The sequence below is a fragment of the Chryseobacterium formosum genome (assembly GCF_026460885.1).
Classification (GTDB): Bacteria; Bacteroidota; Bacteroidia; order Flavobacteriales; family Weeksellaceae; genus Chryseobacterium; species Chryseobacterium formosus.
Genome location: NZ_JAOVZW010000004.1, coordinates 1 through 57671, shown reverse-complemented (window position 1 = coordinate 57671; position 57671 = coordinate 1). Strand labels below are relative to the sequence as shown.

Genomic DNA, 57671 nt, shown 5'->3' with positions numbered 1-57671 from the left:
CATTTCCGAAGTTTTAGCATCATTGTTATTGATGGTAATATAATTCTGAATAACGTTTGTAGGATTTTCAAACGGATTTCCGATGTCGTAGCTTAATTTAGCATATTGTTCATGCGCCAGTTTTTTAACCCCTTTATCATAATCCATCTGATAAGCAGAACGGAATGCAGAAAGTGCTTCCTGCTTTTTCTCTACCGCCAAATAAGCATTTCCTAGTTGATAGTAAGCATTCTGTGCCAAAGCTGAATTGCTGTTCAACAATTGATTGTAATAAGAAACCGCTTCGTCATATTTTTTAAGCTGAGCTGCAACAAATCCCATCTCATACAAATCATTTTCAGAAGGGTTTTGCTGAACACTCAAATAATCTTTCAAATGCGGATAGGCCGAATTGTAATCATTTTTCATGAAATAAGATTCACCAATGATTTTGTGAACTTCCGCTTTGTAAGATTCCGAAATATCTTCATTCAACAAAGCATTTCCTTCCGAAATTGCCTTATCGTAATCTTTATCGTTGTAGTACATCTGTACGTAATACGGACGCACCAGTTTTGAAAATTTAGGTTGATCTTTTACCGAATCAAAATACTGAAATGCCTTTACATTATCTCTTTTAGAATAATACAAATGTCCCAACATATAAGCGATGTCGCCTTTTTGAGAGTCATCTGCCGTTTTGTGCGCTTCTTCCAATGCATCAATTGCACCTTTAGAATCGCCCATCATAAATTTAGCATATCCTAACTTCAAGATGTACTGCGTATTTTCTTCACGAGTCAACTGATATTGATTGACTTTCTTTAAAGTTTTTAAAGCTTCCTTAAAATCTTTTTTAGCCAAATAATAATCCGCCAAAGGTAAATTGGCCTGTGCAAAATAAGCAGAGTTCGGATATTCTTTCATAAAAGCCGTCAAACCGTCTTCCGCATGATTTTTCTGAAGAATAACGCCTATCACGTTATCAAAAAACTGAGAAGCCTCTTTTTTCGACTGCTCCAGATTCTGATTGTAGAAATACTGGCGTGCATATTCGTATTGAGAAGCGTTATATACTTTGGTTTGATATAGATTCTGAGCAAGATTAAACCTGTAATTTTCCTTTTGGGTAAAGTATTGAGACTGTTGCGCTTCGGAAACTCCGAAATAGAAAACAGCAGCCGCTAAAAGTATTTTTTTTGATTTCATTAACATCAAATTTTAAAATGGATAAGCCTTCAAAAATAAGACCAAATATTTTAATTTTAAGATAAGATTTTATCCACAAATTATCAACGAAAATATCGAAAAGATATTGTATAAACAAGTCTTTTCACATAATGTTAGTTTGTGGATTATTTTTTAATACTAATTAACTTTTCAGTAAGAAATATTAAGAAAATCTTAATTATTTATCAGAAATAATTACATTTGTTTTTTTCAACTTATATATCATATTTCATGAATCAACTTTTTAGAAGGAAACCATTGAGTTCTACAACTTTGAACGAAGATAACGACGGAACCCATTCTTTGAAAAAGGTTTTAAGCGTAAAAGATTTAACTTTTTTTGGTATCGCTGCCATTATTGGTGGTGGTATTTTCAGTGCAATAGGTAACGCTTGTTTTTCCGGCGGTCCGGGAGTTATTTTTTTATACGCTATTTGTGCAGTTGCTTGCGGATTTACGGCAATGTGTTACGCTGAATTTGCATCACGAGTTCCCGTTTCCGGTAGCGCCTATACTTATGCTTACGTTTCTTTCGGAGAAATTTTTGCGTGGATTATTGGTTGGGCGTTGATTATGGAATATTCTATTGGAAATATTTATATAGCTTTTTCCTGGAGTGGTTATTTTACCAATTTATTAGATACATTTGGGCTTCATCTTCCGGAATGGCTTACCATCAATTATAAATCTGCACATTCTATTTTTGATAACAATACTGCTTTTGTTCAAAGCATTAATGATTATTTGTCGAATAAAGCAACTCTTGTTAAAGATTCAGCTTTAAGCAATTACTTATCTTCTAATGAAGTGAAAGAAAGTCTTAAAGAAGGTCAAAATATGACAGCTATTCTTCAAAAAAAGGCAACATCATTACAAAACGCTGAAGGTTTTTTAGCCTGGAAAAACTCTCCTTTATTAGGAAATCTAAAGGTTATTTTTGATCTACCTGCCTTAATGATTAATGTTTTAATTACTTATTTGGTTTACAGAGGAACTAAAGAATCTAAAAACCTGAGTAATATAATGGTTTACATTAAATTAGCCGTTATTCTTCTCGTAATCATTGTTGGTTTCACGTATGTTGATATTGATAACTGGACTCCTTTTATGCCTAACGGTTTTGGAGGAGTAATGGCAGGAGTTTCTGCTGTTTTTTATGCTTACATCGGTTTTGATGCAGTTTCTACTTTGGCAGAAGAAGCAAAAAACCCTCAGAAAGATTTACCAAGAGGAATGATTTATTCTTTGGTTATCTGTACCGTCGTTTACATAATTTTAGCGTTGGTTCTCACCGGAATGGTTTCTTACACCGAACTCGGAGTTTCAGATCCATTAGCAGAAATATTTGCTTTAAAAGGAGTAAAATGGATGCTTTTCATCGTCTCAATTTCTGCAGTTGTAGCCATGACAAGTGTTTTATTGGTTTTTCAAATGGGACAGCCAAGAATTTGGATGACGATGAGCCGAGATGGATTGATGCCGAAAAAATTATCCGAAATCCATCCTAAATATAAAACGCCAGGTTTTGCAACGATTCTTACGGGTATTGTTGTTGGACTTCCTATATTTTTCACCGATGAAAATCTAATTCTAGATTTTACAAGCATCGGAACTCTGTTTGCGTTTGTACTTGTCTGCGGCGGAGTTTTAATGCTTTCGCCACAGAGTGAGGAGGAAATGGAGGAAAGAAAAGGTAAGTTTAAAATCCCTTACATCAATTCAAAATTTATTTTCCCAATTGGTTTTGTCTTGAGTCTTATTTTGGTTAATTATCTTTTCCCGACTTACTTTTCAGACATTTTTAAGGATGTTGTCGCCAATATTCCGGTCATCAGTTTCTATTTAGTTTGTATTGTAATGGTGGTTTTAGCTTTTGTTAAAAGACTGTCCTTAATTCCAATTTTAGGATTGGTTTCTTGCTGCTATCTTTTAACAGGAATGAGCACGGAAAACTGGTCATGGTTCGGAATCTGGTTAGTTTTAGGCTTGATTTTCTATTTTATTTATGGTAGAAAAAACAGTAAGCTGAGAAACAGCAAAGCCTAAATGAAATATATTTTATTGCTGGTATTTTTGATAATTATTGGATGTAAAAAATCTGATAACAAAGTAAATGTTGAAAATCTTGAAATAGAAAAAATTCCCTACAAAGCATTCTTGGTTTCACTTCACAAAAAGACAAAAGAAGAGAAAAAGAATTATCTCTTTAGATTTATCAATTACGACGTTCCCAATTATTGGATGGGTACACCCTGGTCATTCAACGGAACATCAAGAGAGCCTCAGAAAGGAAGCATCGCCTGCGGATATTTTGTTACCAATACGCTTACTGATTTTGGTTTTGATATCAACAGAACGTATTTGGCGCAACAAGCTTCTTCGGTAATGATTAAAAAACTTTGCTCAGACATCAAATATTTCAGTAAAAGACAAGATTTAGAAAAATATATTTTAAACAAGGATAAAAACCAAGTGTATATTGTCGGTCTCGACTTTCATACAGGATTTATTACGAGAGAAAATAAAGACACCTATTTTATTCATTCGAGTTACATCAAAGACAAAGGTGTAGTAAAGGAATCAACCCAAACTTCACAGGCTCTCAACGCTTCCAAAACGTTTATGATTGGAACTTTAAACTATTGAGATAATAATTCAATCCTTGTTTTTCGAAAATAAGTGAAACGCCTTTGTATATCTTAATTTGAAAACCTTTTTAACTAACTCTTTGTTTAGCGTTGCGTTTAATTATCGCAATGAAAGACAAAGTTTTTGACAATCCGCATTTTGTTTAGGAAAAACATAGGCATTTCATTTAAGAAAATAATACAATATTTGAATAAACCACCTAAACAAAAAAAGTATCATAAATAATTGGCGAAATAATTGCTAAGGTTCATCTAAGAACTTTAAAAATTAATGCCATGCCTGACAGAATTAAAACATATCAAGAGTTCTACGAATTTTATCTCGACGAACACAAGAAATTAGGAACAAGAATTTTTCATTTTCTAGGAATTCTGTTTGTTTTTCTCGTCATCGTTTTTGTCATATACACCGGAAAAGAAAGATTTCTTTGGTACATTCCGATTTTTGGATATGGATTTGCGTGGCTCAGTCATGCTTTTATTGAAAGAAATAAAGCTGCAACATTTAAATATCCGCTTTGGTCTTTGATTTCTGATTTTAAATTATTCTTTGAATTATTGATAGGCAAACAGAAATTCAGAACTCAGGAAAAAGCTTAACTTTGATTACCACTAAAATCAATCCTATGAAAAATATTTTAAAAGCTGCAAGCTGTACATTTGCAATGGTATTTTTACTGACGCAGTGCAAACCAATGCCAAATTCATCGTCTGGAGATGAAAAAACGTTTATCATCGCCTCGCAAACTGTCGATTGCACGGGAGTCGCACCAATGAAATGCCTTCAGGTAAAAGAAAAAGCATCCGACAGTTGGGGGAATTTCTACAGTAACATTGAAGGTTTCACCTATGAACCCGGATTTGAATATGTTTTAAAAGTAAAAACAGAAAAAATTGAAAATCCGCCAATGGATGGTTCATCAATCAAATATACTTTAGTAAAGCAGCTTTCAAAAACCAAGAAATAAAAAAATCCCTTTCAGAAATTGAAAGGGATTTGTATTTTAAAAGTGTTAATCTATTCCTGATGCCCTCTGTTTTTCGGAGGATTTGGCGGTAGTAACGGTTTATTATATTCTTCCATTTTTTGTGTCGCCGCCATAGAAACAACTAAGTCATTCAGCATTGAACTTGCTGCAGTTGGAGAATTTGGAAGCAAAACTAAATTGCTTCTGTTATTAGCTCCGATAGAATTTAATGTGTCATAATGTTGTGTTACAACAATCAGCGCAGAAGCTTCCTGTGCATTGATATTGGCTGCATTCAGCATTTTTACAGACTCTTCAAGACCTTTTGCAATCTCTCTTCTTTGATCTGCGATACCTTGTCCCTGAAGCTTTTTAGATTCTGCTTCAGCTTTTGCAACAGCAACAATTCTGATTCTTTGTGCTTCAGATTCGTATTCCGCAGCCGTTTTTTCACGTTCTGCAGCGTTGATTCTGTTCATGGCGTGTTTTACCTGTTCATCAGGATCAATATCGGTTACCAAAGCTTTGATAATATCATAACCATAGCTTTGCATCGCTTCCTGCAATTCACTTTTTACAGCAATCGCAATATCATCTTTTCTTACAAAAACATCGTCTAATTTTGTCTTTGGAACTTCTGCTCTTACAACATCAAAAACGTAAGATGTAATCTGATTTTCAGGATTTTCCAAACGATAATAAGCGTCTTTTACATTTTCTCTAATCACTTGATACTGAACTGAAACTTTCATTTTAATGAAAACGTTATCCAAAGTTTTGGTATCAATAATGACATCCAATTGCTGAATTCTAAGATTCAGACGTTTTGAAATCTGATCCAAAAAAGGAATTTTAAGATGTAAACCAGCATGGCTTACTTTTAAGAATTTGCCTAATCTTTCAACAACCGCCGCTGATTCCTGCTTGACCGTGAAAAAAGATGCGAATAATGTGATCAGTCCAAAAAAGACCAGAATACCGAAATAAATCATATTATAATAGTTTATAAGTGAAATGATAAGATACAATATTTAATTGTTAAATAATCGTTTTTAAAGTAAAAATAGTTACATCGTCATCCCAATATCAATTCCTTTTATTTTTCGATATAAATCAGTTGCATAATTATCGGTCATTCCGGAAACAAAATCAATCACGCCCAACGTTTTCTGATAATCACTCCCCTCTTCGTACACAAACTGTTTCGGAAGAAGTTTTAGAGCTTTCGTATCATAAGATTTTCTCTCTTCTTCAGATTTTAAAATAGACGGAATGAAATGATCCAGCAATTCATACATTACATTATAGCCGGCATTTTCAATTTCAACAACCGCTTTATGATTATAAATTTTCTCAACAGAAAAGCTTGCAATATCCTGTAATGCTTTATTTTCACCTTTATACATATCGAGCAGAGCTTTGTCGAGATTTCCTTCAAGAATTTTATCAAAGTTCTGTTTATACATTGAAATCGATTTATTAATTAAAGCATTAATAACTTTCGCTCGTAAATATGAAATTTTTTCGTTGTCATTTCCAATAGAATCAAGCTTTCTTTTAACTCTGTCTACATCATCAGTTTCGGATTTTACCAGCTCAAAAAACAGATTTTGACAATCTGCAGTTGAAACGATACCCAATCTGTGAGCATCTTCCATATCGATAATATTGTAGCAGATATCATCCGCAGCTTCCACCATCCAAACAAACGGGTGTCGTTTGAAAATATGAGGTTCTTCACTTTCTGATATTAAATTTGTTCCTTTTGCAATCTCAAGAAAAATATCCTTTTCATTTTGAAAAAACCCGAATTTCTTTCTGTGAATAATTTTCTTATCTCTCGCAATCGCTTCACACGGATATTTTGCAATACTCGCCAACGTAGCAAATGTTAATTGAGTTCCTCCCGCATCTTTTCCCTGCTGTTGTTGAGCCAAAACCCTGATTGCATTGGCATTTCCTTCAAAATTAACCAGATCAGCCCATTCTTTTTCGTTGAATTTAGGTTTAAGATCATTTTCATTTCGATCAAAATAACTTGCAATGGCATCTTCTCCCGAATGACCGAAAGCAGGATTTCCAACATCATGGCAAAGGCAGGCTGCCGCAATTACATTTCCTAAATTATGTAGATAGAAACTTTTAGAATCTTCCGTCAGATCACTTTGATAATTATCGTGAATAAACTCTCCGATAACACTCCCCAAACTTCTTCCTACAGACGAAACTTCCAAAGAATGCGTCAGACGGTTGTGTACAAAAACACTTCCCGGAAGCGGAAAAACCTGCGTTTTGTTCTGCAATCTTCTGAAAGCAGATGAGAAGATAATTCTGTCGAAATCTCTCTGAAAATCTGTTCGTGAAGCTTTGGTATGTGGATTATTTCCTGTGCGCTGATTCGTAAAAATCTGATTCAAATTCATCATTTTCCAAAATTAATTCAATTTTTACTTTTAAAGGAATAATATTTGAGTTTTTCTTTAAAAACAAAGCTATGCCTGAAGGTCCAACAATTGTTCTGATGAAAGAAGATTTACAAAAATTTGTAGGTGAAAAGGTTATCGAAGTTAGTGGAAGCGAAGTTCCCGAAAATTCCGAAATCAAAGGTGAAATTCTGCGTGAGATCAAAACTTTTGGAAAACAAACGTATTTGATTTTTGATAAGATTATTTTTAAAGTCCATCTGATGATGTTTGGCTCTTATAGTTTATACAAGAGAAAAGACATTGATACATTACGATTGGGATTAGCTTTTAAAGATGGCGGGATGTATTTTTATACCTGTGTCGTAAAGGTTATTGATGAAAGTTTTCTCTTAAAAATCGATTGGGAAGCCGATATTATGAGTGACAAATGGAATCCCGAAAAAACTGAGCAAACTTTAAAAGCTGCTCCTAAAATGATGATCTGTGATGCGTTGATGAATCAGGATATTTTTTCCGGCGTTGGAAACATTATTAAAAATGAAGCATTATTCAGAGTTGGAATTCATCCGGAAAGTCTGAATGGAAATTTACCTCCGAAAAAATTAAAAGAAATTATCGCAGAAGCAAGAAATTACGGTTTTGATTTTAAGAAATGGAAGAAAGCCAATGTTCTCAGCAAACATTTTCAGATTTATCATCAGAAAAACTGTCCTATTTGCGGTGCAGAAGTCACTAATAAGGATAGCGGAAAAAGCAAACGAATGAGTTTTTTCTGTGAAAATGATCAGAAGCTCTATTAAAATATTTAAACATCCAAATTCAGCGAACCTCCGGAATATGCTGTGAAAAACGCAGATCTGTAGACTTCACCCAAAGGAATTTCAGATTCATCGATGTAAATACTATGATTATCAAAAGAATCGATACAATTTAAATTAACCACAAAAGATTTGCTCACTCTGCAAAAGATTTCTGCCGGAAGTTTCTGATGAATGGTTTTGAGATTCATAGCCGTAATCAACTTTTGAGTTTTGGTATGAATGACGACATAGTCTTTTAAACCTTCGATGAATTTAATCTCATCAAAATTTAATTTATAAAACCTTCGGTCTGCTTTGATGAACAGAAATTCTCTGGTATTCGATTCAACCGTATTTTTTATAGTCTCTTGCGAAAGTAACTGGTGATAAAGTACAGCTTTTTGGATCGCTTTTTCTAGGCGTGGTTTTTCTATTGGTTTTAATAAATAATCGATCGCATCGAGCTCATAGCTTTTTAAAGCATACTGAGAATAAGCGGTCGTAAAAATAATCAAGCAATCTTTTGGAAGCATTTTGGCAAATTCTAAACCAGTCACTAAAGGCATTTCTATATCAAGAAAGATAAGATCTACAACATTCGTTTTTAAAAATTCTAAAGCTGCGGGAGCATTAGAAAATGATCCCAAAATATTGATTTTTGAAACTTCAAGAATCAGTGACTGCATTTCTGCTCTTGCCAAAGGCTCATCATCTACAATAATACAGTTCATATAGGAATGATTAGGTTTACGATATATTCATTTTTGGTGGAGTTAATTTCCAAGGTAAAAATGTTTTGATAAAGCAGTTCAAGTCTTCTTTTGATGTTTGCCAATCCTAGCCCGCTGTAATTGGATTCAGGAATCGGGAAGTCTGAGTTTTGAGAATTTCGGCATTCAAAGTGAAGGTTTTTCTCTTTAATTTCGATATTCACTTTTACATAAGATTCTTTTCCGCTGATATCAACACTGTGTTTCACAGCATTTTCTACAAATGTGGTAAATAAATTGGGCGGAATAAATGTAGAATTTAAAATTCTTTTATCATTCGGGCTTTCAATAGTAACCTCAAAATTTTCTCGTCTTATTTTTTCAAGATTCAGGAAATTAGATAAAAAATCAATTTCTGAAGTCAGCATTGTTTTTTCTTCGTTGTTTTCATAGAGTTGATAGCGTAGAAATTCAGATAATTTCATGATAACGGTAGTTGCTTTTTCCGGGTCAGTTCTTATTAAGGCTTTTACATTATTCAACATATTAAAAAGAAAATGCGGATTAATCTGATTACGCAATGCATTAAGTTCCATATTCAACGTAAGGCTGTTTAGTTCAACAATTTTCATACTGTCTCTAATCCATTTTTGAAGCAATTTCACTGTTGTAGTTACTAAAATAATTGAGATACACATCATCAACCCTTCATATAATCCACCTCTCTTTTCATTATATTCATCAATTTGATATTCAGCGAAAAAACTCATCACGTACGAAATTGCATGAAGTCCCAAAAATCCCATTGTTATTAATAAAACGATATACAGAATATAATAAGTTCGGAAAAAAAATCTAGGAACTAAAAGATACATATTGATATAGGCCATCATCAACAATGCAATGTATACAACGATTAGGATGTTATACTGAACTGATGCAGTATAAAACCGCCAAAATCGAGCAAAATAGAGTAAAACAAAAAAGAAAACCATAAAGGAAAGATGCCTGAAAAATCTGAAACGATCTTCTACCAGAAAATCGATGATAAAGTTGTTATTTATTTCCTTTGAATACAATTTCATGCGGTGATATTTATTTTTCTTGAGGATTGACAAAAATAACTAATAACGCAACCAAACCACCTATTATTATACAAACCCTGCACTTTATTATACAAATTATTTGGTAGAATTTATAGGGCAGTTGGTATAAAAAACCAATTCTCAAAGTCTTTTCTCTATTCCTTTGTCCTGTAAAATTATTCAAGACATGGAATTAACCGTTTTTCAGAAACTCACCGAGCAGATTACACAGGAGTGTTATTTTATGACAGATTCTCAGCAGGAAGAAAAAGTTATTCAGCTGATTGACCTGCATCACTTTATAGAATCTTACAATCAAAGCCTGAAAGTGATTGATTACATTCACCATCCAATCAATATCATTGAAGAAAACGGGATAAAAAAAGGGATCCTATTTTATGATATGAAGCATTCCCATGCTTTAGATATTTATGAATCCGAACTTTTTAAAAATCATCATCAGATTCAGGAATTATGGTTTGTTTTTGTGGAAGAAGAAAATGTTTCAAAAGCCGAAAAATATGTCAATTTCATTCAATTAAATGCAATTGAAACTTTTTACGACAGAATATTTATGTTCAATTTTTTCCAATCTAGCATCAACGCAATCAAGTAATTTCTATGACAACCTTAAAAAAAAATCTAATCACTTTCGCTCTTATTCCTGTTGCAACGATGGTTTCGGCTCAGAAAAAAGACAGCACTCCGAATAAAGTAATTGCTTTTGTTACCGATAAATTTCCGCAGGCAAGAGATTTAAATATTGAATTCACACAAATTACGCCTTATAAATTTTCTCCTGAACTGTACGGAAATGATTTGCCTGAAAATAAAATCAAATCTTTTCAGCAGGTAAAAGCGAATGCCAATGTTTATATTATTAAAAACAGAAAATGGATGTTGAGTGCGTCATTAAATTATCGGTTCACGTCAATCAATGCAGAAAATAACATCAATTTGTTTTCTGAGGAAAATGTCAATAAAGGAAATTTCCATTATCATTCTGAGGCAATAAATGTTACCCGTTTTGCAAAAGTATTCAATAAAATTGCTGTATTTTCTGCGACTGCGTCTGTAGACGGAAGCGACCAACGTTTTGAAAGAATCAGAGGAATGGTGACCGGAAGTTTGGTTTTAAAAGCCAATGCCAAAACAAAAATGACTTTGGGAGGCGCTGTTTTAATAGATCCAAGCACGCCGATTTCTGCGTTACCGATTTTTACTTATGAGCATAAATTTGACAACGGCTGGGTTGCGGATATTATCTTGCCTAAGAAAGTTTTGGTTAGAAAAGACATTTTTTCAAATGGCAGAATTTCTTTTGGAACTGAAATGGATAATACTTCATTTTACCTTTATCCATTAGAAAAAACTTACGAATTCAGACAACTTGAAATCAATTCAGGAGCTATTTATGAACATAATTTAGGTGGAAACTTTATCGGAACTTTAAAAACAGGAATCAGAGCAACACCATCATCACGAATCTTTGAAAAGAAAGAATCTCAGAGAGATTTTATTTTTGATGCAAACGCAAAACCATCTTTTTATTTCAATGTGGGTATTTCTTATAATCCATTCGGGAGAACGAAAAGAAAATAGATAATATTTCGTTAACATTCAAGCTTACATTTCCCCAAAAATGGAGTTGAATATTTTCATTATGCATCTCATTATATTCTATTTGATTTTGTCAATTATTAAACAACAATTACATAATTATTAACAAAATGACAAAATTTTAATATTTAAGCAATTAAATTAATGAAAATTTCAATAAAAATAATAACATTTAATTTTAATAAATCATTAATTAAACACCGTAAATAACTGATATACATCATAATTAATTCATTTGGTATTTAATTTTAAAGCCGTAATATTGCATTATAGAATTCGCAATAAATATTAAAATAAATAAAAATTCAAAAATTATGATCGCAATTATCGGAGTAGCAACATGTGCAGTTTTAGTTTCATCTTACATCGCAACAGTGAAAAAAGAAAATAACTAGTCAGTAATTAAATAAATCTGCCTATTTAACAAATTTATCAGTTAGTATTATTTATGTTTGCAGTCTCAACGACTGCCCGCTGTTTTACTCAACCGGAGTAAAGCAGCGCAAAAAAACATAATAAATGATTACAGAACTCGAGCAACTTCAAAATTCAATTTTTTCTAAGCTCAACTTAATCATTTCTCACCTACGGCCGGATTCTGAATGTGAAGAATATTTTGGTCACAGTTTCCAATTAAATCAATTCAGCATTAAATTCAGAAAGGCTAAAATCACTCCCAAGAAAATCGGACAGTTTGTGACTTTATGGAAAAGAAATCCTGAAAGCAAACAAACCGAACCTTTCACTTCGGAAGATACTTTTGATTTTTATATTATTTTCTGTGCACTAGGCAAAAAATCCGGATTTTTCTTTTTTTCAAAACAAATTCTTATTCAAAAAAATATTCTAACCACTCTTTCTAAAGATGGAAAACGAGGTTTCAGAGTTTATCCAATTTGGGATTCTCCGGAAAATAAACAAGCTATAAAAACTCAAAATTGGCAAAAAGATTTCTTTATTGATTTTGATAACAAACAATTCCTTAAGTTGTTTGAATCTATTCTAAAATCTTAAGGTTAAAATTTTAAATCAATTATCTTTGCAGCTCAATTTAATGCACTGCAAATATGAATCTGTACAATCTCATCATTCAGGATAAAGAATCTGTAAAGCTCGATGATGTTTTTCTTGAAACTAAAAATAAAGAACAATTTGTACAGCTCATCAAAGAGCAAACCTACGCTAAAGAATTGCAGGAATATGGACTTCCAGTTAACAATAAAATTCTTCTTGAAGGAAGTTCGGGTTGTGGCAAAACAATGACTGCAAAAGCGATTGCGAATGCTCTAGACAAGAATATTATCATCCTTAATCTGAGCAATATTGTATCTTCAAGAATTGGTGAAACTTCGCAAAATATTAAAATGATTTTCGACAAAGCAGCAAGAGAAAGATCAGTTCTTTTCCTTGATGAACTCGACCAAATCGGGAAAGCCCGTGGAAGTGACGATAAAGATGTCGGCGAAATGAGAAGATTGGTAAATACCTTGATTCAGCTGATTGATTATTATCCCGAAAATGCGTTGTTACTTTGTGCTACCAATCATGCAGAAATCATTGACACCGCCATCATTAGACGTTTTCAGCTAAAAATAAAATACGAAATGCCTTCCCAAGAATTTCTGGATTCTTATTACGACAGTCTTTTATTAAAATTCCCTGAAGACTTGAGAAATATTGAGAGGAAGTATGATATTTCTTTTGCAGAAGCTAAGGATTATACTTTTACGGTGGTGAAGGGGAATTTGATTGAGAAGCTTGAAAAGAAAAAATAAATTTATCTTGACTATTTAATAATTTTATTAAGCTTTGAATTCAAATCATTATAATATAATAATTCCTATAATTACAATTAAAATAAAAATTCACAATGACAATAAAAACTTTTGACACCGAAGGAGTGTTGATAATTGCAAATACAACCAAGTGCAAAAAATATTTTGCAGAACATGAATTTAATTATTCTTACCCAAAAGGCTTATTCGATTTAATTGCGAAAGGAATCATACACATAATTACCACTGAAGAAACCGTTGAAAACTTAAATTTTGTTTTTGATGAAGCATCCATAGATTTAAACCGTTGGGAATATAATGAATCCTATAACTATTTAGACATCTCTATAGCAGACGAAATCAGACTTATTGATCATGCAACTTTCACACAAATGTGCGACAGCTATAACGGTGATTTAGATATGCGTATAGAAAGTTCTTTGAAAACAAGAAAATTGATAAATGCTGATGTTAGTATAGAAAGGGAAACTTTTGAAGAGCGATACCCTAAGATAAATCTACCAGTTGGGCTTAATAAAATAAATGTATACAGTAACACGGTGGCTGGTGAAAATTTTTTACCTGAATTCACTTTTCTCTTTGAATTAGTAGAAAATATTGATCTAAAAAAAATTACACTTGACCCACTTGAAATTGAAGGATAACATTCCTCTTAATATAAATAAAAAGGATTTCAAAATTGAAATCCTTTTTATTTATATTTTTCTTAAATCTTACAATCCAATCACAGGCATTGAAAGCATTAAGATATTTTCATTTTCTTCAAGACCATCAAGTGGCTCAATGATTCCTGGTCTATTTGGCTGAGACATCTTCATTGTAATATCATCTGCTCCTAAAATACCCAACATCTCTGTTAAGAATTTAGAACTAAAACCGATGTTGATATCTTCTCCGTTATAATCGCAAGGAATCTGCATATCTGCTTTGTTTGCATATTCCGTATCTTCTGCGTGAAGATGAAGAATATTTGCAGACAATTTAAACCTAACTTGATTTGTTGATTTGTTTGACATGATTGACGCTCTCTTAATCGCACCTAATAAAAGGTTTCTGTTAATTGTCAATACATTTGGATTCTCTTTTGGAATTACCGCCGTGTAGTTAGGATATTTTCCGTCGATTAATCTACAAATCCAGATATGTTTACCAAAAGTAAATTTAGCCATATTCTCGTTGAAGTCAATCGTTAGATCTTCATTTGAGCTTGCTAAAATATTTTTGAAAATATTCAAAGGTTTTTTAGGCATGATGAATTCCATTGGTTCGGCATTCATCAAGTCTGTTCTTTTATAAACTACCAATCTGTGAGAATCTGTAGAAACAAAGTTAGTTTCATTTTCACCAAACTGGAACAAAACCCCTGTCATTACCGGACGAAGAGAATCATTACTTGTTGCGAAAAGCGTATTGGTTAAAGCTTCAGACAAAACTCCTGCAGGCATTGTTACAGACTGCGCTGCATCAAATTCAGGAATTTCAGGATAATCATCGGCATTGTCTAATGCAACCGCAAAATTATCTTTCTCGTCTAAAATCTCAAGCAAACTACCTGTACCTTCAGCGTTATCTTTCACCGCCAAAGTAAGAGGTTGCTCACCATACGTTTTGATAAAATCTTGAAAAATTTTAGCAGGAACAGCAAATTTACCAGAATCATCAGACTTTACTTCCAGAGAAGTAATAAGCGTAGTTTCGCCATCGGATGCAGTAATAGTAACGTTGTTTTCGTTTAGTTCAAAAAGATAGTTTTCTAAAATCGGTCTCGACTGAGAACTTGATATTACGCCACTTACAGTTTGTAAAGCCTTCTGCAGTTCACCACTTGAAATAATAAATTTCATAGATTTAAAAATAAGTTTCTACAAATATAACAAATACAAAACAGATAGAAAAAAATAATGTTGAGAGTTATTAACAACTATCAAAATAAATTTATCTTTGTTAATAATCAAATAACGATGCGCAAGCCGCCTATTCATAAAAGTTTATTGAACGCTTTTCGGGGTATTTTTCTAATAATGAAATCTGAAAGAAATTTTCAGCTTGAATTATTTGCTTTCGCTGTGAATGTTTTTTTGATTTTTTATCTTAAACTTTCAAGTATAGATACCATACTTATTCTATTGGTTTCCTTTGGCGTTTTAGTTGCGGAAATTTTCAATACAGCGATTGAAAAAACCTGTGATTTTATTCAACCTGAATTTGATAAAAAAATTGGTTTCATTAAAGATATTTCTGCCGGTGGAGTTATTTTAACAGCAATTTTGTCTGTAATTGTGGGGATTTTGGTTTACTGGAAATATATCTTTTAATGTGCAGAACATTTGTCATTCCGGAGGAATCTCAGCGATATTTTTTCATTAGCTTATATAAATGCAGTTTAGATTCCACGCTTCACTCCGTTTCACTCTGAATGACAAAAACGGATGTAATTATTCTAAAATTAGAGTAATGTTTTTATGCGATTCTATAATTTCAATCAGAATTTCATACAAGGTTTGTCCGTTTCCGGCAATTAAATCACCCAGCTTTTCTTTAGCTAAATTGATATTGAAAGATTTCCCCTGTTTGATTTTATTTTCATAAAATTCTTTCGTTGCTTTAAAACCTAAATCTTCTTTTGATTTTTGAGAATTTTTCCAAGTAATATCTGTTTCAACTCCGTACAAAATATCATCAAAACCATCTAATGTTCCGACTTTCCAATCTTTATTTTTCATAAAAAGTTGAGAAATTTCCTCGTAGAAACCGTCGAGATTATAAAAATGACTGCCATTGATGACAGTCATTTTTTTATTTAAATTATCCTTTTTCATTAAATTACAAAAAGCATAAAAACTTACTATTAAAATCGAGTATTTTATTTGAAGTATTCTACTCCATTTTTAAAGATATTGTGGTAATTAGCAGTTGGTATATTCTTCATCAAACCTTCCGCAAAACGTTCAGGGTGCCCCATTCTACCATAGATTTTTCCACAAGGACTTGTAATTCCCTCAATTCCGAACAATGAATTGTTTGGATTGAATGGCATCCCGTGAGCGATATTTCCGTCTAAATCTAAATATTGGGTAGCGATTTGTCCGTTCTCATACAACTTCTGAATTTCCTGCTCTGAAGCCATAAAACGACCCTCACCGTGAGAAATTGGAATTGTAAAAACCTGATCTTTCATTCCTTTCAACCAAGGCGATTCGTCATTCAGAACTTTCACATTTACCATTTGAGAAATGTGTCTTCTGATTGCGTTGTGAGCCAATGTCGGAGAATTTTCATCCAAATCTTTTATTCTTCCATAAGGCAACAAACCTGACTTAACCAAAGCCTGAAAACCGTTACAGATTCCTATGATGATTCCGTCTCTGTCGAGCAATTCGTGAACGGCATTTTTCATCTTTTCATTCTTCAGAACGTTCACGATAAATTTGGCAGAGCCGTCCGGTTCATCACCTGCAGAGAAGCCTCCTGAAAATGCCAAAATCTGTGACTGTTTAATTTCTTCTACCCAAGCATCGATGCTTTCATCAAGCAACTGATGATTGATATTGATTAAAGGTAAACTGCTTACAATTGCACCTTCTTTTTGGAATGCATTCAGCGTATCGTATTCACAGTTTGTTCCTGGGAAAACCGGTGCAAAAACTCTTGGTTTCGCCAGTCCTTGTTTCTTAATGATGATATTTCTTGGGTTGATTGAGTTCAGTTTTGAATCCAACTCAACCGTAATTTTTTCTTTTTCAACCGTTGAGAAAAGGTTTTCGAAAGTTTTCGTATTGGCTTCAAGTAATTTTCCGATTTCAATATTCAAATTACTGATTTTCAAAATATTTGAATTTTCAATTTCACCTATTAATTGAAGTTCAACAGAACTTAATTCTTCAGTTGATTCAATGATTAAACTTCCGATATTTTTAGCTAATAAAACATTCTCGTCAGCAACATTTATTTCAGCTCCCAACCTGTTTCCGAAACTCATTTTTGCTAAAGCAACTGCAACACCTCCTTCTTTAATCGTTTTCACTGAAACAATTTTTCCAGCTTTGATATTTTCAAAAATCAATTCAAAAACTGTCTTGAGATTTTCATAGTTTGGAAGTCCGTTCTCCTGTGGAATGTGGTTGAAGAAATAAAGTTTATTTCCTGCCTGTTTAAATTCCGGAGAGATAACATTTTTCTTCTCACCATTGGCACAAGCGAAAGAAATCAACGTTGGCGGAACATTCAAATCCTGATACGTTCCACTCATTGAATCCTTACCTCCAATGGCAGCTAAACCGAAGTTGATTTGAGCATCATAAGCTCCTAAAAGAGACGCTAAAGGCTTGCCCCATTTTTCACGATTCTGACCCAATTTCTCAAAATATTCCTGAAAACTGAATCTGATATTTTTATAATCGCCACCCATCGCCACGATTTTGGCAACGCTTTCAACCACTGCATAAGAAGCTCCCAATAACGAGTTTTGCTTTGAAATTTCAGCATCAAATCCCCAACTTGCCAAAGAAACAGTTTCGATATTTTTCGCTCCTAAAATGGGTAGCGTCTGAGCACTTCCTTCCATCAAAGTCTGTTGGTATTTCCCACCTAAAGGCATTGCAACCGTAGTAGTGCCAATCGATGAATCAAACATTTCTAACAGACCTTTTTGAGAAGCAACGTTTTTATCGCTTAATATTTTCAAGAAATTTTCTTCATTGAATGCTAAAGTCTCATTTTTCAATTCATTAAGATGCGTAATCTTAACTTCCTGACTTTTGGAGCATCCGTTTGTATCTAAAAATTCTCTAGAAAGGTCAACAATTTTATCGCCTCTCCAAAACATCTGCATTCTTCCTGAATCTGTCACTTTTGCAACCTCAACAGCTACAATATTTTCAGCTTCACAGAACTTGATGAACTGATCTTTATCTTTTGGTTCAACCACAACTGCCATTCTTTCCTGAGATTCAGAAATAGCAAGCTCGGTTCCGTTCAAACCTTCGTATTTTAAAGGTAAAACATCAAGATTAACTTCCAAAGAATCAGCGATTTCGCCGATGGCTACAGAAACTCCACCAGCTCCAAAGTCGTTTGATTTTTTAATCAGTCTCGTTACTTCAGGATTTCTGAATAATCTTTGGATTTTACGCTCTTCAACTGCATTTCCTTTCTGAACTTCAGAACTCATTGTGTGAATAGAAGTTTCGTCCTGTTCTTTTGAACTTCCGCTTGCTCCACCAACACCGTCACGACCTGTTGCACCCCCTAAAATAATGATAGAATCACCAGCTTCAGGCTTTTCACGTCTTACCCAATCCACAGGAACGGCTCCTGTAACGAAACCAACTTCCATTCTTTTTGCTTTGTAACCTTCATCGTAGATTTCAGAAACCATTGTAGTCGCCAAACCGATTTGGTTACCGTAAGAAGAATATCCATTTGCAGCCTGTTTTGTGATTGTTTTTTGAGGTAATTTACCAGGTAAAGTTTTATCAACTGACTCCAAAACATCAGCAGCACCTGTTAATCTCATCGCTTGGAAAACGAAAGAACGTCCAGACAAAGGATCTCTAATCGCGCCACCTAAACACGTTGAAGCACCTCCAAAAGGTTCAATTTCTGTCGGGTGATTGTGTGTTTCATTTTTGAATAATAAATACCATGGTTCTTTTTTACCATCGTATTCAGCTTCGATTTGGATGGTACAGGCATTGATTTCATCAGAAACCACCAAGTTTTCCAAATCGCCTGTTTTATGGAAATATCTTCCGCAAACGGTCGCCAGATCCATTAAAGAAATTGGTTTCAATTCACGTCCTAAGAATTTTCTTTTTTCGATATAATCATTGAAAATCGTTTCCAATGTATGTTTAAACTGTCCTTCGAATTCAATATTTGACAGCTCTGTTTCAAACGTCGTGTGACGGCAGTGGTCACTCCAATACGTATCTAAAACTTTAAGTTCAGTTTCTGTAGGATTTCTTTTTTCAGTTTTAAAATATTCCTGAATGAATTTCAAATCATCCAAACCTAAAGCAAAACCGTGACTGTTAAAGAATTCTTCCAACTGAGCATCATCAAAGTTGATAAAACCTTCATGAACAATTACTTTTGACGGCGTTTCTTCTGCAGGAATATCTAAAATTGATAAATCTTTTTCCTGAGATTCCACTTTATTGATAAGAAGATCTTTGATTTTTGCTAAATCAGATTCGGAGATACCTTCAAATTCGATGAGTTTTCCGCTTCTTACTTTAGACTTCTCATTTTCAGTCAGTAAGGCGATACACTGTTGAGCAGAATCCGCACGCTGATCGTATTGTCCAGGTAAAAATTCTAATGCGAAATGAGTTCCTTTTGCAGGATTTTCTTCGATTAAAATATCAGTAACCGGATCTACGAAAGTGCTGTTGACCACTTTTTCGAATTCGCCATCATTTAATCCAAAAATATCGTAAACGTTATACACTTTTACGCTTTTGATAGACGGAACAACCGCTTTTACTTCATCAAAAATTTTTGGACTTTCTACGTCGAAAATTCCTCTTTTTTCTACGAAAATTCTCTTGTTCATTTTTACTTTATTATCTGTCAAAATTAAAGGGTTCCAATAAGCTTTCGCCATATTTAGAAATATCATATTGATTAAAAAACATTACTTCTTGCTCAATACCTTTTGGATAAAATACTTTATAACCTTTAGAAATATAATATTCTACTAGTTTTAAAGTAGGATTACCTAAAATTTTAACATTTTCATTTTTACTTTTATTTTGATACTTATATAAATAGCAGTTATAAAAACCACCTGTAATTAATAATTTCTTATTGTTTTTATGAAGAGAAAATTGTTCATATAAAGAATGAGCATATTCTAAATAATCATTTTCCATTTTCTCATTTACAAAAATAGCACCTTTTAATTGAGTTTTATGTGAACTTACATAAATAACAAATGGACTTAAAATAAACAAAGAAAATATGATATTCTTTACCATTTTATTCTGAATCAGAAATACCAAAACCAATATTACAAACGGAATCAGCGGTATATTATAATAACTTTCAAATGGAAATTTTAAATATAAAAAGCTCGTTACTAAAATCATTAATCCCGAAAAAATCAGAATTTCTTTATTTCTCTGAAAATTCTTGATTAAATCTTTTTGAAAAATTATATAAATCAATCCTATCAACAGTCCTAAAAGTCCTAAAATGCCATAAATGTACATTGTATATTGACTTACAATACTTTTAATATCAACTGAACTTTCTCCAACATCCGGGAAAATACTCAACGAATACTTATTAAAAACCGGAATGAAGACTATAGCAAAAGTTGATAATGCAACTCCAAACATCAAAAAATAGTCTTTCAAAGACCTGATTCTAGCATTAAAATATAAAAAGTACACAATCGGCAATAACAATAAAACATTTGTAAATCTTGTACCTACCATTAATCCTAATGCCAATCCTGCCCAACCAATATATCTTTTTAAAACAAGCCATATTCCTAACATCAGGAAAAATAAGCTCCACATATATTCCATGCTGTTTGTAGATGCTATAAAAACAGCATGCACAAAACCGAGAGCCAATGCAGCCATTATTTTATCTTTAGCATCTAAATGCCCTAATATTTTGTAAAAAATCACACAACAAAAAGCTGTGAATAAGACACTTATTATATTAAGAACAAACCAAGCTGTATTTCCAAAAAACGAAGCCAGATATTCTGAAACTGGATATCCTGGAAGTCGTGATACTCTATAAATTCCCGTCTCCTGAATTTTCTTTCCTGTCTGAAGTACAAGCCAATTATCAATATCCAATCCCGGACTATTCCAGATAAATGGTAATCTTGAAATGATTACTGCAAAAAAAATAAATGTAATATTAATTTTATCTTTCATGTAGGCTCAAAAAATATGCAGCCCAAAGACTGCATATCAATTTATACTTTAAGATCAGCTTCTAGTCCTATCAGATCTTTGTTTGCGTCAATAATTGGCTGGACTTCATTTGCGATGAATTCCTCCGTTTGAATTGGTGCAAAACCGATGAAGTTTTTAGGATCAAGAACTTCTTTTAGTTTTGATTTGTCTAATTTCAACGAATTATCGTTTAAAATTCTTTCGATCAAATCGTTTTCTTTACCTTCTTCTTTCACTTTTTTAGAAGCTTCCATTGAATGAACTCTAATCACTTCGTGGATTTCCTGACGGTCGCCACCAGCTTTCACTTCTTCCATGATGATGTATTCTGTCGCCATGAAAGGAAGTTCTTCCATAATATGTTTGTTGATTCTGTTTGGATAAACCACGATTCCATTCATGATATTGTTCCAAATCAATAGAATTGCATCAACCGCTAAAAACGCTTGAGGAATTGTTAATCTCTTGTTTGCAGAATCATCTAAAGTTCTTTCAAACCATTGAGTTGACGCCACCATTGCAGAACTTGTCGTCAAAGACATCACGTATTTTGCCAATGCTCCGATTCTTTCGCTTCTCATTGGATTACGCTTGTAAGCCATGGCAGATGAACCAATTTGGTTTTTCTCGAATGGTTCTTCAATTTCTTTCAAATTTTGAAGAAGACGTAGATCGTTTGTGAATTTATGAGCTGATTGCGCAATATTTCCTAATAAAGCAACAACTTTAGCATCAATTTTTCTGTCATAAGTTTGTCCGGAAACTCCGAAAACTTTTTCGAAACCAAATCTTTTCGAAAGTTCTTTATCTAAGTGTTTTACTTTAGAATAATCACCGTTGAAAAGCTCAAGGAAACTTGCTGCAGTTCCCGTAGTTCCTTTTACACCTCTGAATCTTAATGTTTCTAAGAAGAAATCAAGTTCCTCAATGTCAAGAACTAGACTTTGTAACCAAAGTGTCGCTCTTTTTCCAACAGTCGTTAACTGAGCCGGTTGAAAGTGAGTGAATCCTAAAGTTGGAAGGTCTTTATATTGAATTGCAAAATCCGAAAGATTTTTCATCACGTTAACCAACTTTTTCTTTAAAATTAAAAGTCCGTCACGGATTTGAATTAAGTCTGTATTGTCCCCTACAAATGCCGAAGTAGCTCCCAAGTGAATAATTCCTTTTGCAGAAGGCGCAACGTCACCATAAGCGTGAACGTGAGCCATCACATCATGACGGAATTTTTTCTCATACTCTGCTGCTTTATCGTAATCGATGTTGTCAACATTGGCCTTCAACTCTGCAATTTGCTCGTCTGTGATGTCAAGACCAAGGTCTTTTTCAATCTCAGCCAAAGCGATCCAAAGCTTTCTCCAGTTCTGGAATTTGTTGTTGTGAGAAAAGTTAAACAACATTTCTTCGCTTGAATAGCGCTCTTCCAATGGATTTTTGTAGGAATTCATTCTTTACTTTTACTTTTTTTAGATATGCAAAAGTAAGATTTTTTGATGAGAGATAAAAATCGGAAAGCGTGTTTTGAATTTTGCATCAATCAAAGTTATTTCAATTGATTTAAACTTAAATTTCAGCTCAAATATATTCCAAAAAACCAAGCCCATAAAATTAAAATAATCTGCATAGGAACCCTTTCTTTATAGAGATAGTTCATTCCCGGACCTGAGTAATCTGCCTTAAAAATGTTGATATTTTTCTTGGACGAATTTATATTAGCAATGAAAACCAAAACAAAGAAAATAATGAGCAAAATTGCAGTCAGTTCACGCATTGAGGGAATCATAAGACCAATACCAGCCGCAATTTCGATCACTCCTGTACAATAAACCCAAAACATTTTTGCCGGAACAAAATCGGGAATCATCAAAGCCATTCCTTTTTGGAATTTAAAATGCGAAAGACCAGTGAATATGATAAAAACAGCCATCCCAATGTTTCCGGAAAAAAGAAAATTCCAGTCTCCTTGAAAAATTTTTGTTCCTAACAAAGCTAAAATGAATGTTACGAAAAGAATTGTTAATAATTTCATGATGCCTTATAAAGTGTTTTGAATTTTGTTTAAAATTAAACAGAAAAAAGAGGCTTCTTACCCAAACCTCTTTAATGAAAACTATTTTGTCTGTATTATATTGTTTCAGAAAGTTCTTTCACAATCTGTAAACCTTTATTAAAACCTTCGTCCATGTGATCCCGCCATGCTTTTTCAACCTGAACTTCGGTGTGAAGTTTTGTTTTTCCATCAAAATCGATCAGTATATATTTTTCGAAACAGCCACTCCACTCCATCACTTCTTTGCTTTGAGTGTCTTCATTTCCATCTTTATCGACCATCCCTAAATGCTTAAAAATAATCTGGTCAGGTTTTTCTAAGCTGTCAATTGTAGAAACCATTCCTGCACCTTCTGCATTTACAAAATAGGTTTTTCCACCGACTTGCCAATCGGTTTTCATTGTTGATGCAGAATCTGGATTGAAAAATTTCGTCCATTCACTGTAAGTTTCGCTTCCCCAAAGAACATCCCAGATTTTCTGTTTGGATGCGTTGATGATAATTTCGTAAGATAGGGTTTCCATATTTTTTAATTTTTGATTTATTTTAAACACAAATTTTAGCACTAATTAAATACTTGCAATTTGTATTTAGCTATAATTGATTTTCTGCTAAATTTTTCACATTCTGAAGTGCAATTGGAAATTTATCTTCAAAGAAACTTTTAAATTCTTCTGAAGTATTAATTTTTGCAGTCAGCTTTGTACCATCTTCTGTTTCTTCCAAAATATAAGATTCTGTTGCATCACCCCAATCCTGAGGAACTTCTACTCCGTCATAAATTTCGCCAAGATGCAGAAAAGTCATTTCTTTGTTTGGATTGTTTTTCAAAACACGACTGTACATTCCGTTGTTGTTTGGATCAAAAAATTTAACAATACTATCTTGTTCCCAAGTTCCCATGTAAAATGAGCCTTCGGTAAAAGCGGAAGTCCATTGTCTGTAACTGAAATCATCCCAAAGCACAGTCCATACTTTTTCGGGAGCCGCATTAATTTGAATTGTATATTCAAAAATTTCCATATTTTTTTAAGATTTAGGTTTATATAAATTATTTATCCGCCGACAAAATCTCCACCGTTGATGTGAATGATTTCGCCTGTAATATAGCTTGAATCTTCAGAAGCAAGAAAAACGTACGCCGGAGCAACTTCTGAGGGTTGTCCCGCTCTTTTTAAAGGAGTATCTTTTCCAAAAGAGGCAATATCTTCAAACGTTTCTTTCACTAAAGGCGTCCAAATTGGTCCCGGAGCAACTCCATTGACCAAAATTTTCTGTTCGGCAAGATTTACAGAAAGCGAACGGATAAATGTTGCAATTGCCCCTTTCGTTGCTGAATAATCGATGAGATGGTCACTTCCACGATATGCTGTAACTGAAGTTGTACAGATGATTCTTCCGCCTTTTTTCATTAAAGCTAAACAATCTCTTGTAAATGAAATCATTGAAATGATATTAACCTCGAAAGTTTCTTTGATTTGCTCATCATTAATTTTAGAAACCTCAGTTTTAGGAAACTGAATTCCTGCGTTGTTAACTAGAACATCAATAGTTTTCCATTCTTTTTTGATTTTTTCTAAAGTAGTATTCCTAAATGCTTTTTTAGAAATATCACCTTTAAAAAGAATACATTTTCCACCTTCTTTTTCAACGAGCTTTTGTGTCTCTTTTGCATCTTTTATGCTTTCTTTGTAAATGATTGCGATATCTGCACCCTCTCTCGCAAAATGCACGGCAACTGCTTGTCCGATTCCGCTGTCACCACCGGAAATAATTGCTTTTTTATTGAGTAATTTCTTACTTCCTAAATAATTTTTTCTAATAATCTCCGGATACAATCCGTCTTTAGGTACTTTCGATAATGACTTTGACTTGTTCTGTGTCTTCATAAGCAAATCTTTTTCATTAGTAACAACAAACAGCAAGCCGAAGAAAAAATAGTTGGATGATGGAAACTGTATGTAGGAAGTTATTTACAGTTTTTATATTACTTTCAGCCTCCATCATCTAGCTTCCAGCCAAATATTTAAGAATTATACGCTTCTTCCAAATCCTTTATAACAATTTTCTGCATTTTCATCATTGCTTGAACGACTTTCTGAGATTTTTCCTGATCGGAATCGTTCATCAGTTCAATTAATCTTTTTGGAACGATTTGCCAACTAAATCCGAACTGGTCTTTCAACCAACCACACATACTTTCTCTTCCGCCATCTGAGATAAGAGAATTCCAAAGATGATCGGTCTGCTCTTGGTTATCGGTCATCACAACCATTGAAATTCCTTCATTAAAATCAAATTTATGATCATAAGAATTATCCATACAAAAGAAAGAATATCCGTCAATTTCAAAATGAGCGTGCTGTACATTTTCAGGAATTTCGTGGTTTTCGTCACCCACTCCGTCTCCGTATTTCAGAACTCCTCCAATTTTCGAATTTGGGAAAATCTCTGTGTAAAATTCCATAGCTTTCATGGCTTTTCCGTTATTTTGATGAATAAACATCAAAGTCGGAATAATTTTCTGTTCCACATCACCATTTTTACCAAGATAAACTTGCCATGTCACCCCGAATCTATCCCGAACCCAGCCATATTTTTTACTCCAGGGATATTCACCGATTTCCATTAAAGCCATTCCTCCATCCATTAACTGATCCCAATATTTCTGGACTTCATCTTCCATATCGCAGATAATCATAAAAGAAACCGAAGCATTTTTCTGAAAATAAGGACCACCATTCAGCAGCATAATTTTCTGACCAAAAAGATCAATATTCATTACAACTGGTGTGTCTGCAGTGATTTTTCCATCAAAAACTTTACAGTAAAATTCGGATGATTCTTTTGCATCTCCGTCGTACCAAAGACAGGGAAAAATATTGTTATTCATAATTTTAATTTTAAGATTTTAAAGAAAAATTGTTTTGTTCCATATAATTTTTAAGCTTCAGAATTGTATTTTTTCCGAAACCATGAAACTTCATCAGCTCATTTTCAGAATAATCTGAAAGTTTTCCGAGAGAATCTATCTTTTCTTTTTCCAATGTTCTTCTTGCAGGATTTGCTATAATTCCCTGCAAAAATTTGTTTTCCACAACATGATTCTCAGTGTAAACAGGCTTTAAGCATCTTGCCATTATTACTAAATTAATCATGATAAAAAGTTTTAAAATTAATGGTTTTCCACGTATTTATGAAAATTATTAAGTATCGCATACCAACCGTCACGTTGCATTTCTGCTGAATTTTGAGTTTCAGGATCGAAAATTTCGGTTACTTTGGTAGTGTTTTCGTCTATTTTTTCGAAAATCACTTCTACGACTCTCCCGTCTTCCAAATGATACTGTATTTTTTCATTGGTGATTACCTCATCATAAATTCCTTCGAAATCAAACCCGAAACTTCCGTCTTTTGCCTCCATTCTTGTTTTGAATTTCCCTCCTACTCTTAAATCATTTTCAGAACTCAGACATTCCCAAGATTCGTGAGCAAAATTCCATTTTGTAATATGTTCAGGAGTATTAAAATAGTCCCAAACTTTTTCTACGGGAGCAAGAATTGTAATATCAATTTTAATTTTTTCCATAAGCTTATTTTAAATTGTAAAAAGAAGGGTAACCAAAACAGCCACCCTTTTACAGATAAATATATGATTAATTTGTGTATTCTTCGTTATAATTAATCATCCAATGCACCCCATATTTGTCTTGAAAACTTCCGAAATAGTCTCCCCAAAACTGGTCTTCAAGCGGCATTTCGATATTTCCACCTTCAGAAAGTCCTTTGAAAAGTCTGTCAGCTTCTTCTCTTGATTCCGGGAAAATTGAAACATAATTATTGTTTCCAACATTCAGTTTTTGCCCGAAACTTGGAACAATGTCTGATGCCATCAGCAAATCTCCACCAATAGGAAGCGCAATATGCATTACTCTGTTTTTTTCTTCGTCTGATAAATTTTCAGTTCCGGGAGCATTTCCCATTTTGTAAATTTCTCCACGGAACTCTCCACCAAAAATGGATTTGTAAAATGTAAAAGCTTCTTCTGCTTTACCATCGAAATTTAAGTAAGGATTTAATTTAGCCATGATTTTTATTTTTAATTAATATTTTTGTTTGATTAAGCACGAATTTTTTTTCACTAATTACACTAATAAAACATTCGTAGAAATTTGTGTAAAATATTTGCGTAACTCGTGTTTATGTTTAAACTCAAAGTCCTCTAAGATTTTTTTTAAATTTTTGAAAATATCTTTCGTTCGCAAAGGCGTTTGACTACGTCGAATCTTCGATTTCACCAGCAAAGGCTGAATGTTTTTGAGACTTTACGCCTGTCATTCTGAAAGTAGCGAAGAGGATTGAAGAATCTATTTTTTATAGTAGATTTTAAATTTAATTTCAATTATTCAAAAATTTCTCAACCTGATCTACTGTAAAATCAATCAGTTTTTCATCAACATTTCCTTCGAAACCTGCCATCATGTAAGAGGCGTGAGTTGCAGGGAGAATCATTAATTGAGAATTCTCTACCAAACACCACATTTCAACAACGTGTTCAGGTTTCATCACATCTTTATCACCAGAAATAAATAATGTCGGAGATTTTATTCCTTTCAAAATATCTTCGCTCCAGTCTTCGAAAGTCTGCATTCTTTTGCTGTCTTTCTCAAACATATTTTCAAGTGCTAAAAAGTCCGGATTTAAGTTTAAAAAATTGTTTTTCAGAGATTCCGGCATAGATTCTAAACTTGCATCCATCATTCCTTCAAAAAAACCATCTATCATTCCATTTTTTTTGTAAAATGCAGAAGCGACAATAAGTTTTTCAACCAAATCAGGAAAAAGATGAACGATTTGCATCACCGTATTTCCACCGTTACTGAAACCCCAAAATGAGGTTTTCTCAATATTAATTTCTTTCAAAAGTGCAGCAACATCTTTTGCATCCTGCTCGAAAGTTTCGGGAATATTGCGATGCTCTGTCATTCCGTGATTTTGAAGATCAATTCCAACGAGTTGAAATTGGTTTTCAAGTCTCGGAATAATTTCTTTAAAATCAAACCGAATCGAACCGGCTCCTCCATGAATCAACACCAAAGGTTTTCCAGAACCATAAATTTCATAGTGCATTTTGATTCCGTTAATTTCTTTATAACCTTTTACTACAGGATTCATTTAATATTTTAAATCTTTGTCAAAGTCATATTTCATTCCTTCGTAATTGAAGATTCTGCGCATTAAACCTATTTGTCCGCAGAGATAATCTTCACGCCCGATGCACATTCCTACAAAATTCAGAACATTTTCAGGAAAGAAATCGATATTCATTCCCATCGGAAAAGCTTTGTCTAAATCTTCATCCGTTGCTTCCAGTAATTTTTGATAAACCAATGGAGAAATTTTGTGAAAGCTGGCTTTAAGCTGTTCTAAAGTCGGATATTTAAAACTTTCATCCAACGCTTTTCCCTGAAAGAAATAATCTTTGAATCCAAATTCTTCATTTAATCCTAAAACATTTCCCATTGCATAACGCATATCGAGAAAGTTTCCGACCATCCAGATAATATGATTGGTTCTGCCTTCGATTCTTTTTAAGGCATCTTCTTCTGAAATTCCGTCAAGAACCATCAGAAAACTCTGACTGTGGCCTCGAAATGCAGGAATGATGATGTCTAGTTTTTTTGATTTTGGGGTGTCCATAAGTTTGATTTTTTTGTTTTTATTTTTCCCACTGATTTCACATATTTTCACAGATATTTATTATTAAATTTTTTGAAAATTTTACTCTCGTAGATTTTGCTGATTACGCAGATGTTTTCATCTTAATTGTGAAATTTGTAGAAAATATTTATGATATTAGTGTTTAAACTATTCTGTCGGCATTTGCGACATATCAGCAAAAGTGACATTCCAGCCGTGTCCGTTGATGTCCCAAAAAGAATTCTGATACATCCAGCCATAATCCTGTGGTTCCTCATGTTGATAAGCTCCGTTTGCGACTGCAGCATTCACAACCTCATCAACTTCTTCACGACTGTTTAAACCAATTGCAACCAAAACCTGAGTCGTATCGCCTTTTGGAACGGGTCTTTCAGAAAAAGTCTGGAAATATTCTTCCGTCAAAAACATGACATAAATTGTATCGCTCATTACTACACAAACTGCTTTCTCATCAGAAAACTGTTCGTTGATTGTAAATCCTACATTCGTCCAGAATTCTTTCGTTTTCTGAATATCTTTAACCGGAAGGTTAACATAAATTTGATTGATTTTCATTTTTTGTAAATTTTAATTTGAAATAATTATTCTGTCGGAATCTGAGAAACATCTCCAAACATTACCTCCCATTGATGCCCATCTAAATCTGAAAAAGCATGTTGATACATCCAGCCATGATCTCGCGGTTCGCTGTAAGTAGAACCTCCGTTATCAACAGCAGTTTTTATCATATCATCAACTTTTTCACGGCTGTTTACACCGATAGCGAGAAGCGTTTGCGTAGTTTCTCCTTTTGCGATAGGTCTGTCTGTGAAAGTCTGGAAAAATTCTTCTGCTAAAAACATGGTGTAAATATGATTTTCTTTCATGATTACACAAATTGCTTTTTCGTCGGAAAATTGTTCGTTGATAGAAAATCCTAATTTCGTCCAAAAGTCTCTCGTTTTCTGAACATTTTTTACGGGAAGGTTGACATAGATATCCGTGATTTCCATTTTTGTAATTTTTTAGTGTTAAACTTTTAACCAAAATTACCAAGTCGTAATGAAAATCAACTTGCCATAAGACAAGATTTAAATTTTCTTGGGATGCGAAACCAATTCTTTTCGGATTCTGCTTAAAGAAGTATCTGTCACACCAAGATAAGAAGCAATTTGCTTCAAAGGAGCAAACTGTATAACATGAGGTTTTTGCTCTAAAAGATTAAGGTAACGCTTAGTTGCAGAAAGGGTAAACATTTCCACTGAACGCTGTTTGTAAGCGAAAAGTTCCTGAGACATCCATGCTCTTCCCCACTCGCTTAAATTCTGGATTTTGTGATATAGTTCCTGAAAAGTCTCAAAATCTATTTTCCAACATTCGCAATCGGTGATGCAGACGATATTTTCCTGAGTAGGAATTCTCTGAAACAGTGAGGAAACTTCGATAATGATTTCATTTTCAACGAAAAAATGCGTGGTAACTTCGTTTCCATTAAAATCATTGACAAAAGAACGGGCTAAACCTTTTTCAAGAATATAATATTCGTTAGCTGTTTTTCCTTCTTCTAAAATAAAATCACCTTTATGAAAAAACACTTTTTCGTGCGCCTGAAAGACTTCCTGAAGTTCTTCATCTAAGAAAAAAGGAAAATCATAGCAAATTTCTAAGGCTTTATTCGTCATTTTAGTTCTATTTTAATGCAACCTAAAAATAGAATTTTTATTGGAATTGAAAATGAAATATTTTGTATTAGTTTAATATTTAGAAATTTGTATACTTTTTTTTCATTCCGTAGAAATCTAAAAAATATTTTAATTTTAATAATAAACTGTTGAGATTCCTCCGGAATGACAAACGTTATGATTAAATATTGAAATAAAAGTAAAGATTTAAAATTTAAAACAAAGAAAGCTGAATCGGTTTTGAAGGAGCGGGTTTTTCTGCATCACCAAAAACAGTTTTCCCTCCGAAGCGCCATGAGTTTTGCCTTTCTTCTTCAATCACTTTATTGATATCGAAATCAGGCGTGAAATTTTTCTCAGCATCAGAAATAATGGTGTGAAGCTTATTAATCGACTGCAATTTATCTGAATTTCCGAGCTTAGATTTTTCAATGCCTTTCTGTAAAATCGAAATCGTTTCGTCATAAACATTGATGGGAACGGGAAACGGATGACCGTCTTTTCCGCCATTGGCAAAAGAAAATCTCGCTGGATCCCGGAATCTTGAAGGTGCACCATGAATGACTTCACTTACCAAAGCCAGACTTTGCAAAGTTCTAGGACCTACACCTTTCAGCAATAATAATTCTTCGAAATTCTCAGGCTGATTTTCCCTAGTCATGTACAACAATGTCCCGAGCTTTTTTAAGTCGACATCTGATGCACGTACGTCATGATGATTTGGCAAAATTAAATTGGCAAAATCCTGCATAATCTTCTCTGAGTTGGTGTGAGAAATTTCTAAAATTCCTTTTCGGTTTTCCTGAGCTTCGTGAGCGGTTAAATTTAAAATATTCCCACGATTAATTCCCTGAATTCCTTTGTGAGGCTCACTCACAAAAGATTCCATATTTTCAGAATGCCAATGATAACGTCGTGCCGTTCCGTCAGAATCGTTCATTCCTTGTTGCACGACCGACCAGCTTCCTTCATCAGATACAATAAAATTATGGAGGTACAATTGATATCCATCCTGAATGGCTGTGTTATCTACCTTTGCGGAGAGTTTACTTGCACGAACCAATTCATTTCCGTCTAAACCGGTTTTATCAGCAATAACTAAAAGCTCGTTTGGAGTTTCTTTTGAAAACCTACCTTTTCCGCCACAAACATAAATTCCAAGTTCTTTAGATTTCGGATTGATGGAACGTTTTAAAGCTCCCATAACGGAAGTTGTGATTCCTGAAGAATGCCAATCCATTCCCATAACAGCGCCAAAACTCTGAAACCAAAATGGATCTGCCAATCTGCGAAGAACTTCGTTTTTACCGTAATCGGCCAACATCACTTCTACGATTGACAGTCCGAGTATGGCCATTCTTTCGTACAGCCAAGGTGGTATTTTGCCGTAGTGAAGGGGTAATGTTGCAGTTCCGGAGCGTTTCATTTTTATGATTGATGATTGATGATTGATGATTGATGATTGATGATTGATGATTGATATACAAAATTAAAGCCTTATGAACGAAATCCATAAGGCTTTAAACATATTCTTAAAGTTTTAATGCTTCACAATTTCCTTTACGATTCCGCCTTGAGGCTCTCTTACGGTTTGTGTGAAAATGAAAGCTTTCGGATCAATTGCACGAACGATATTCTGTAATTTTCTTACTTCCAATCTTGTTACAATGGTAAAAATAATATCCGCATCCTGACTTTGCTCAAAAGATTCTTTCATAAAACCTCTTTCGCCTCTATAAACAGTGATTCCTTTATTCATTGTTAAAACCAAGGCTTTTTTGATTTCTTCACTGTTTCCGGAAACGATGGTTACTCCAGTGTAAGCTTCAATTCCTTCAATGACATATTTGGTGATTTGGCTTGCCACTAGATATGTCATAATCGCATATAAAGCGGTTTCAAATTTAAGAAAAACGGTTGCGATGATAAAGATAATCACATTCATTCCCAAAATAATTTCAGTAATACTGAAACTACTCTTTTTGAATGTTAATAAGGCTAAAACTTCCATTCCGTCGAAGGTTCCACCACCTCGCATGGATAAACCTATTCCTATTCCCATGAAAAATCCGCCAAACACAGCGACCAATAGTTTGTCGTGGGTGACTTCCGGAAAAGGAACGAAAGAAATGGTCAAAATGATTAATAAAATGGTCAGAAAACTTCTGATTGCAAAGTGTTTCCCGATTTGAAAGTACGCCAAAAGGATAAAAGGAATATTTAAAACTAATAAAACGACACCGAGATTCCAATGATAAACTTCGTGTAATAAAAGTGAAATTCCGGTTACGCCACCATCTAAAAAGTGGTTGGGAACGAGAAAAGATTTTAGAGCAAAACTCGCTGAAATTACACCTAAAACCAGATAAATAATATCTGATAGCGTAAATAGCGGGCCATGTTTGGTTGCTGAGCTCATAAGGTGATCAGTAGTTTTTTAGTTTTGTTTTAATAATATCCAGGTTATCCTGTTTTTTTTGGTTTCTGCTATTGATAGCGGTTTCCGTAAAATAATGATGGCTTTCAAGGAATTTCTCCTGTAACAAATTCCAGTCACGTTCAGAATTGACGATTCCAAACATGGATAGTTCTTCAAACAGTTTATCGCCAATCACAAAGAAATCTTTTCTGCCCAAATAATCCAAATCAGCATCGGCTAAAATTTGCTCTAAATGATTGTGGGGCGTCTGAGGAATTTTTGTCGCCATAATCATTCCTTTGATTTTCTCAATCTGCTCCTGAGAATAACCATGATCTGAAAGATATTCTTCCGCAATTTCGCAAGATTTAGCCTCATGTTCTTTTGAGCCGTACAAAAATCCGGTATCATGAAATAAAGCTGCTGTTTTTAGTAACAACAGATCTTCATCATTCACGTTTTCAGATTTCGCAATTTTTTCAACTGAATCAATGACGTCCTTTACGTGCATTACGCTGTGATAAGAAAGGTGCTCAGGAAGATTTTCTTTGAGTCTTTTTAATATTATTTTATTTAATTTTTCGTATTCCATATTTTAAAATAGAAAATGTTTTTTTTATTTCTAGTAGTTCTAATTTTAACGCAAAGCTCGCAAAGATTTTTTGACTACTAACTGTTTTTAAGTTCGCAAAGGCGTTTCACTCAGCAAAGAGCTCAGAGATTTTAAATTAATTTTAATTTAAGAAATTTCGTCATCCTTTTTAGTTTCAATTGCAAAATACATATCCATATCGCCTTTTCCTTTAGTGTGAATCTTTCCTCTGTATTCGCAGTTTATTTTTTCTTTTACCAATTGATAAGTTGATTCTGAGATATTTATTTTTCCTTTTTCACTGTTTTGTTCCATTCTTGCGGCGGTATTTACGGTGTCACCCCAAATATCGTAAGCGAATTTTTTCACGCCGACAATTCCGGCAATCAAAGAACCTGAATTGATTCCGATTCTGATATCTAAAGTATTAGGATTTATCTTTTTTCTTTCTTCAATAAAATCAATAATATCCAAAGCTACCAAAGTTGTTTGATAAGCGTGGCATTCATTTTTAATCGGCAATCCGCAAACTGCCAGATAAGCGTCTCCGATTGTTTTAATTTTTTCCAGACCATGTTTTTCCATGATCATATCAAAAGCTGTGAAACATTCGTTAAGCTCAACTAACATTTTTTCGGCTCCCATTTTCTCTGAACTTTGGGTAAAATTAACAAAATCGGTAAATAAAACGGTGACTTCGTCATAATATTTAGCTTCAGAGCTACCATTTTCTTTTAATTCTTCGGCAACTTCATGAGGAAGAATATTCAGTAATAAATTTTCTGTTTTCTGTTTTTCTTTCTGTAATTCGAAAGTTCGTTCGTCAACTTGTTTTTCAAGCAAATCATTTTGATCCTGAAGAATCTGCTGTTTTTCCTGTTCCTGTTTTAAATTAACATCTGAAAGACGGTTGACTTCATCCAATTGTTTTACTAAACTTAAATTGGTTGATGCAAATTGCCAACCTAAATAAGCAGAAATTGAAATTGGGAAGCTTACAATAACCAAAACAAGCAGAGACAATCCGAATTCATCACTTGAAAGCATTTGAGGAGTCGCAATATTTAATGATTCTAAAATATTAAAAATGATGGTAAGAATAATGATTGCAAAGAATGTAAGAATTCCTCCACCAACAATAAAGGCAGATTTTTCTCGTCGAATCATTGCTCTGATGATGAGATACAGAGATTCAAACCAAACGAAAAATATATAGAAAACAACAATACTTACAGCCGCTGCCGCACTGAAATAATACACAATAAGAAGCAAAGCTGCGATAACCAGCAAAATTTTTAACCTGATCTTACTTCTTCCAAATAAAGTATTGACAAAACCAGTAAGTGACGCTCCAAAAGCTACTATTGAAAGGAATGAAAAGAAACCATACGAATCTACATTTGCCGGATCATCCATTTTATAAAACAAAAGAATCATATAGCTCAACAAACCAATTGAGAGATTGTATATTGAGAAATACAGATTGTAAAGCGCTTTTCTGTAAAACAAAAATAAGAGCAGGTGAATGAAACCTAAAGCAGAAAAAACCCCACAAATAAGCATCGTTATGAAATTGAATCCTTCAGTCATTTCCACTTTTTCATCCAAAAACTCTTTGGCTGAAACCAATTCTACATCTAATGCTACTGGGCTGTAATTGATTTTCATTTTTTCACCTCCAGCAACAATAGGCAAAAAACGAATGGCTAAAACGTTGACTTCTGTATTATCGAATGAAAAAAGTTCAGGAACATCATTTTTCATTTTAAATTCTCTTGAATCACCTTTTCCGATTTTCCCGATAATTTCTATTTTTTTACCATTCAGATAAATTTCTGAAGCACCGATCTGTTTTATATCAAAACATAAAGATTTATTTATAGATGCGGAATCTATTTTAAAATAATAACGAATCCAGTAAACCTGGTCTTTTTTGTATGTTTTTTTTGAGCTAATGTCAGTATTTATCCATGCAGAATCGTCGAATTTTAGCAATGCAAAAGCCGGATTATCGCCTGCAAAAAATTTACTTTCTTCAATGGTTGCACCAGATTTTATATCTTTTTCTGTAAAAATTCTTGGTTTTTCAAGAGAATTCTGAGCAAAACAGAAAGTCTGCACAACAATGAAAAGTAAAAATGTAAAAAGTAGATTTTTTTTCAAAATTTTTAAAATTTAGTTTAACGAATTTACAAAATACATCTCCATTGCGCCTTTACCTTTGGTTTCGATTTTTCCACGATATTCAAAAGTAAAATCATCTTTTATTAACTTATAGGTTGCTTCGGAAACATTTAGTTTTCCTAAAGAACTATTTTGCTCCATTCTTGCAGCTGTATTTACAGTATCGCCCCAAATGTCGTAAGCAAATTTTTTCACGCCCACAATTCCCGCAATTACTGATCCTGAGTGAATTCCGATTCTGATATCCAAAGTATTAGAATTATCTTTTTTTCTTTGTTGAATATAAGAAAGAATTTCCAATCCTGCATTCACCGCATTTTTGGCATGCTCTTCATTGGAAACAGGCAAACCACTTACCGCTAAATAGGCATCTCCAATGGTTTTTATCTTTTCTAAATTGTATTTCTCCATAATTCTGTCGAACTCGGTGAAACATTCGTTCAGCTCGGACAACATTTTCTCAGCTCCTAATCTCTCTGAACTTTGAGTAAAATTAACGAAATCAGTAAATATTACAGTAACCTCATCGTAATATTTGGCTTCTGAACTTCCTTTTTCTTTTAACTCTTCGGCAACTTCATGAGGAAGAATATTCAATAAAAGATCTTCTGTTTTCTGTTTTTCTTTTTGTAACTCCTGAGTTCTTTCGTTTACCAGATTTTCAAGCAAATCATTTTGATTTTGAAGAATTTGTTGCTTTTCATAAGACAGGTTTTTCACCTGCTCAATCTGTAAGTTAAGATTCTTATTATCATTGGCAGAACGCCATGCCAGAAAAGCAGAAAGCGTAAATGGTAGACTGAAAATGAAAATGATGAAAATGATGAAAATAGACATTTCACTGAAACTATTTCCCGGATTAACCTCTAAATTACCGCCTGAATAAATTAAATATAATATTGTACCAATCAAAATGATAAAGAAAAAAAGCAAACCAACGCCAATTATTATTGACCCCGGTATTTTTTTAATAATTGCCCGAATAACAAGATATAAAGCTTCTAAACAGACCGATGTTATAACGAAAATATATAAGGGTTTTGCAAAATCCTGCCCAATACTAGGAAATGTGATTAAAAAACATAAAATTACCGATAAAGCAGCTAGAATTTTAAATCTTAATCCTATTTTCCCAAAAAGGCTATTAAGCATCACACTCAAAAAGACTGATGCAAACAAGCCTGCAAACGAACTGATGTAACCAAGTTGCACATTCGTTTTAATATCTTCTGTTTCATAAGAGAAAAACCATGCTAGCAAAAACACAGACATCCCAAGATTAAATAAGGAAAACAACAGATTTGAACGGTCTTTTCTATAAAATAGATACGCAAGAAAATGAATCAGAAACAACGTTAAAAATATAAAAGCAATACCTTCAATAAGTACTCCTCTCATAAGAATTTGCCTCATCATTACTGCTATAGTCGAATTGGGATTTGAAATAGAAATTTGAAATCCGTGTATTGTCTGTTCTGCAAAAGGCTCAGTATTTTCGTATCTCACTGCGAGTAAATGTGTACCAGCAGCACCGCCATTGAGAATAAGAGGAAGTGTAGGATTTACGTATTTGGCTTCTTCTCCTTCTTTTGCAAATTGTCCGTATCGTTTGATAAACTTTCCGTCCCAATAAATATCCATCGCAGCACCACTTCTAAACTCCAAAGCCAGAGGTTGATGCTCTGCTGAAGAATCTATACAGATTACAGTTCTTAACCAAACGATATCTTTAGGATTTTTCTTTTGAAGTTTTGAATTTACGAATTCATCAGTAAGCGAATTTTCCCATTTAGAATCATCCAAATTTTTATTTGCCCAGATTTTATTATCTCCAATTTTAAATTTCCAAGGTTTATCGAGTCGGATGTATTGATTTTCCTTAAAGAATTTATCATTTATTGTAACGCTGCATGAATTTTCAGTCTTTTTTTGAGCCTGAAAAAACAGTGATAACAGAACTAAAAATAATAAATAAAAGTTTTTTATGTATTTCATGGAAATAATAGCATCAAATGAGAATATTTATTGCAAGATATTAAAAAAGCACATCATTTTTATGGGTTTTCAAAGAATTCTCTGCAAAAGAAAAGTTCTGAAATACCATGAAAGCAAAAAGTATATTTTTCCTCAAAATCTTAGGTTTTAATAATTTACAAAATACATTTCCAATGCACCTTTGCCTTTGGTTTCAATTTTACCTCGATATTCAAAAGTAAAATCATCTTTGATTAAATTATAGGTTGCTTCAGAAACATTTAGTTTTCCCAAAGTACTGTTCTGCTCCATTCTTGCAGCAGTATTTACCGTGTCTCCCCAAATATCGTAGGCGAATTTTTTCACACCGACAATTCCTGCAATTACTGGTCCTGAATGGATTCCTATTCTGATATCCAAAGCATTGGGATTATCTTTTTTTCTCTGTTGAATATATGAGAGGATTTCCAAACTTGCATTGACCGCATTTTTTGCGTGTTGCTCGTTGGAAACCGGTAGTCCACTTACTGCCAAATAAGCATCACCAATGGTTTTTATTTTTTCTAAATTATATTTCTCCATGATTCTGTCGAATTCTGTAAAGCAAATATTAAGTTCATTCAAAACCTCCTGAACACCTATCCTTTCTGAATTTGCTGTAAAGTTGACAAAATCTGTAAATAAAACTGAAACCTGGTCGAAATGTTTTGCGTTTGTTTTTCCTTTTTCTTTTAATTCTTCAGCAACTTCAAAAGGAAGAATATTGAGCAATAAATCATCAGATTTCTTTTTTTCTTCAGCGATTTTTTTATTATCCCTTCGTTTTTGGTTATATGAAAATCCAGCAAAGCCCAATAAAAGAAGTGATAATCCAGCTCCAACCGCCCAAATATTTTTTTGATTTTGTGAACTTTCTAATTCTGCTTTAGCAATTGCATCTTTTTTCTCCTGATTTATTTTGGCAATACTTTTTTCCTGATCGTACTTTAATGCAACAGCTTTTTGCTCTTCATCAAATTTAATCTGAATTTCCTTTCTTTTTAAATCTTCCTCAAGCGCCAATCTTTTTCTTTCTTCTTCTGTTTTTGCAGCTGCCTGTTTTTTTTCATACTCAAAACGGAGTGCTTTTAATTCTATTTCTTTTTGAAGTTGGATTCGTTTGGTTTCTTCTTCGAGTTTTATTCTGGCTCTTTCGTGGGCTATTTCAGTTTTTGATTGTATCTCTGAAAGATTTCTCATGTTATCAACACCATACGTTTCTTCCTTTTTATCTTTTGCCTTTTTCAGATAAAATAAAGACTTTTTATAATCGCCTAGCTTTTCATAGGCTTCTTGAAGAATCTCGTAATTTTGAATAAAAACTTCAGCAGATACCACTGTTTTCAAATTCAAAAAATACTCTAAATTTTCAGACTGTTTATTTGTAAGTTTTTGAAGCTCCTGTGTTTTTGTTACGTCTTGATTAAAATCTGCATCGTCATCAATTAAAGTTTTTAAATCAATCAGTCCTTTTTGGTGCGTAAAGTAATGATACATTGGATCATTTTCTTTAGTTAATTTTAAAGCTTTATTAATGTAGAACAGAGCATTTGTATAATCTTTCTGTTTATAATTTATATCCGAAAAATAGTAATAAACAAGCTTTGAACTATCATTTAATTGATGGTTTTCAAAATAATTTTTAGCATCATTTAATAACGACTTTGCTTGTTCATATTGCTTTGTTTCAGAGTAAATATTACCTATCAACATTTTAGAAGTCGCAACCTGTTGTTCGTTTTTATTTTTCTTTCCAGTTTCAAGTGCTCTCTGATAATAATCTAATGATTTTTTATAATCTTTATTTGAAAGATAGAAAGTCCCTGCGAAAAAATACGCGTCATATAAGTTATCCGGAAAATTACCTCTTGTAAACTCAATATACGTATTCAGAGATTTGTAGCTGTCCACAACATTATCTTGTAAAAAGTTATTTTGAAACAATCTTTGATAAGCCGCCAAAACTACTTTTTTATCTTTAATTTTCTTTTGATTATACAGATTTAAGATTTGGTTACAATAATCATTAGCAGCTTTATTTTTCTTATTAACAGAATTTATCGTAGCAAGTAAAAAGTAAGCCCACGCTCTTTTGTCGTAATTTTCAGTTTTATTGAGATACTTTTCGCCTTCCAGTAAATATCTTTCACTATTTACAAAATCCATTTTTTCCAGAAACAAACCACCGATAAAAAGGTTAGTTCTACCTATTTGTTCAGTATCGTTTAATCTTTCATAAAAAGGTAAGCCTAATTTAGAATACGTTATTGCACTATCAACAATCTTGTTATCTATGTATAAATTTCCGAGATCAACATAAATTTTAGCCTTTTCTCTGTCGCTTTTTGTTAAAGATAATTTCTTTTTGAGTTCTAAAATCCCTACAGATTCTTGCGCTTCAAAAACTGTATTTCCTAAAAAGAAAAAACAGATTATTGCAAAAGAGGTAAATTTATTTTTCAATGAGTAGCTATTACGTTCATGCACAAAAATAAAAAAATCATTCCGTTAAACAACAGAATGATTCAAATTGATGAGAAATAAATTTATTTACTTCAAAGAAGCAATAGCAGCTTCATAATTAGGCTCTTGTCCGATTTCCGGAACTTGCTCTGTGTAGATTACTTTAGCTTTTTCATCCAAAACAACAACAGCTCTGCTTAAAAGTCCTTTTAATGGAGAATCTGAAAGCGTAACTCCATAATCTTCACCGAAGTTTCCTCTGAAATCTGATAAAGTTTCCACATTATTTAAACCTTCAGCTGCACAAAATCTTGACAAAGCAAATGGTAAATCTCTTGAAACATTAATCACAACTGTATTATCAAGTGTAGAAGCTTCTTCGTTGAATTTTCTTGCTGAAGCAGCACAAATTCCTGTATCAATGCTCGGGAAAATATTTAATACTACTCTTTTCCCAGTGTAATCTGCAAGATTTTTTTCAGATAAATCTGAAGATACCATTGTAAATTCCTGAGCATCTTTTCCAATTTCAGGAAGGCTTCCTATTGTATTTATCGGGTTTCCTTTGAATGTAATTGTAGACATAATTTATTTTTTAAAAAAGTTTATCAAATTTATTCAAAATTCAGCCGATTTTGTTTGAAATAAAGGTTAAATAATTCTTAAAACACAAAATCTCATTGATTATTAAAGTGTAAAAATTTAAAATTTAACTAAATTTGTGAATCTTAAAATTAAAACAATAAACTAACATCATAATGTCAGAAAAATCAAAAATCTATTACACACTTACTGATGAAGCTCCAATGTTGGCTACGCACTCGTTTTTACCCATTGTAAAAGCGTTTACAAAACCAGCAAACATTGAAATCGCTGTTCCGGATATTTCTTTAGCAGGAAGAATTTTAGCAAACTTCCCTGAGTTTTTGAATGATGATCAGAAAATCGTTGATGCTTTGGCTCAATTAGGAGAATTAGCAACTCAACCGGATGCAAACATTATCAAATTACCAAATATTTCAGCTTCAGCTCCTCAATTAGATGCTGCCATTGCTGAATTACAGGCTAAAGGATTTGCAGTTCCAAATTATCCTGCAGAACCGAAAAATGATGAGGAGAAAGCGATTAAAGCTAAATATGCTAAAGTTTTAGGAAGTGCTGTAAATCCTGTATTAAGAGAAGGAAATTCTGACAGACGTGCCCCGAAAGCCGTTAAAAACTACGCAAAAGCAAACCCTCACAGAATGGGTGACTGGGCTTCTGACAGCAAAACTGATGTCGCTCACATGAACAGCGGAGATTTCTACGGAACTGAAACTTCTACTACTCTTGAGAATGCTACAAAATATAAAATCGTTTTCAAAGGAAATGACGGTGCTGAAACTTTATTAAAAGATTTCGCAGGTCTACAAGCTGGAGAAGTAATCGATTCTTCTGTAATGAATTTAAATTCTTTAAAATCTTTCGTACAGGAGGCGATCGAAGAAGCTAAAAACAGAAACGTACTTCTTTCTGCTCACTTGAAGGCGACAATGATGAAAATTTCTGATCCAATCGTATTTGGAGCTATTGTTGAAACTTTCTTCAAAGATGTTTTCACAAAATATGCTGAGACTTTCGATTCTTTAGACGTTAATCCAAACAACGGTCTTGCTGATCTTTTCGATAAAATCAAAGGAAATGCTCAGGAAGCTGACATCAAAGCTGATATTGAAACTGCTTTGGCAAACGGACCAAGAGTGGCAATGGTAAATTCTGATAAAGGAATTACCAACTTCCACGTACCTTCAGATATTATCGTTGATGCTTCTATGGCTGCTTTGGTAAGAGGTGGAGGAAAAATGTGGAACAAAGAAGGAAACGAAGAAGATACAGTTTGTATCATTCCGGATCGTTCTTACGCAGGTTTTTATCAGTCTGTAATTGACGATATGAAAGCTCACGGAAAATTAGATCCTACAACAATGGGTTCTGTTCCGAACGTTGGTTTGATGGCTCAAAAAGCTGAAGAATACGGATCTCACGACAAAACTTTCCAGGCTACAGCTGAAGGAACAGTTGAAGTTCAGGACGAAGCTGGAACTGTTCTTCTTTCTCAAAAAGTTGAAACCGGAGATATTTTCAGAATGTGTCAGACGAAAGATGCTCCAATTCAGGACTGGGTAAAATTAGCAGTAAACAGAGCAAGATTGTCTGATACTCCTGCCATTTTCTGGTTAGATAAAGGAAGAGCGCACGACAGAGAAATGATTAAAAAAGTTGAAAAATATTTAGCTGATCACGATACAGACGGACTTGACATTAAAATTCTTGATGTAAAAGACGCAATGACGGAAACTTTACAAAGAGCAAGAGAAGGAAAAGATACGATTTCTGTTTCAGGAAACGTATTGAGAGATTATTTGACTGACCTTTTCCCAATTCTTGAACTTGGAACTTCTGCAAAAATGCTTTCTATCGTTCCATTAATGAATGGTGGTGGTTTGTTCGAAACAGGTGCCGGAGGTTCTGCGCCAAAACATGTTGAACAATTCTTAGAAGAAGGTTATTTAAGATGGGATTCTCTAGGTGAATTCTTGGCTTTACAGGCTTCTTTAGAACATTTAGCACAAACCCAAGGAAATACGAAAGCTCAGGTTTTAGCTGATTCATTGGATGAAGCAAATGCTAAATTCTTAGCGACAGATAAATCTCCTGCTAGAAAAGTTGGACAAATTGATAACAGAGGTTCTCACTTCTATTTAGCAATGTATTGGGCTGAAGCTTTGGCTAATCAAACTACTGATGCTGAATTGGCTGCACAATTTGCTCCGGTTGCAGAAGCAATGCAGGAAAACGAAGAAGTAATTAATGCTGAATTAATTGGTGCTCAAGGTAAGCCTCAAAACATTGACGGTTACTTCAAAACTGATACATACAAAACGTATGAAGCAATGAGACCAAGCACAGTTTTAAATGAAATTATTGACGGAATTTAATTTTCGAATATACTATAAATGAAAGCTCCTTTTTTAAGGGGCTTTTTTTGTTTTTTAAACACAAATATCACGAATATTTTTCACAAATCTCATAACACGATAATATAATCATAAAGTTTGTCATTCCAGAGGAATCTAAACGTATTATTAGCGAAATATTCTAAGTTTAGGCTAAAGCCAATGGAATTATATTTAAAGCTAAAACGGGCTAAAGCCCGTTTCTATTGAAGGTGAAACATTATTATAAATTGTGGAATTAGTGAAGGAAATTTGTGTCATTAGTGTTTAAAACTATCCTCCACAATCACTCTCCTATGCTCCCTACCCCAATTAATCATTTCTCCAATAATCTTCCCGAAAGTTCGGCAATATTCTGTTGGAACATATTCAATTAAAACAGGTGTATCGGGGTAAACATTTCGTTTTACCAGTTTGTTCATTTCCATATCTTTCAACTCTTTTGAAAGCATTCTTGTGGTGATTCCGGGGATACTTCTTTCAATCTCACGGAAACGTTTGTTGCCATTGCAAATGGCATTAATAATAGGAATTCTCCACTTTCCACCAATAAAATAAAGGGTGTCCTGCAATGCTCTCAACTCTTCGGTTTGATCTCTTTCCATATCTGCAAAGTTAATTGATATAACTGATGATATTGATATACTCTGTGATACTGGTTACAAAAGTATATCAATTTGAAATAACTTTGTCAAAAATTTAAAAGCAATGAAAAAGTTTAACAACAAACTAGCCATCGTAACTGGTGGAAACAGTGGAATCGGATATGCAACCGCAAAAGAATTAATTGCAGAAGGTGCAAAAGTAATCATCACAGGAAGAAGAAAAGAAGCGATTGAAAAAGCGGCAGAGGAATTGGGAGCAATTCCATTTGTAGCCGATGAGGGAAAATTAGAAGATATTGAATCTTTAAAGACAGAAGCTGAAAATCAATACGGAAAAGTTGACATCCTATTTATCAATGCCGGAATTACAGGGGCTTTAGGATCAATTGAAAACATGAATCCTGAAAACTTTGATCAAGTAATGAATATTAATTTTAGAGGAGCATATTTCACATTAAGTAAATTTATTCCTCTGTTAAATGATGGCGCATCCGTTGTCTTTTTATCTTCGAATGTTGCAACAACTTACAAACCAAACAGCTCTGTTTATCAGGCAAGTAAGGCTGCTTTAAACTCTATTGCAAAAACAGCAGCTGCAGAATTAGCGCCAAGAAAGATAAGAGTAAATATGGTAAGTCCAGGACCTACAAAAACAGAAATTATGACCAAGGCCGGACTGGATGAAAAAACGCTGGAAGGTATTAATGAATGGCTGATCGATTTAATTCCTTTGAGAAAAATGGGAACAGCAGAAGACGTTGCCAAGGCGGTCATCTATTTATCAGACAATACTATTGCAAGTTTTATGACAGGAACCGAAATTCTAATTGACGGCGGAATGGTGTTGTAAGTAGGAAGAAAGGAAGCTGGAAGAAGGAAGATTTTACACATCGTTAAACTTCCAACATCCAGCTTCAAACTTCCTTCCTTTTAACCCTCAAAATTTCCATTTTCACCTATTCATTTGTCCGGTTCACCTAATTTCAGATTCCAAAACATCCTTCAACAAACTACTTTTGAGACATAAAAATAAAATCATTATGGACTCAATAAAGAAAAAAAGAACCGCAAAACCAATAGCCATTGTGTTTTTGGCGGTTTTAGGAATCTTTGTCGTTTTACAGTTTGTCAATAAGCCATTAGAGGGAAAACCTGTTGCAAAAAAGATCGAAGCACCTCGCGAAGTTCTCACAATTCTCGAAAATTCATGTTTTAATTGTCATTCTAATCAACAGAATTTGAGTTGGTATGATAAAGTTGCACCCGTTTCTTGGGCAGTAAATAAAGATATTGAAAGAGCCAGAGAAGTTTTAAATTTTTCGGAATGGAACTATTCGGAAGGCGAACACAAGGGAAAGATGTATGCCATTTTGAATATGATGCAGAGCGGAAAAATGCCACTTCACGAATATACAATTCTTCATCCATCAGCAAAAATCATACAAAAAGATATTGATGTCATTAAAAAATATACACTTTCATTATCCAATGTTGCTCCTGCAGCAAAAGAAATAAAAAACAGTCATCAAAACATCGAAATTTCAGAAAATACAACACCTTCAAAATTTCTGGTCTCTCCAAACGGTGTTAAATACACAGACGATTATAAAAACTGGAAAGTTATCAGCATGAGTACACTTTTCGATAATTCAATCCGTGTCATTTACGGGAATGATATTGCAGTAAAAGCCATTGAAACAGAAGATTTTCATCCCTGGCCAAACGGAAGCATCGTGGTAAAAGCTGTTTGGAAACAGGAAAAATTAGCTGATGGAGAAGTCAGAGCGGGAGAATTTGTGAATGCACAATTCATGGTAAAAGATTCGAAAAAATATACAGATACAGAAGGTTGGGGATTTGCAAAATTTTCAGGAAAAGACCTTCATCCAACAGGGAAAACTGCATCGTTTGCCAAAGAATCATGTATTGCCTGTCACCGTCAGTTAGCCGAAAAAACAGGATATCTATTTGATGTACCAATGAAAGTAAATACAGAAAGATTAATTAAAAACCTTCAGAAATAATGAAAAAAATATTACTCATCATCGTATCAATTTGTGCTTTATTCACTGCCTGTAAAATTGACGAACCGGATAAAGATTTACATCGTGTTGTTTTTGATCCCGGAAATTTAAAATTTATTTCAACTTCATTAAACACAACAAAAGAAACCTCATCTGCTTTGTACGGAAATCAGGAAGCTTTACAATCATTACAAAGTGAAACTCAACAACCAAAACCTGATACTGAATTAAAATTAGTAACCTGGAAATATCACGAAAATCCGCAATACATCGGAGGAACGATTACAGGAGAATTACTAAGTGTTGAAACTCTTAAAACCGACAAAGACGGAAATATTTTTTATCAAATTCAAAATTCATCTGAAAAAGAAAATAATCAATTTAATAAAGAAGAAAGAATAAAATATATCATGAGCTACAAACCCGTTGTGAGACCGTAGTGAAGTCAATGGTGATTAGTCAATTTACTTGCTTGTGAATTTTTAATGTTTAATTCCAACCTTAACAATTAACATAATCTAGAGTTGAGAGATCGACTCTGGATTTTTTGAGGGAACGGTAAATTTTGCTTCACAAGTCAATTGTCAATTTATAAAAGTGCAAAAAATTCACAGGCAAAGCGAATTCACGATTGACAATTCATAAAATTATCCTTGAAAAATATTACCTTAACATTTTTAAAATCTACGGTTCTCATGCAGCAGCAAAAAATAAAAATTTCACAAGCCGTCATCTGGGTGAGTTCCATTTTTTTGGGACTTTTATCTTCGGTACCGCAACTCGCTTCGCATGCTTTCAATTGGCAGGAGGCGGTGGTAAATTCGGCAATAACTGCAGCTTTCTCTGTAATCATGTGGTATCTCAACATTTACATGCTGAACCGTAGCTCCGGCAAAAGAAGACAAAATATTTCTTACACCAGACTAATGATCGTGTTGGTATTCGGGATGATTGTCATGTTTGTGCTGGCTTGGATTCAACAATTGATTTTGTCGCACATCAATTTCGGAACAACCATGCTGATGGTCGAGGTTAGAGGGATTTTAATTAATCTTGTCTGTTATATGTTTTTGACTTTGTTGCAGAATAATTACGCAGGGCAACAGATTCAATTGGAGTTAGAAAAAGTAAAAAGTGATAATCTGGGTGCTCAATTTGAATTATTAAAGCAGCAGATCAATCCGCATTTTTTATTTAACAGTTTAAATACTTTGAAATCAATGGCTGAAACGAATGATTCAGAAACCGTTGATTTCGTTATGAAACTTTCTGACTTTTATCGTTTTACATTAGAGAGCAGAAAATTAGATTTGATTACCGTACAGGAAGAAATGAAAATCATCGATTCATACATTTTCTTACAAAAAGCCCGTTTTGGTGAAGGAATTACGCTTACAAACGAATTGAATAATGAGGCTTTAAAAACATTAATTCCGCCTTTTACGATACAGTTATTAGTTGAAAACTGTATTAAGCATAATGTCGTTTCGCAAAGTAAACCCCTACACATCAGAATCTATACTTCTGAAAACAATATCGTTATCGAAAATCCCATTCAGAAAAAAATAACCGTTGAAGATTCTTTAGGAATCGGACTTGATAATGTAAAATCACGCTACAAACATCTTTTGGAAAAGGAAATCCAAATTAAATCAGACGAAAAAATTTTTCAAATAAAACTACCTTTCATCCATGAATATCATCATCATTGAAGACGAATTTAGAGCTGCCAAGTCCCTTCAAAACATAATTGCAGAATTAAAACCTGAATCCAAGATCAAAGGAGTTTACGACAGCATTGAAACAAGCATCGAAGCACTTTCAAATAATCCGAAGCCTGATCTTATTTTCATGGATATTCATTTGGCAGACGGAGTTTCATTCGAAATTTTCAAACAGGTGGAAATCACTTGCCCGGTAATTTTTTGTACCGCTTTCGACCAATATATGCTGGATGCTTTTAAAAGCAAAGGAGTCGATTATGTACTGAAACCTTTTTCACGTGAAGACATTGCTGAAGCGTTGAGAAAAGTAGATGAATTGAAAAAATTCTTTCAAAAAAATGAATTGCCCGAGCTGGAGGCTCTTCTGCAAAAAATTACTCAGCCACAAATTCCTTCGAAAAGCAGTTTTTTAGTTTTTAAAAACCAGAAATACACCACGATTTCAACTGAAAACATTGCTTACTTTTTCATTCATAACGAAATCACGCATTTGATGACTTTTGACAAGCAACAATTTCAGCTTACCCAAACATTAGGACAAATTGCGGAACAAGTTTCTCAGAAACAGTTTTTCAGAGTCAATCGGCAATACATTGTGAATTTCAGCGCTATCAAAGAGATGGAGCATTATTTTCAGCGAAAAATTCTGGTTAAATTAACCATCGAAACACCCGAACAACTCTTGATTAATAAAGAAAAATCTCACAGTTTCTTTACCTGGCTGGAAGACCGTTAACCTCAAAATTCCATTTCCAAGTTTTTTATAAAAAATTTCCACTTTTATAAAATACAGGTTCACCTTTCAATTTGTCCGGTTGAACCTTTTTTGTATTCTTTTGCCTCTGTAAGGTATCTACTTTTGAATAAAATTAAAAGAAATGATACTAAAAAATCTTTTAGGAACGGTAATTTTTGTAGCACTGATGTTTACCGTATCCGCTTTTGTTTATGAGACTAAAGAAGAACCGTCCGGTCAAATTATTCCTGCAAAAAATGACGGGTTTGCAGTCTTGGAACTATTCACTTCCGAGGGTTGTTCGAGCTGTCCACCCGCAGATCAGTTGATGGGTGAAATTGAAAAACAATATAAAGATCAGCCGGTTTACATCCTCGCCTATCACGTCGATTACTGGAATAATTTAGGCTGGAAAGACAAATTCAGCAATGCCGAAAATTCAAAACGTCAACAGCAATACAGCCAGACTTTGCATTATCAGGTTTATACTCCTCAACTGGTTGTGAATGGTAAAAAGGAGTTTGTAGGTTCTGACAAAGATGTGGTTGAACAGGCAATACAAACAGCTTTATTAACTTCTGTCAATCCAAAAATTGATTTATCTGCAACAGTTTCACAGAAAGATATTACTGTAAACTATAAAACAGCGCAAAATAATTCCCAGTACAAACTTCTGATCACTTTGATCGAAAAAAAAGCGTCGAATGCTATTCAGCGAGGAGAAAATGAGGGTCGTCATCTTGTGCACTGGCAGATTGTTCACCAGCAAAATCAGATTTCTTTAAAAACTTCGACAGAAGGAACGACAAGTTTCAAAATTCCTGAAAATTTTAATATAAATGATTGGAAAATAATCGGAATGATTCAGAATACAAAAACAGGAGAAATTTTGGGTTCTTCTAAAACTAACTTTTAATCTTCAAAATAAAATTTCAACACTTTAAAAATTAAAAAAATGAAAACAACAAAAATCATTTATTGGTCAGGTGTAATCTTCATGTCATTATGGTTCGGGACGAGTGGCTTTTTTGAACTGACTAAAAATCCTGTAGTTTGGGATATCACTCAACAATTGGGTTATCCACCGCACTTCATTTACATTCTCGGAGTTTTTAAATTATCCGGAATCACTGTTTTGTTGATCCCCAATAGACTTTTAAGATTGAAAGAATGGGTTTTCGCAGGAATGTTCTTTGATATTATTTTTGCATTCTTTTCTAAAGTCGCAGTGCTTGGTTTCCCGTCAACGATTGATGCGATTGTAGCATTTACGGTACTTTCAGTCACTTATTTTATGTTTAGAAAATTGTACACGCAAAATCTTTTTTTCGAAGAAGCATAAGTTAAAAAGGCAACCGTATTGAGTTTTAAATATCAATTTTTAAATTTCCCTTATGTCAAAAATAAATCCTCCCAGCAATGAGAGGATTTATTTTTGAAAATTATGAGTAGAAATAATTTATTTTAATTCATAAAACTTTCCGGAAACCATTCGAATCCTTTGGCCTTCTTTTTAGTAAAACCTAATCCGGGCCACGGCAAATGATAGGCAAAAGCTTTGGTTTTAGTTTCTACCAACTGTTGCAGTAATTTTTTGCGGGATTCTGTGGCAATATCAAGATCTGTATCTCCAAAATATCCCCAATCCGGATGAGGAAAAAGAATAATGTCTGAATGAATCAAATCTGCGATGTACAGTAGTTTTTCGTTCCCTGAAGAAATGGTCATCACCGTTAATCCCGGTGTGTGCCCCGGTGCTAATTGAAATTTAAAATGGTCATACAAAGTTGCGTTCAAATCATAGAATTTAAGCTTCGGCTGAATTATTTTCAATACATTCTGAATCGATGGTATTACCTGATTGAGAAAGTCCGGCTGAGTTTTCAACGCACTGCTGCTAAAATCTTTAATAGTTGCCTGCATCCAAAAATCATGTTCAACTTTTGAAATAAAAATATTGGCGTTAGGAAAAACGAGTTTGTTCTGTTTATCTACTACTCCACCGATATGATCCGGATGAGCATGAGAAATAAATACATCGGTAATATCTTTGGGTGAAAATCCTGCTTTCTGAAGACTTTTTAATAAAAATCCTGTTATTGCATCAGCGAAAATCCCCATTCCGGCATCCAACAAAATCAATCTGTCTTTTGTTTTAACCAATAAAATATTCATCGCCATATCTACATAATCTTCAGAACGAAAATGATCTTTCAGAATAGCTTTGAGTTCCGAGACATTTCCTCTGGGTGCAAAAGATTCCAGATTTTTTTCGTGAATAAATCCATCGGTCAAAACAAATAGATCTAATTCACCTAAGGTTATTTTTTTAAATCCTGAAAGATCATCTTCAAGAGGTAAAAGATTCTCTTTTTCAGCTGCAAAAGTTTTTGAAAAAGGAACGAGACTTAAAGTTCCTGCCAACAAACCGTTTTTTAAAAGTTCTCTTCTATTCATAACTAAATGTGTGCTTTTCTTATTTTAATTATACTTAAAACAAATAAACCTAACACTCCCAAGACGAAATAACCTTCTGCGACCTGCAGCTGAACTTCGGGTTTGATCAACTCTACGATGCCGTAACTTAAAGCAGAGGTAATGATGAAAGCTACTCCACCCGTCAAACCACCTGCAATTCCGGCAGAATTTGGAAATCTTCCGATACAGTACGAGAAATAATTATTAAAGATAAATCCGGCTGTCACATGAACGGCAAAGGCAAAAGCCACCAAACTGTAGATATTGCTTGTGAAATAAGACGCCACAAACATCAGAATGATTAAAATAATCTGAATAAAGTTGGCAAATCTAATTTTGGGTAAAAATGCTTTTTTGATTAGTGCTTTTCCTAAAAAACCTCCCGTCATCCACGCAAAACCTAGAATTAAAGAAACATAGCCAGCAACTACTTCAGAATAACCCATTTTATGTTCAATAATAAACGAACCACAGAGATTAAAGAACATAATCATAGAGTAACTCAGTCCGCACATCACCATTCCGTAGAAGAAATCTTTGGCTTTAAACATTGAATTGTATTCTTTGATCAGAAAATCAAGATGAAAAGGATTTCTCACTTTCAAAGTTTCCCCTGAAAAAATAAATTCGAGAATCAACAACAACAAACTGTATCCTGCCAAAACGTAAAAATTAGACTGCCATCCGAAATTATGCTGTAAATATCCACCAATAAAAGGCGCAATAATAGGACCTACAGACCAGACTATTGTCATAATGCTTAGATAATGTTTTCGCTGTTCGCCTTCATAAACATCTACAAAAAATGCCCGTTTGGAAACTACTGCAAACCCTGATAAAATTCCCTGCAGAACCCGCATCGCATAAATGATAAAAATATTCTGCGTTGTTGCTGTAATTAAAAATGAAACAACAAACAAAGCCAGCGATGCCATAGAAACCCTGTATCTGCCAAAAGAATCTACAATACTTCCCGCAAAAAACTGAGTAAGACCATAACTGATTAAAAATATCGATAAAGTAAGCTGGATATTACTTTCGGGTTGATGCAGTTCGGTTGCCATACTCGGCATTGACGGCAAATAAATATCCGTCGCCAACCCCGACATCGGAATGACTGCGAAAGCCAATATCGTCGCAATAAACTTATTTTTTTCTTTGAGCGTATTCATGATCTAATTCAATCAATTAAGTTAAAAATGATGGCCACAAAGTTATCACAGAGATGGGTATGTTTAAATATACAATTCAAACAAAGAATTATAAAAATCAAACAAGACTATTTCGCAATCTGTTTGGGGCAAATCCGGTCTGCTTTTTAAAATAATTGGTAAAATAGGCAGGCTCTTCAAAACCCAATCCATAGGCAATTTCAGAAATATTCCAATCTGTATGTTGTAACAGCGCATTAGCCTCCTGGATAATTCTTGAAGCAATCTGCTGACTGGTCGTTTTCCCGGTAATTTCTTTCACAGCACGGTTGAGAGAATTCACATGAATCGAAAGACTGTCGGCGTAATCGGTAGGAGTTTTCAATTTCAGAAATGCATCAGGACTGTCTATCGGGAACTGCCTTTCTAATAATTCCATAAATAATGAGGCAACTCTCTGCGAAGCATTTTGATAGTGTTCAAAATTTTCGGCAGGATTTATTTTCATCGTTTCATGGATCAAAAGATGAAGATAAGCTCGCAGCATATCATATTTATGAATGTAATCGGATTTTATTTCTACCATCATTTTTTGAAAAATATCAGAAACCGTATTTTGCTGCAACTCATCTAAAAAGAAAACAGGACTTCCCCCAACTTTAAAAAGCTGAGAATCCTGAATGTTTCCCAATCGGTTTCCATTCTGCAGAAACTGATCTGAAAAAAGACAAAACCATCCCGTTTGCTTTTCATCCTCTGCCTCCCACGAATACGGAACAGCGGGATTTGAAAACAACAACGCAGGTCGGTCGAGATACATCCATTTATCCGCATAATGAAGCTTTCCTTTCCCTATCATCAGAGAAATTTTATAATAATCTCTTCGGGTGTATGGTGTTATTTGCGAACAATGCTCACGTGTAAAAACATTAAAATGCCCGATACCCGGTGTCTTTGAGCAGGCAAATCCAAGATTGCCTGCATTTCTTTTGTAAAATTCACTGATTGTTTCTGGTGCATCCATTATTCAAAGTTATAAAATTCAAACAATTCAACAAGGATTTAAATAAAAAAATGACTGCTCATTACGAACAGCCATTTCATTTTTGAATAATATTTGTTTTGATTTTATTTGTTTTTATGGGGTTTCCCTTTATGCATTTTCGCTTTTTTATCCATGTGTTTGTATCTTTTATCATTGTTTTTATTACTGTTGTAGACCGCTACCGGATTTTTGCCTTTATAATATTTAGTTTTAAATTTCGCATATTTGTCTCTGCCCATAATTCTTTCCAATTCAGAATATCGGTCTGTTGACCATCTGTCAGGATTGTTTGCATACACTCTGTTCCAGCCATCATAATTATCATACCTTCTGTTTAGAGAATTTATTTCATTAGCTTGCGTTGTAGAAAGCAGTAAGTCTGCAACTACAGTCTGCCAGTTTACATCCGTTACGCTTCTTCTGTAATCGTTGTAATAATCTGACTGCGCATATCCCAAACTAAAAGTTCCGATGAGAAATGCTGATATGAATATTTTTTTCATTGTAATTGATTTAATAGATCTAAATCAATAGTCTCAATAAAAATGCCAAATCAAAAATAATGTTCAAAAATTTTGTTAAAACAATTATTAAATATTCATTTCTTAAAATAATTCACAAAATTTAAAGCTATTCATTTAAGATTATTGAATACTTAAGAGGAAAATATTTTATACTTTTTTTAATTTTAAATAAATATAAATTACGATAAGAATTAGAAAACAGTCTTCTCATAAAAATTTAATTTGTAATTTTAAGGAAGAGTTTCACCAATAAACATCAGAAATTATGGAAAATATAAAGTTTGAAATTACACCTTACCAAGATGAGATACAGTTATTAATTGACGGCAAAAAGGTTGGTTACATGTCAATTTCTGTTGACGGAAGATTGATGAACGTGTACTATACCAAAATTGATGAAGACTTGGAAGGACGTGGCTACGCCAAACTTCTTTTAGACAAATTGGTAAGCTATGCCGAAGAAAAAGACCTGATGATCGATCCGGAATGCGATTTTGTAAGACAGCAGTTAGAAAACCATCCAAAACGTTACAAAGGAATCTGGCATGAATAAATTAATCCTGCCACCATGTAGAAAACTGAACATCATTTTTATTCAAATCTAGAACCTCACCGATTTTTGGAGTGAGAATATGTAAATTTTTCTCTTTCCCAAGAGTTGTTACTTTCTGTAATGGCTCATTCCAAGGATGCAAAGCCAAAGCAAATTTCCCGGAATGCACCGGAATAATATTCTTCGCCTGAATATCAATACTCGCCTGAATAACATCTTCTGGCAAAGCGTGAATATACTTCCATGCTGGGTTGTACTGTCCATTTTCCATAATGGCATAGTCAAACGGACCATATTTTTCGCCAATCATCTTAAAATGTGTGTCATAACCACTATCACCGGCTAAAAAAAGTTTTTTTGTTGGGGTTTCAAGAACGTAAGAAGTCCAAAGTGTATTATTTCTATGAAATTTTCTGCCGGAGAAATGTCTTGCCGGAGTGAAGGTTATTTTAAAATTATTTTTCAGCTCTACCGATGCTTCCCAATCTTCTTCAATAAACTGTTCAGGAGAATAACCCCACTTTTCGAAATGCGCTCCAACTCCTAAAGGCATAATGACTTTTCCAACTTTTTCACGGATTGCTTTTACGGTCGGAAAATCTAAATGATCATAATGGTCGTGTGTAATCACCAAGTAATCAATATTTGGAATATCTTGAGGTTTGAATAAATCTGAACCTTCAAAAGCTTTATTAAAAAACTTAAAAGGCGAACCAAAAGTACTTAAAACTGGATCGATAAGAAAAGAAACTCCATCAATCTGTATGTAGTACGATGAATGCCCCATCCAGATAAAAACATCTTCATTTTCGGGAAGATTTTTCAAATCGGTCTGAACATTTGGAATTGCCTGCAAAGGTTTTAACAACGGATCTTTTTTAGAAAAGAAAAAATCGTACATCACCTTCGTCATACTATAACCTTCCGCAAATGATGGCGTAAAACTCTGGTTTTGGAACTGCTTATCTTTATAATTCTTAGAATTCAGCATTCTTTCGAGACGTTCTCCTTTCGGTTCTGCCCCAAAAACTTCCTGTGAAAGCACAAAATACGCTACAATTGCAATTACTGCAACCAATATAATAAAATAGATCATTGTAAAAATTTGAGATTCAAATGTAAAAAACTTTCTCTAAGTTAAATACTCTTTCATCATTGACGCACGAAAATGAATTTTACTTTTTTTATTTTTTATTTACCGCAAAAGAGGCAAAAGAATAATCTTAAAAATAGAAATTCAAAAGTTTACAAAATATCGAAAACTTACAATAATATTAGTTTTGAAAAGTTTTGAATAACTCCAGCTTGGCAAAATCTTTTGATTCTTTTGCGGTTAAAAAAAATATTATCTAAATTATATTTAAAAGTTTTTAAATTCGTTTATCAAAAAATCTAAACCTTGAAATATTTTTTAACCCTATTATTTGTTCTCTCTGTTTTTTCCTGTACTTCTGTGAAAAAATATAACGAACAAAGATTAAGTTTAATTCCGCCTGAAAAACTTCGTGAAGATGTAGATTTCGCTTACCGAAAACTTCAGGAAATGCACCCAAATCTGAATTGGTATATTTCAAAAAACGAACTTGATTTTAAATTTGACAGTTTAAAAACAACCATCAACAAACCTCTAACTTCCACTCAATTTTATTTTAAATTACAGCCAGTCATTGCAAAAATACGTGAGGGACACTTGTCGTTGAGAATTCCAGCTAAAAGGTTTTCTAAAAAAGAAATTAAAGCTTTAAAAAATAAAAAAGGGCTTTTCGGAAGATTTGAATATCATGTAGAAGACAACCACTTGTATTTTATTGAAAATAAAGATTCAATTCAGAATATTAAACCTGGAACCGAGCTTTTAAGTATTAATGATGTTCCGGTTTCAGATTACCTTAAAAAATACCGTGAATTAATCAGCAGCGATGGTTACAACACAACATTTTATCCATATTATTTAAAAGATGTTTTCTTCAATTTCTTTGTTGCCGAAAAAGGAATTATGGACAGCGCTAAAATTGAAACACTTTACAATAACGAAAGGAAAATCTTAACCCTAAAAAGAGAGTCAAAAAATAAAACAGAAATCGAAAAAGACAAAGCAGAAAAAAAACGAACTCCCGAGAAAAAGCTGAATGATTATGTAGCTTCAACCAGCTCCTACAACAGAAATTTTAAATTCTTAGACAAAGACAGTACGATTGCTTACATGAAAATAAAAAGCTTCTCCAGAACTTTTTCAGATAAATTTTACAAAGAATCTTTTGCAAAAATCAAAAATGCAGAATCTTCTTACTTAATTATCGACATTCGTGAAAATTATGGTGGTTCGCTTTACGAAATCAATCAGCTGTATTCTTATTTGGCTCCCGAACCTTTTGTTTTGATAAAACCTTCACAACTAGTTTCGAGAGTAACTCCTTTGAAAACCAATTATTTCAGAAAATCAAATCCTTTGGAATACACTTATAAAAGTCTGGCTTATCCAGGATATTTTCTTTATCAAGCACTAAATGTTTACAAAGGAAAAGACGGAATTGCCTATTATAAAATGAAGGAAAATAAATCAACAAAACCAAAAGATAATGCTTTCAAAGGAAAAGTTTATGTTTTGATTAATGGCGGAAGTTTTTCGGCATCATCGATTATTTCATCTAAATTAAAATTCGACAAGCGTGTAACTTTAGTAGGCGAAGAAACAGGCGGCGCAAACGACGGAACGGTTGCAGGATTTTATTCTTATCAAAAACTTCCCAATTCCAAAATAGATTTGCCTATCGGATTACTCTTGGTTCAGCCTAATATTAATTTTCAAAATACGCAAAAAGGTGTTGTTCCAAATGTAGAAATTGACCAAAATATGCAGGATATTATTGATAAAAAAGATGTACAATTAGATTGGGTAAAAAGTGATATTCAGAAATTGAAAGACAATAAAATTCAGGATTAATTGGATGAAAAGTTTCCTTAAAGCTTTAAAAATTATTTGCATTACCATTTTCACATGGTTTATAATTCACTCTGTATATATTATTTCTGATGGTTTATCTGAAAATGGAGCCAAAGCGGATGCTGCAGTAATCTTGGGAAATAAAGTGAATGAAGACGGAACCTTATCTGAAAGACTTGAAAAACGTCTCGAAACCGGAGCAGAACTCTATAAAAATCATCGCATCAAAAAAATAATTGTGAGCGGCGGTTTGGGAAAAGAAGGATATTATGAAGGTTCGAAAATGAAAGAATACCTCATCAGTAAAAACATTCCAGATTCAGTCATTATCGTTGATAACAAAGGAGATAATACAAGACTTACCATTGATAATACTTTAGAAATTCAAAAAAAGTATGGCTTTAAAAGTCTTATCGTTGTTTCGCAATACTTTCATGTGACACGAACCAAAAAATTATTTAGGGACAAAGGATTTGAAAATGTAAGCAGTGTAAGTCCGAGATATTTTGAATGGCGGGATTTATATTCTATTTTGAGAGAATTTCCGGCTTATTATACACAATAATCCTTTTTTCACGAGTTTCGGCGGGCCTTTGGCCCGCCGAAA

58 protein-coding genes (1 of these 58 running past the window's edge) are annotated in these 57671 nt (G+C 33.5%); 22 read left to right on the top strand and 36 right to left on the bottom strand.

Features of this window, described 5'->3' with window-relative positions; genetic code table 11:
- On the bottom strand, nucleotides 1-1188 hold the 5' portion of the coding sequence (locus OF897_RS04740; RefSeq protein WP_267264548.1) for a tetratricopeptide repeat protein. Its footprint begins 1779 nt before the window's first position; the window shows 1188 of its 2967 coding nt (coding positions 1-1188); it begins with the start codon at nucleotides 1186-1188; its stop codon lies off the left edge, out of view.
- Between the two features lie 252 nt (nucleotides 1189-1440).
- Here OF897_RS04740 and OF897_RS04735 point away from each other — a divergent pair, with 252 nt between their 5' ends.
- The 4 genes from OF897_RS04735 (at nucleotide 1441) to OF897_RS04720 (ending at nucleotide 4825) form a co-directional block, all read left to right on the top strand.
- The gene (locus tag OF897_RS04735) at nucleotides 1441-3255 is read left to right on the top strand and encodes an APC family permease (protein WP_267264547.1); all 1815 of its coding nucleotides are present in this window, start codon (nucleotides 1441-1443) and stop codon (nucleotides 3253-3255) included.
- Nucleotides 3256-3855, top strand: a complete 600-nt coding sequence (locus OF897_RS04730) for a hypothetical protein (protein ID WP_267264546.1) — start codon at nucleotides 3256-3258, stop codon at nucleotides 3853-3855.
- A gap of 278 nt (nucleotides 3856-4133) precedes the next feature.
- Nucleotides 4134-4457 carry a DUF962 domain-containing protein gene (locus tag OF897_RS04725; protein ID WP_267264545.1) on the top strand — a complete coding sequence of 108 codons (324 nt, stop codon included), beginning with the start codon at nucleotides 4134-4136 and terminating at the stop codon, nucleotides 4455-4457.
- Nucleotides 4458-4483: 26 nt separating this feature from the next.
- Entirely contained in the window at nucleotides 4484-4825 is a 342-nt protein-coding gene (locus tag OF897_RS04720) for a DUF4377 domain-containing protein (protein WP_267264544.1), read from the top strand.
- Nucleotides 4826-4875: 50 nt separating this feature from the next.
- Here the strand turns inward: OF897_RS04720 and OF897_RS04715 are convergent, their stop codons facing one another.
- Together OF897_RS04715 and OF897_RS04710 are read right to left on the bottom strand one after the other, a co-directional pair.
- Nucleotides 4876-5817 carry an SPFH domain-containing protein gene (locus tag OF897_RS04715; RefSeq protein ID WP_267264543.1) on the bottom strand — a complete coding sequence of 314 codons (942 nt, stop codon included), beginning with the start codon at nucleotides 5815-5817 and terminating at the stop codon, nucleotides 4876-4878.
- Between the two features lie 75 nt (nucleotides 5818-5892).
- On the bottom strand, nucleotides 5893-7248 hold the full coding sequence (locus OF897_RS04710) for a deoxyguanosinetriphosphate triphosphohydrolase (RefSeq protein ID WP_267264752.1): 1356 nt from the start codon (nucleotides 7246-7248) through the stop codon (nucleotides 5893-5895).
- Nucleotides 7249-7319: 71 nt separating this feature from the next.
- Here OF897_RS04710 and OF897_RS04705 point away from each other — a divergent pair, with 71 nt between their 5' ends.
- On the top strand, nucleotides 7320-8051 hold the full coding sequence (locus OF897_RS04705; protein ID WP_267264542.1) for a DNA-formamidopyrimidine glycosylase family protein: 732 nt from the start codon (nucleotides 7320-7322) through the stop codon (nucleotides 8049-8051).
- A 5-nt stretch (nucleotides 8052-8056) separates the two neighbouring features.
- Here the strand turns inward: OF897_RS04705 and OF897_RS04700 are convergent, their stop codons facing one another.
- Both OF897_RS04700 and OF897_RS04695 read right to left on the bottom strand, forming a co-directional pair.
- Nucleotides 8057-8782: a LytR/AlgR family response regulator transcription factor gene (locus tag OF897_RS04700; protein WP_267264541.1), complete on the bottom strand. Its 726-nt coding sequence runs from the start codon at nucleotides 8780-8782 to the stop codon at nucleotides 8057-8059.
- Nucleotides 8779-9846 (bottom strand): sensor histidine kinase, encoded by a 1068-nt coding sequence (locus OF897_RS04695; protein ID WP_267264540.1) that lies wholly within the window; start codon nucleotides 9844-9846, stop codon nucleotides 8779-8781. The genes OF897_RS04700 and OF897_RS04695 overlap by 4 nt, the downstream gene beginning before the upstream one ends.
- Before the next feature lie 187 nt (nucleotides 9847-10033).
- Here OF897_RS04695 and OF897_RS04690 point away from each other — a divergent pair, with 187 nt between their 5' ends.
- The 5 genes from OF897_RS04690 to OF897_RS04670 all read left to right on the top strand — a co-directional run bounded on the left by OF897_RS04690 (nucleotide 10034) and on the right by OF897_RS04670 (nucleotide 13906).
- A complete protein-coding gene (locus OF897_RS04690) occupies nucleotides 10034-10462 on the top strand; it encodes a hypothetical protein (protein ID WP_267264539.1) in 429 nt (142 codons plus the stop codon).
- Nucleotides 10463-10467: 5 nt separating this feature from the next.
- Nucleotides 10468-11448 carry a hypothetical protein gene (locus tag OF897_RS04685; RefSeq protein WP_267264538.1) on the top strand — a complete coding sequence of 327 codons (981 nt, stop codon included), beginning with the start codon at nucleotides 10468-10470 and terminating at the stop codon, nucleotides 11446-11448.
- Nucleotides 11449-11985: 537 nt separating this feature from the next.
- The gene (locus OF897_RS04680; protein ID WP_267264537.1) at nucleotides 11986-12480 is read left to right on the top strand and encodes a MepB family protein; all 495 of its coding nucleotides are present in this window, start codon (nucleotides 11986-11988) and stop codon (nucleotides 12478-12480) included.
- A 53-nt stretch (nucleotides 12481-12533) separates the two neighbouring features.
- Nucleotides 12534-13241: an AAA family ATPase gene (locus OF897_RS04675; protein WP_267264536.1), complete on the top strand. Its 708-nt coding sequence runs from the start codon at nucleotides 12534-12536 to the stop codon at nucleotides 13239-13241.
- Between the two features lie 95 nt (nucleotides 13242-13336).
- Nucleotides 13337-13906: a hypothetical protein gene (locus tag OF897_RS04670; protein ID WP_267264535.1), complete on the top strand. Its 570-nt coding sequence runs from the start codon at nucleotides 13337-13339 to the stop codon at nucleotides 13904-13906.
- Between the two features lie 69 nt (nucleotides 13907-13975).
- Here OF897_RS04670 and dnaN read toward each other — a convergent pair whose 3' ends face one another.
- Entirely contained in the window at nucleotides 13976-15106 is a 1131-nt protein-coding gene (dnaN, locus tag OF897_RS04665; protein ID WP_267264534.1) for a DNA polymerase III subunit beta, read from the bottom strand.
- Nucleotides 15107-15163: 57 nt separating this feature from the next.
- On the opposite strand from dnaN, the gene OF897_RS04660 reads away from it, so the two are divergent.
- Nucleotides 15164-15577 carry a diacylglycerol kinase family protein gene (locus OF897_RS04660; RefSeq protein ID WP_323809013.1) on the top strand — a complete coding sequence of 138 codons (414 nt, stop codon included), beginning with the start codon at nucleotides 15164-15166 and terminating at the stop codon, nucleotides 15575-15577.
- A 120-nt stretch (nucleotides 15578-15697) separates the two neighbouring features.
- On the opposite strand, the gene OF897_RS04655 is transcribed toward OF897_RS04660, so the two are convergent.
- The 24 genes from OF897_RS04655 to tpx form a co-directional block, all read right to left on the bottom strand.
- Nucleotides 15698-16081 (bottom strand): ribonuclease inhibitor, encoded by a 384-nt coding sequence (locus OF897_RS04655; protein WP_267264532.1) that lies wholly within the window; start codon nucleotides 16079-16081, stop codon nucleotides 15698-15700.
- A 44-nt stretch (nucleotides 16082-16125) separates the two neighbouring features.
- Entirely contained in the window at nucleotides 16126-19818 is a 3693-nt protein-coding gene (locus tag OF897_RS04650) for a phosphoribosylformylglycinamidine synthase (RefSeq protein WP_267264751.1), read from the bottom strand.
- A gap of 10 nt (nucleotides 19819-19828) precedes the next feature.
- Nucleotides 19829-21160, bottom strand: a complete 1332-nt coding sequence (locus OF897_RS04645) for an ArnT family glycosyltransferase (protein ID WP_267264531.1) — start codon at nucleotides 21158-21160, stop codon at nucleotides 19829-19831.
- Nucleotides 21161-21201: 41 nt separating this feature from the next.
- A complete protein-coding gene (gene purB, locus OF897_RS04640) occupies nucleotides 21202-22629 on the bottom strand; it encodes an adenylosuccinate lyase (protein ID WP_267264530.1) in 1428 nt (475 codons plus the stop codon).
- Between the two features lie 122 nt (nucleotides 22630-22751).
- Nucleotides 22752-23210, bottom strand: coding sequence for a DoxX family protein (locus tag OF897_RS04635; protein ID WP_267264529.1), 459 nt, complete (start codon nucleotides 23208-23210; stop codon nucleotides 22752-22754).
- A 95-nt stretch (nucleotides 23211-23305) separates the two neighbouring features.
- Complete coding sequence (locus OF897_RS04630) at nucleotides 23306-23755, bottom strand: SRPBCC family protein (protein WP_267264528.1); 450 nt, start codon at nucleotides 23753-23755, stop codon at nucleotides 23306-23308.
- A 70-nt stretch (nucleotides 23756-23825) separates the two neighbouring features.
- Nucleotides 23826-24254 carry an SRPBCC family protein gene (locus OF897_RS04625; protein WP_267264527.1) on the bottom strand — a complete coding sequence of 143 codons (429 nt, stop codon included), beginning with the start codon at nucleotides 24252-24254 and terminating at the stop codon, nucleotides 23826-23828.
- A 32-nt stretch (nucleotides 24255-24286) separates the two neighbouring features.
- Nucleotides 24287-25120: an SDR family oxidoreductase gene (locus OF897_RS04620; protein WP_267264526.1), complete on the bottom strand. Its 834-nt coding sequence runs from the start codon at nucleotides 25118-25120 to the stop codon at nucleotides 24287-24289.
- 137 nt (nucleotides 25121-25257) lie between these two features.
- The gene (locus OF897_RS04615; protein ID WP_267264525.1) at nucleotides 25258-26124 is read right to left on the bottom strand and encodes a VOC family protein; all 867 of its coding nucleotides are present in this window, start codon (nucleotides 26122-26124) and stop codon (nucleotides 25258-25260) included.
- Nucleotides 26125-26134: 10 nt separating this feature from the next.
- Nucleotides 26135-26389, bottom strand: a complete 255-nt coding sequence (locus tag OF897_RS04610; RefSeq protein ID WP_267264524.1) for a DNA-directed RNA polymerase subunit alpha C-terminal domain-containing protein — start codon at nucleotides 26387-26389, stop codon at nucleotides 26135-26137.
- A 17-nt stretch (nucleotides 26390-26406) separates the two neighbouring features.
- The gene (locus OF897_RS04605) at nucleotides 26407-26820 is read right to left on the bottom strand and encodes an SRPBCC family protein (protein ID WP_267264523.1); all 414 of its coding nucleotides are present in this window, start codon (nucleotides 26818-26820) and stop codon (nucleotides 26407-26409) included.
- Between the two features lie 67 nt (nucleotides 26821-26887).
- Complete coding sequence (locus OF897_RS04600) at nucleotides 26888-27319, bottom strand: VOC family protein (protein WP_267264522.1); 432 nt, start codon at nucleotides 27317-27319, stop codon at nucleotides 26888-26890.
- 310 nt (nucleotides 27320-27629) lie between these two features.
- Complete coding sequence (locus OF897_RS04595) at nucleotides 27630-28406, bottom strand: alpha/beta fold hydrolase (protein WP_267264521.1); 777 nt, start codon at nucleotides 28404-28406, stop codon at nucleotides 27630-27632.
- Nucleotides 28407-28931 (bottom strand): DinB family protein, encoded by a 525-nt coding sequence (locus OF897_RS04590; protein WP_267264520.1) that lies wholly within the window; start codon nucleotides 28929-28931, stop codon nucleotides 28407-28409. It abuts the gene before it with no gap.
- A 168-nt stretch (nucleotides 28932-29099) separates the two neighbouring features.
- A complete protein-coding gene (locus OF897_RS04585; RefSeq protein ID WP_267264519.1) occupies nucleotides 29100-29507 on the bottom strand; it encodes a VOC family protein in 408 nt (135 codons plus the stop codon).
- 26 nt (nucleotides 29508-29533) lie between these two features.
- A complete protein-coding gene (locus OF897_RS04580; protein WP_267264518.1) occupies nucleotides 29534-29944 on the bottom strand; it encodes a VOC family protein in 411 nt (136 codons plus the stop codon).
- A 78-nt stretch (nucleotides 29945-30022) separates the two neighbouring features.
- Complete coding sequence (locus tag OF897_RS04575) at nucleotides 30023-30613, bottom strand: Crp/Fnr family transcriptional regulator (RefSeq protein ID WP_267264517.1); 591 nt, start codon at nucleotides 30611-30613, stop codon at nucleotides 30023-30025.
- 214 nt (nucleotides 30614-30827) lie between these two features.
- On the bottom strand, nucleotides 30828-32039 hold the full coding sequence (locus tag OF897_RS04570) for a DUF763 domain-containing protein (protein WP_267264516.1): 1212 nt from the start codon (nucleotides 32037-32039) through the stop codon (nucleotides 30828-30830).
- Between the two features lie 114 nt (nucleotides 32040-32153).
- Nucleotides 32154-33032, bottom strand: coding sequence for a YitT family protein (locus OF897_RS04565; RefSeq protein ID WP_267264515.1), 879 nt, complete (start codon nucleotides 33030-33032; stop codon nucleotides 32154-32156).
- Nucleotides 33033-33039: 7 nt separating this feature from the next.
- Complete coding sequence (locus OF897_RS04560) at nucleotides 33040-33624, bottom strand: HD domain-containing protein (protein WP_267264514.1); 585 nt, start codon at nucleotides 33622-33624, stop codon at nucleotides 33040-33042.
- A 147-nt stretch (nucleotides 33625-33771) separates the two neighbouring features.
- On the bottom strand, nucleotides 33772-35787 hold the full coding sequence (locus tag OF897_RS04555) for an adenylate/guanylate cyclase domain-containing protein (RefSeq protein ID WP_267264513.1): 2016 nt from the start codon (nucleotides 35785-35787) through the stop codon (nucleotides 33772-33774).
- Nucleotides 35788-35799: 12 nt separating this feature from the next.
- Nucleotides 35800-37803 (bottom strand): adenylate/guanylate cyclase domain-containing protein, encoded by a 2004-nt coding sequence (locus OF897_RS04550; RefSeq protein WP_267264512.1) that lies wholly within the window; start codon nucleotides 37801-37803, stop codon nucleotides 35800-35802.
- A 147-nt stretch (nucleotides 37804-37950) separates the two neighbouring features.
- The gene (locus OF897_RS04545; protein WP_267264511.1) at nucleotides 37951-40284 is read right to left on the bottom strand and encodes an adenylate/guanylate cyclase domain-containing protein; all 2334 of its coding nucleotides are present in this window, start codon (nucleotides 40282-40284) and stop codon (nucleotides 37951-37953) included.
- Between the two features lie 87 nt (nucleotides 40285-40371).
- Nucleotides 40372-40869, bottom strand: a complete 498-nt coding sequence (gene tpx / locus OF897_RS04540; protein ID WP_267264510.1) for a thiol peroxidase — start codon at nucleotides 40867-40869, stop codon at nucleotides 40372-40374.
- Between the two features lie 173 nt (nucleotides 40870-41042).
- Between tpx and OF897_RS04535 the strand changes: the two genes are divergently transcribed.
- Nucleotides 41043-43262: an NADP-dependent isocitrate dehydrogenase gene (locus OF897_RS04535; protein ID WP_267264509.1), complete on the top strand. Its 2220-nt coding sequence runs from the start codon at nucleotides 41043-41045 to the stop codon at nucleotides 43260-43262.
- 278 nt (nucleotides 43263-43540) lie between these two features.
- Here OF897_RS04535 and OF897_RS04530 read toward each other — a convergent pair whose 3' ends face one another.
- Entirely contained in the window at nucleotides 43541-43885 is a 345-nt protein-coding gene (locus OF897_RS04530; RefSeq protein ID WP_267264508.1) for a winged helix-turn-helix transcriptional regulator, read from the bottom strand.
- 103 nt (nucleotides 43886-43988) lie between these two features.
- Between OF897_RS04530 and OF897_RS04525 the strand changes: the two genes are divergently transcribed.
- The 7 genes from OF897_RS04525 (at nucleotide 43989) to OF897_RS04495 (ending at nucleotide 49711) form a co-directional block, all read left to right on the top strand.
- On the top strand, nucleotides 43989-44735 hold the full coding sequence (locus OF897_RS04525) for an SDR family oxidoreductase (protein ID WP_267264507.1): 747 nt from the start codon (nucleotides 43989-43991) through the stop codon (nucleotides 44733-44735).
- Between the two features lie 190 nt (nucleotides 44736-44925).
- Nucleotides 44926-45909, top strand: coding sequence for a heme-binding domain-containing protein (locus OF897_RS04520; RefSeq protein ID WP_267264506.1), 984 nt, complete (start codon nucleotides 44926-44928; stop codon nucleotides 45907-45909).
- Complete coding sequence (locus OF897_RS04515; RefSeq protein ID WP_267264505.1) at nucleotides 45909-46349, top strand: hypothetical protein; 441 nt, start codon at nucleotides 45909-45911, stop codon at nucleotides 46347-46349. Before OF897_RS04520 ends, OF897_RS04515 begins: the two co-directional genes overlap by 1 nt.
- Nucleotides 46350-46604: 255 nt before the next feature.
- A complete protein-coding gene (locus OF897_RS04510; RefSeq protein ID WP_267264504.1) occupies nucleotides 46605-47621 on the top strand; it encodes a sensor histidine kinase in 1017 nt (338 codons plus the stop codon).
- Nucleotides 47602-48369: a LytR/AlgR family response regulator transcription factor gene (locus OF897_RS04505; protein ID WP_267264503.1), complete on the top strand. Its 768-nt coding sequence runs from the start codon at nucleotides 47602-47604 to the stop codon at nucleotides 48367-48369. The genes OF897_RS04510 and OF897_RS04505 overlap by 20 nt, the downstream gene beginning before the upstream one ends.
- A 142-nt stretch (nucleotides 48370-48511) precedes the next feature.
- Nucleotides 48512-49285 carry a DUF1223 domain-containing protein gene (locus OF897_RS04500; RefSeq protein ID WP_267264502.1) on the top strand — a complete coding sequence of 258 codons (774 nt, stop codon included), beginning with the start codon at nucleotides 48512-48514 and terminating at the stop codon, nucleotides 49283-49285.
- 39 nt (nucleotides 49286-49324) lie between these two features.
- Nucleotides 49325-49711 (top strand): DoxX family protein, encoded by a 387-nt coding sequence (locus tag OF897_RS04495; RefSeq protein ID WP_267264501.1) that lies wholly within the window; start codon nucleotides 49325-49327, stop codon nucleotides 49709-49711.
- Nucleotides 49712-49833: 122 nt separating this feature from the next.
- Here OF897_RS04495 and OF897_RS04490 read toward each other — a convergent pair whose 3' ends face one another.
- The 4 genes from OF897_RS04490 to OF897_RS04475 form a co-directional block, all read right to left on the bottom strand.
- Complete coding sequence (locus OF897_RS04490; protein ID WP_267264500.1) at nucleotides 49834-50826, bottom strand: MBL fold metallo-hydrolase; 993 nt, start codon at nucleotides 50824-50826, stop codon at nucleotides 49834-49836.
- A 2-nt stretch (nucleotides 50827-50828) separates the two neighbouring features.
- On the bottom strand, nucleotides 50829-52019 hold the full coding sequence (locus tag OF897_RS04485; protein WP_267264499.1) for an MFS transporter: 1191 nt from the start codon (nucleotides 52017-52019) through the stop codon (nucleotides 50829-50831).
- Between the two features lie 97 nt (nucleotides 52020-52116).
- Nucleotides 52117-53022: a helix-turn-helix domain-containing protein gene (locus OF897_RS04480; RefSeq protein ID WP_267264498.1), complete on the bottom strand. Its 906-nt coding sequence runs from the start codon at nucleotides 53020-53022 to the stop codon at nucleotides 52117-52119.
- A 104-nt stretch (nucleotides 53023-53126) separates the two neighbouring features.
- Nucleotides 53127-53546, bottom strand: coding sequence for a hypothetical protein (locus OF897_RS04475; protein WP_267264497.1), 420 nt, complete (start codon nucleotides 53544-53546; stop codon nucleotides 53127-53129).
- A gap of 286 nt (nucleotides 53547-53832) precedes the next feature.
- On the opposite strand from OF897_RS04475, the gene OF897_RS04470 reads away from it, so the two are divergent.
- On the top strand, nucleotides 53833-54120 hold the full coding sequence (locus tag OF897_RS04470) for a GNAT family N-acetyltransferase (RefSeq protein ID WP_267264496.1): 288 nt from the start codon (nucleotides 53833-53835) through the stop codon (nucleotides 54118-54120).
- 1 nt (nucleotide 54121) lies between these two features.
- Here OF897_RS04470 and OF897_RS04465 read toward each other — a convergent pair whose 3' ends face one another.
- Nucleotides 54122-55216 carry an MBL fold metallo-hydrolase gene (locus OF897_RS04465; RefSeq protein WP_267264495.1) on the bottom strand — a complete coding sequence of 365 codons (1095 nt, stop codon included), beginning with the start codon at nucleotides 55214-55216 and terminating at the stop codon, nucleotides 54122-54124.
- Nucleotides 55217-55519: 303 nt separating this feature from the next.
- On the opposite strand from OF897_RS04465, the gene OF897_RS04460 reads away from it, so the two are divergent.
- Nucleotides 55520-57064, top strand: a complete 1545-nt coding sequence (locus tag OF897_RS04460; RefSeq protein WP_267264494.1) for a S41 family peptidase — start codon at nucleotides 55520-55522, stop codon at nucleotides 57062-57064.
- Between the two features lie 4 nt (nucleotides 57065-57068).
- Nucleotides 57069-57629 carry a YdcF family protein gene (locus OF897_RS04455; RefSeq protein WP_267264493.1) on the top strand — a complete coding sequence of 187 codons (561 nt, stop codon included), beginning with the start codon at nucleotides 57069-57071 and terminating at the stop codon, nucleotides 57627-57629.
- Nucleotides 57630-57671: the final 42 nt, after the last annotated feature.

Bases quoted from the DNA above. Each gene is read 5' to 3' on its own strand.
- OF897_RS04720 (WP_267264544.1), top strand. From the start codon at position 4,484: ATGAAAAATATTTTAAAAGCTGCAAGCTGTACATTTGCAATGGTATTT.
- OF897_RS04510 (WP_267264504.1), top strand. From the start codon at position 46,605: ATGCAGCAGCAAAAAATAAAAATTTCACAAGCCGTCATCTGGGTGAGT.
- OF897_RS04520 (WP_267264506.1), top strand. From the start codon at position 44,926: ATGGACTCAATAAAGAAAAAAAGAACCGCAAAACCAATAGCCATTGTG.
- OF897_RS04480 (WP_267264498.1), bottom strand. From the start codon at position 53,022: ATGGATGCACCAGAAACAATCAGTGAATTTTACAAAAGAAATGCAGGC.
- OF897_RS04575 (WP_267264517.1), bottom strand. From the start codon at position 30,613: ATGACGAATAAAGCCTTAGAAATTTGCTATGATTTTCCTTTTTTCTTA.
- OF897_RS04620 (WP_267264526.1), bottom strand. From the start codon at position 25,120: ATGAAGACACAGAACAAGTCAAAGTCATTATCGAAAGTACCTAAAGAC.
- OF897_RS04670 (WP_267264535.1), top strand. From the start codon at position 13,337: ATGACAATAAAAACTTTTGACACCGAAGGAGTGTTGATAATTGCAAAT.
- OF897_RS04455 (WP_267264493.1), top strand. From the start codon at position 57,069: ATGAAAAGTTTCCTTAAAGCTTTAAAAATTATTTGCATTACCATTTTC.
- OF897_RS04735 (WP_267264547.1), top strand. From the start codon at position 1,441: ATGAATCAACTTTTTAGAAGGAAACCATTGAGTTCTACAACTTTGAAC.
- OF897_RS04690 (WP_267264539.1), top strand. From the start codon at position 10,034: ATGGAATTAACCGTTTTTCAGAAACTCACCGAGCAGATTACACAGGAG.
- OF897_RS04715 (WP_267264543.1), bottom strand. From the start codon at position 5,817: ATGATTTATTTCGGTATTCTGGTCTTTTTTGGACTGATCACATTATTC.
- OF897_RS04495 (WP_267264501.1), top strand. From the start codon at position 49,325: ATGAAAACAACAAAAATCATTTATTGGTCAGGTGTAATCTTCATGTCA.
- OF897_RS04580 (WP_267264518.1), bottom strand. From the start codon at position 29,944: ATGGAAATCACGGATATCTATGTCAACCTTCCCGTAAAAAATGTTCAG.
- OF897_RS04630 (WP_267264528.1), bottom strand. From the start codon at position 23,755: ATGGAAACCCTATCTTACGAAATTATCATCAACGCATCCAAACAGAAA.
- OF897_RS04485 (WP_267264499.1), bottom strand. From the start codon at position 52,019: ATGAATACGCTCAAAGAAAAAAATAAGTTTATTGCGACGATATTGGCT.
- OF897_RS04610 (WP_267264524.1), bottom strand. From the start codon at position 26,389: ATGATTAATTTAGTAATAATGGCAAGATGCTTAAAGCCTGTTTACACT.
- OF897_RS04505 (WP_267264503.1), top strand. From the start codon at position 47,602: ATGAATATCATCATCATTGAAGACGAATTTAGAGCTGCCAAGTCCCTT.
- OF897_RS04530 (WP_267264508.1), bottom strand. From the start codon at position 43,885: ATGGAAAGAGATCAAACCGAAGAGTTGAGAGCATTGCAGGACACCCTT.
- OF897_RS04475 (WP_267264497.1), bottom strand. From the start codon at position 53,546: ATGAAAAAAATATTCATATCAGCATTTCTCATCGGAACTTTTAGTTTG.
- OF897_RS04615 (WP_267264525.1), bottom strand. From the start codon at position 26,124: ATGAATAACAATATTTTTCCCTGTCTTTGGTACGACGGAGATGCAAAA.
- OF897_RS04650 (WP_267264751.1), bottom strand. From the start codon at position 19,818: ATGAACAAGAGAATTTTCGTAGAAAAAAGAGGAATTTTCGACGTAGAA.
- OF897_RS04635 (WP_267264529.1), bottom strand. From the start codon at position 23,210: ATGAAATTATTAACAATTCTTTTCGTAACATTCATTTTAGCTTTGTTA.
- OF897_RS04465 (WP_267264495.1), bottom strand. From the start codon at position 55,216: ATGATCTATTTTATTATATTGGTTGCAGTAATTGCAATTGTAGCGTAT.
- OF897_RS04515 (WP_267264505.1), top strand. From the start codon at position 45,909: ATGAAAAAAATATTACTCATCATCGTATCAATTTGTGCTTTATTCACT.
- OF897_RS04595 (WP_267264521.1), bottom strand. From the start codon at position 28,406: ATGAATCCTGTAGTAAAAGGTTATAAAGAAATTAACGGAATCAAAATG.
- OF897_RS04625 (WP_267264527.1), bottom strand. From the start codon at position 24,254: ATGGAAATTTTTGAATATACAATTCAAATTAATGCGGCTCCCGAAAAA.
- OF897_RS04560 (WP_267264514.1), bottom strand. From the start codon at position 33,624: ATGGAATACGAAAAATTAAATAAAATAATATTAAAAAGACTCAAAGAA.
- OF897_RS04600 (WP_267264522.1), bottom strand. From the start codon at position 27,319: ATGGCTAAATTAAATCCTTACTTAAATTTCGATGGTAAAGCAGAAGAA.
- OF897_RS04710 (WP_267264752.1), bottom strand. From the start codon at position 7,248: ATGAATTTGAATCAGATTTTTACGAATCAGCGCACAGGAAATAATCCA.
- OF897_RS04695 (WP_267264540.1), bottom strand. From the start codon at position 9,846: ATGAAATTGTATTCAAAGGAAATAAATAACAACTTTATCATCGATTTT.
- OF897_RS04585 (WP_267264519.1), bottom strand. From the start codon at position 29,507: ATGAAAATCAATCAAATTTATGTTAACCTTCCGGTTAAAGATATTCAG.
- OF897_RS04500 (WP_267264502.1), top strand. From the start codon at position 48,512: ATGATACTAAAAAATCTTTTAGGAACGGTAATTTTTGTAGCACTGATG.
- OF897_RS04730 (WP_267264546.1), top strand. From the start codon at position 3,256: ATGAAATATATTTTATTGCTGGTATTTTTGATAATTATTGGATGTAAA.
- OF897_RS04570 (WP_267264516.1), bottom strand. From the start codon at position 32,039: ATGAAACGCTCCGGAACTGCAACATTACCCCTTCACTACGGCAAAATA.
- OF897_RS04680 (WP_267264537.1), top strand. From the start codon at position 11,986: ATGATTACAGAACTCGAGCAACTTCAAAATTCAATTTTTTCTAAGCTC.
- OF897_RS04565 (WP_267264515.1), bottom strand. From the start codon at position 33,032: ATGAGCTCAGCAACCAAACATGGCCCGCTATTTACGCTATCAGATATT.
- OF897_RS04685 (WP_267264538.1), top strand. From the start codon at position 10,468: ATGACAACCTTAAAAAAAAATCTAATCACTTTCGCTCTTATTCCTGTT.
- OF897_RS04605 (WP_267264523.1), bottom strand. From the start codon at position 26,820: ATGGAAAAAATTAAAATTGATATTACAATTCTTGCTCCCGTAGAAAAA.
- dnaN (WP_267264534.1), bottom strand. From the start codon at position 15,106: ATGAAATTTATTATTTCAAGTGGTGAACTGCAGAAGGCTTTACAAACT.
- OF897_RS04645 (WP_267264531.1), bottom strand. From the start codon at position 21,160: ATGAAAGATAAAATTAATATTACATTTATTTTTTTTGCAGTAATCATT.
- OF897_RS04550 (WP_267264512.1), bottom strand. From the start codon at position 37,803: ATGAAATACATAAAAAACTTTTATTTATTATTTTTAGTTCTGTTATCA.
- OF897_RS04700 (WP_267264541.1), bottom strand. From the start codon at position 8,782: ATGAACTGTATTATTGTAGATGATGAGCCTTTGGCAAGAGCAGAAATG.
- OF897_RS04675 (WP_267264536.1), top strand. From the start codon at position 12,534: ATGAATCTGTACAATCTCATCATTCAGGATAAAGAATCTGTAAAGCTC.
- OF897_RS04705 (WP_267264542.1), top strand. From the start codon at position 7,320: ATGCCTGAAGGTCCAACAATTGTTCTGATGAAAGAAGATTTACAAAAA.
- OF897_RS04525 (WP_267264507.1), top strand. From the start codon at position 43,989: ATGAAAAAGTTTAACAACAAACTAGCCATCGTAACTGGTGGAAACAGT.
- OF897_RS04725 (WP_267264545.1), top strand. From the start codon at position 4,134: ATGCCTGACAGAATTAAAACATATCAAGAGTTCTACGAATTTTATCTC.
- purB (WP_267264530.1), bottom strand. From the start codon at position 22,629: ATGAATTCCTACAAAAATCCATTGGAAGAGCGCTATTCAAGCGAAGAA.
- OF897_RS04535 (WP_267264509.1), top strand. From the start codon at position 41,043: ATGTCAGAAAAATCAAAAATCTATTACACACTTACTGATGAAGCTCCA.
- OF897_RS04490 (WP_267264500.1), bottom strand. From the start codon at position 50,826: ATGAATAGAAGAGAACTTTTAAAAAACGGTTTGTTGGCAGGAACTTTA.
- OF897_RS04655 (WP_267264532.1), bottom strand. From the start codon at position 16,081: ATGAAAAAGGATAATTTAAATAAAAAAATGACTGTCATCAATGGCAGT.
- OF897_RS04660 (WP_323809013.1), top strand. From the start codon at position 15,164: ATGTTGAGAGTTATTAACAACTATCAAAATAAATTTATCTTTGTTAAT.
- OF897_RS04590 (WP_267264520.1), bottom strand. From the start codon at position 28,931: ATGGACACCCCAAAATCAAAAAAACTAGACATCATCATTCCTGCATTT.
- tpx (WP_267264510.1), bottom strand. From the start codon at position 40,869: ATGTCTACAATTACATTCAAAGGAAACCCGATAAATACAATAGGAAGC.
- OF897_RS04470 (WP_267264496.1), top strand. From the start codon at position 53,833: ATGGAAAATATAAAGTTTGAAATTACACCTTACCAAGATGAGATACAG.